Here is a 57671-nt window from a genome sequence, read left to right on the forward strand (position 1 = left end):
CGCTGCGCGAGCTGCTCGGCGGCACGGCGGTCGACGCCGGCATCGCCGGCTTCGTGCGCGGCCTGCCGGCCCGCGCCGACGAGGCCGAGCAGCGGCTGCGCATCGCCGCGCTGCTCGGTGTCGCGCTGGGCGACGCCCAGGTCACCGACTACGCCGCCAAGCTCAAGGGCACGAGCCAGCCAGCTTGGAGCGATCTCAGTGATGCGCAGGCGCTGAAGGTCTTCGAAAGCCTTCCGGAAACCCAGCGCGCCACGGTCACGGTGCCGCTGCTGACGCATCGCCTGACCGGCATCGACACGCCGCGCCGCCAGGAGCTGCTGGCCGCACTGGCCAGCCCGGCCCAACTGCACGCGCTGGGCGACTATGTGCGAAGCCTCGGCGCCGCCCAGTCGGGCGTCGGCGATGCCCAGGCGCTGACCGCCTTCGAAGCCCTGCCGTTGATGCAGCAGATGCCGTGGCTGAACCGCCAGCTGGTGGCCGAACTGCAGGCGGCCGGCTCGGCCGCCGCGGCGCTGGCCGGCGACGAGCGCTGGCGCGCCTATGCACCGGGCTATGCAGCCATCAACACCCTCTTCCCCATCGGGGGCCTGACGGCACGACCGAGCGGCGAGCTGCGTCTGCCCACCAGCCAGATCAAGACGCTGCAGCAGGCCGATATCCGGCTGCTGGCACCGGGCGGCGGCGCCAACGCGGGCGAGATCGTCGCCAGCGGCCTGCCCAAGCCACCGACCGAGCTGGGGCTGGTCACCGTCAACGGCGGCGCCATCGCGGCGGCCGTGCGCGACGACTTCGCCGTCAACCAGTCACGCGTGTTCACGCTGGCCAAGGGCGACCTGCTGCTGTGGGCCTCGGCCGGCAATATCGACGCGGGCCGCGGCGCCAAGACCGTCACCGGTGCGCCAGCCCCCGTGCTGCGTCTGGACGACCAGGGCAACCTGGTGTTCGACACCTCGGGCTCCTTCAGCGGCTCGGGCATCGCGGTGCTGAACGCCGACAGCAACCTCTTCCTGTTCGCGCCCGCCGGCGAGATCAACGCCGGCGAGGCGGGCATCCGCTCCAAGGGCAACGCCACGCTGGCCGCCGAGCGCCTGGTCAACGCCATCGACATCCAGGTCGGCGGCAAGACGACGGGTGGCGGCAAGGTCGAGGCGGCGGCACCCGCGATTGCCGCGCCGGCCAACACGGCGCTGGCCGCCACCAGTGCTGGCCCCGGCAGCAGCGACGGCGACGACGACGAGAAGAAGAAGCGCCGCAGGCGCCGCAACCTGCTGCTGGAGTTCCTCGGCTTCGGCGGCCAGTGATCACGAAAGAAACCATGCGCAAAGCCCTCACCGCCCTCGTCCTGGCCGCCCTGCTGCCGGCCACCGCCCATGCCTGGTGGAACGCTGACTGGAGCGAACGCGCCAAGATCACGCTGAACACCTCGACCCAGGGGCTGGAGACCAAGGAGGCCGCCAGCGGCGTGGCCGTGGCCGTTCGCCTGCATTCGGGCAACTTCGATTTCACGGCGGCCAAGGAAGACGGCAGCGATCTGCGCGTCATCGCCGGTGACGACAAGACGCCGCTGAAGTTCAGCATCGAGCGCTTTGACAGCGTCAACGAGCTGGCGGTGCTGTGGGTGCAAATGCCGAGCGTGCTGCCCGGCAGCGACAAGAACGTTTTCTACGTCTACGGCGGCAATGCCAAGGCGGCGGCCGAAGGCGAAGCCAGCGGCTTCGATGCGGCCACCGTCATCGCCCTGCACTTCAGCGACAAGCCGGCGGGTGCCGACCAACTCGGCGCCGTCAAGCCGCAGGGCACGCTGGTCACCGAGCCCAACGGCCTGCTGGCTACCAGTGCCAAGCTGGGTGGCGAGGCCATCGTCTATGCGCTGTCCGACAAGCCGGTCATCGATGCCGGCAACCAGCTGACGGTCAGCCTGTGGGTCAAGCTCGACGACGTGCAGCGGGTCACGTTGCTGCAGTGGGGCGGGCTGACGCTGAATCTGAACGGCGGCAAGTTCGTCGTGCGCGCTGACAAGGCCGAGGTCAGCGGCGGCGCGGTACCGGTGGCACGCTGGACCCAGGTCGCACTGCGCCTGGGCCTGGGCAAGGCCACCCTGTTCGTCAACGGCGCCCAGGTGGCCCAAGGCGACCTCGCCACGTCGGCGCTGGGCAGCAGCCTGCGCCTGGGCGAAGGTGCACGTGGCCTGATGGACGAGGTGCAGCTGGCTGCGGCCCTGCGCAGCGCGGACTGGATCGCCGTGGCCGCGGGGGCCCAGGGCGCCGAGAGCAAGCTGGTCGCGTCCAACCGCGAAGCCAAGGACGCTGCCGAGGCCGAAGGCGAGAGCCACGGCTATATGGGCATCCTGGTCAAGAACCTGACGATGGATGCCTGGGTCGTCATCGGCATCCTCGGCGTCATGTTCGCCATCGCCTGCTGGGTGATGGTCAGCAAGGGCCTGCTGGTGACCAAGGTGGGACGCGCCAACCGCAGCTTCGTGCTGAAGTTCCGCGACGCCACCGACGATCTCCTGCATCTGGAGGCACACGCGCCGCATCCGCAGTCGCCCATCTACCGCCTCTACCAGGCGGGCGTGCGCGAGCTGGCCAAGCGCAAGGTCGGCGAGGCGGGCGCCAAGCCGCTGTCGGGCGCTTCGCTGGACGCGGTCAAGGCCTCGGTCGATGCTGACTATGTGCGCGAGAACGCCCACCTCAACTCCGGCATGGTGCTACTGACCATCGCGATCTCGGGCGGGCCTTTCCTGGGCCTGCTGGGCACCGTGGTGGGCGTGATGATCACCTTCGCCGCGATCGCCGCTGCGGGTGACGTGAACGTCAACGCGATCGCACCGGGCATTGCTGCCGCGCTGCTGGCAACGGTGGCGGGCCTGGGCGTCGCGATCCCGGCGCTGTTTGGCTACAACTACCTGGCCGCGCAGATCAAGAACGCGACCTCGGACATGCAGATCTTCATCGACGAGTTCATCACTCGCGTCGCTGAACTCTACGGCGCCCCCTGAGCTCGGAGCCAGCCATGTCTGCCGACATCAAGGGTGACAACCAGCCCTACGACGACATCAACGTGACGCCGATGCTGGATCTGGCCTACGTGCTGCTCGTCGTCTTCATCATCCTGACGACCGCGTCGGTGCAGGGCGTGAAGGTCAAGTCGCCCGAGACGCGCGCGGCCAACAACCTCGCCAAGCCGCAGACGCGTGCGATCACGATCACGGCCGACGGCGGCGTCTACCTGGACGCCTACCCGGTCGACATGGAGCAACTCAGCCGCAGCCTGGCCCAGTACAAGGCCGCCAACCCGGCTCTGCCCGTGGTGCTGAAGGCCGACGCGGCGGCGCAGTACGAGAAGGTCATGCAGGTGCTGGAGGTGGCCAAGAAGCTGGACATCACCGAGATCGGCCTCGTCACCAAGCGCGCGGAAGGTGGTTGAGAGCATGCAAGTCAACCAGGACGCCAAGCCCTACGACAGCATCAACGTGACGCCGATGCTGGATCTGGCCTATGTGCTGCTGGTCGTCTTCATCCTGATGACGACGGCCTCGGTGCAGGGCCTGAGCATCACCATGCCCAAGCCGAGCAACAAGCCCAGCACCGAGAAGCACGAGCTGAAGATCGTGCAGGTGATGCCCGACGGCGGCGTGCTGCTGAACGGCGTGGGCGTCAGCCTCGTTGAGCTGGAGGCCCAGCTCGGCGCGGCCAAGGCGCGCGATGCGCAGATGTCGGTCGCCATCAAGGGCGATGCGCGCACGCAATACGCCAGCGTCATCGCCGTCATCGACCTGTGCAACAAGCTGCAGGTCAATATGGGCCTGGTGACGAGCCGAATCGGGACCTGACATGAAGACCGGGCACGTCAAGCTCCTCGTCGCCGCCGCCTTTCTGCTGCTCGGCTTGGCCGTGTGGTGGGCGGTCAAGAACATCAAGCCCGACGCCCCCAGGCGCCAGGTCGCCAAGATCTCCATCCTGCCCGACACACCGCCGCCCCCGCCGCCTCCCCCCAAGGAGGAGAAGAAACCCGAGCCACCCAAGGACGAGCCCAAGCAGGTCATGCGCGAGGAGCAGCTCAAGCAGGCCGAGGCACCCAAGCCCGCCGAGACCATCAAGATGGAGGGTGCAGCCGGTGACGGCCCCAGCGCCTTCTCGGCCGGCAGCGTGGCCAAGGAATATGCCGGCGGCCCGCCGACCACCGGCGGCGGCGCCGGCCCGGCCGGCACTTCGGCCGACCGCGCCCAGGAGCGCTTCTACGCCAACACCGCGCGTCAGCTGCTCCAAAGCGAGATCGAGCGGCATCTGAAATCCGACGCCGACCAGCTGACGGTCACCTTCGCCGTTTGGCTGACCGGCGACGGCGGTATCCAGCGCTTCGAGCTCAGTCCAAGCGGCAACGACGCCAACGACAACGCGCTGCGCGCTGCCCTCGATGAAACCCGCCGCCAATTCAAGTTGCCGCCGCCACCTGCGCTGGCCCTGTCCCAGCCGATGCGCTTTCGCCTGAGCGTGCGGCCGCAAGCCTGATTCCGACTTTTGTCCCCAGCCATGAAATCCATCCTCGCCCTGCTGACCGCCGCTCTCGTGGCGGCCCCGGTCTGCGCCCAGACCGCCTCCGACAAGGAAGAAATCGCCCGCCTGCGCGCCACCACGCAAGCCCTCATCGACGCCCTGGTCGCCCAGGGCCTGCTGACTCGCGACAAGGCCGAGGCCATCCTCAAGCAGGCCCAGTCCACCGCGGCCGCACCGGCGCCCGCCACCCCGGCCGATGCCGCGGCGCCCAAGGTACTGCGCATCCCTTATGTGCCCGAGACGGTGCGCCAGCAGATGCGCGACGAGATCAAGGCCGAGGTGCTGGCCCAGGCCAAGGGCGAGCGCTGGGGCCAGCCGGACGCCCTGCCCGACTGGGTCGGCCGCATCCGCGTCGGCGGCGACATCCGGGCGCGGGCTCAGTCCGAGTTCTTCGACGACCACAACCTGCCCGCCGAGGTCTATCGCGCCCAGACCGCGTCGCCGGCCTGGGCGCCCGACCTGACCAACACGACGACGGACCGCCAGCGCCTGACCTTGCGCGCTCGCCTGGAGGTGGATGCCAAGCTTAGCGACCAGGTACTGGCCAGCGTGCGCCTGGCCACCGGCAATACGGCCAACAGCGCCACGTCGACAACGCAGACACTGGGCAACGACTTCAACCGCTACACCATCGGCCTGGACCGCGCCTACATCCGCTGGCAGCCCCCGACCTTCAGCAACGGCCTGTCCGCCGACTTCGGCCGCCTGCCCAACCCCTTCTACAGCACGGACCTGGCCTGGCCCGACGACCTCGCCTTCGACGGCGTGGCCGCCAAGCTCAGCCATGCCTTCACGCCGCAGCGCTCGCTGTTCGCGACGGCCGGCGTTTTCCCGCTGGAAGAGCTCAACCTCAGCACCCACGACAAATGGCTGCTCGGCGGCCAGGTCGGTGGCGAGATTGACCTGGCGCGCGGCGTGCGGTTCAAGCTCGGCCTGGCGGCCTATGAGTTCCATCGCATCGAGGGCCAGCGCGAGGCCAACCCGCCGCCCAGCGGCCCGCGCAATGGCGCAACCAGCTACTTCGCTTCGCAATACCCGGCCAGCCTGCGCTTGAAAGGCAACACGCTGATCAGCCTGAACGACCCGACCAGCACGGCCGCGCCGACCTGGGGCCTGGCGTCGCGCTTCCGCCCCGTCAACCTGACGCTCGGCCTGCAGCTCGACAGCCTGCTGCCAGTGCCAGTCGGCTTCACGCTGGACTGGATCAAGAACACCAAATTCGATCTGAAGGACATCGAGGCCCGCGCCGGCGTGGCCCTGCCCGATCTGCGCGAGAAGACGACAGCCGTGCAGGGCCGCCTGCAGGCCGGCGCACCGAAGATCTCGCGCCGTGGCGACTGGCAGGCCTTCGCCGCCTTCCGCATGGTTGAGCGCGACGCCTGGGTCGACGGCTTCACCGACACGACCTGGCACCTCGGCGGCACCAACTACAAGGGCTGGAGCATGGGCGGCAACTACGGGCTGGACCGTGGCTTCTGGCTGGGTGTCCGTTGGACCAGCACGCGCAACCTCGACGACGGCGTGCGCTTCCTGGCCGTGCCCAGCGACCCGACCTCGCTCAGCGGCAACCTGAGCAGTGCGCCGCTGCGCATCGACGTCCTGCAGTTGGACCTGAACGTGAGGTTCTGAAGATGAAGCGCTTCGCCACTCTCGCCCTCGCCGCCGTGCTGGCACTGGGCGCACAGGCCCAGGACGCCAAGCCCTCCAAGGAGCGCGAGGCCCTCCGCCGCGCCCAGACCGCGCTGCGCGCCGCACAGGAGCAGCAGTCCACGCTGCAGGCCGACAAGGCCAAGGCTGAGGCCGACGCGGCGGCCGCGCACAAGGAGGCGTCTAGCGCCAAGGCGCAGATCGCCGGCAGCGCCACCAAGCTCAAGGCGCGCGAAGCCGAGCTGGAAGCACTGCGCACGCAGCTGCAGGCGGCCCGGCAGGCCGAACTGGCCCAGCAGGAGACCGCGGCCAAGGCCGGCGAACGTGAGCAGGCGCTGCAGCAGCAATTGCTGGCCGTCCGTCAGGAGAGCGCCTCGCGCCTGCAGGCGAATCAAGCCCTCACTCAGCTGCTCGAACGCAGCACCCAAGCCCTGGTCGATGCTGAAGCCAAGAACCAGCAGCTCTACGCACTGAGCCAAGACCTCGTGAAGCGCTGGCGGAGCCGCTCGACTCTCGACACCGCCCTGCTGCAGGACCCCGTCCTGGGCTTGACGGCCGTGCGCTTCGAGGACGAGGCGGAGAAGCTGCGCAGCGAGCTGGAGGCGAAGCGCATCACGCGTTGATGCGGCTCAACGCATCATGGCCGTCTCCACCTCGCGCTAACGAATCCGCTGAAGTTCTGCGGTCCCTGCGACAGGCGCTTGTGGCCGTCCTGCACGACCAGCAAGCCGTCGGCATAGGGGCCGCCCTGGTTGTGCGCCGGGCTAGAGTCGCATGCAGCTTTACATGCCGCCGCGCCTGACGCTGATGCCCGAGCTTAAGCATGGGGTGCAAGGGGTCGCTAGTTCGAATCCCGCCGTCCCGGCCATAAAGCAAGAAGAGAATCAACGGCTTAGCAGCTTCGGCAGCTAGGCCGTTTTCCTTTGTGGCCGCGCGAAGGTTCCAGGGGTCCACCAAGGGGCCACCGCGAAAGCCGACTATCCCACTACGTCCCAGGTAGAGCGCACCTAGGCCTACCCGGCGCACTGCACGTTCAGCCGGCCACAACGAAGTGAAATCAGGTTGAAACCGTAAGGAAGGCCGTTGCGGCACCTGAAGACCAAATACCGCCAACGGAGCACTTGGGTGACGTAAATATGTGGCTCCAGCCCACACGGGCGTTCAACCTATTGCTCTTCCCCACCTCGTTTTACCCGGTTGAATCGTGTCGAGGCGCCAGACCTCGGCGTCAAAAAGAAGCCCCGGCGCAGGGCCGGGGCTGAGCCCTATTTGCTGTCACGTCGAGGCCTGCTCAGCGAGGTGAAGCAGGGGCAGTGTCCCGTCGAGGTCGACGATTCGCGTCCAATCGTGTTTAGAGGCCATCCCCGCGTCCTTGGGCGTCAGCAGCAGCTCCATCTCAATGAGCGCGTTGGTTTCCATTCAGGTTCCACATGTGGATATGGGCAATGGCCCTGCCGGGGCGCTCGCCTTGGGCGGCATGGACTGTCCCCGAAGAACCCAGGGTGGGTGATGCCCGCAGACGTTCAGCGACAAAACCGCGACGGTGTCGGAGCGCGCTCGGCTCCATCATCGGGCGATGGTCAACATAGTCCGGCCGCCGCCGTAGCGAGAGGAGCTCGCAGCGCATTAGAGCGGGCGTCAAAAACCGTCACCATCGTGCAGCATTTGATCGCTTCATGCCCTATCGCCGTGAGCAGCCGAGACGCAGGTTTGATGGTTAGACGGGGCGCTTCTCCCGAATGCTAGGGGCCGGACTACACCGGAAGCTTTCCAGAAGGTCGACTTAGCGGCGAGAGCCTAGCTTTGAGGTCAGCCGACCAATCGACGTCAGCGTCTCGGTCGGGTCATGCAGACCTTCCGCACCGCCCATGCTCAATCACAACGCATCACTGCCCTTGTTGCCACGTCTGAGGGCATCCCCCCGAAAGTCGGCAACTGCCAAGCGACGCTGTCGCGATACCCACACCGCCTCAACCAACTCGGCGCAGCAAGAGCGAGAGCATGTCGCTCAGCTGCTGCACGATCAATTGGGTGGGCTCTTGGTGCAGCTGCGGCTGGCCTACGGCGTTTGGCGGCAACTTGCGCCGCCGGCCGGGCCCGCAGACTCGAGCGCCGCTTTCGATGCGCTGCTGGCTGAGCTGTCGTGCACGGTGCGACGCCTGACTTTTGCGATGGCCCCACCGGAATGGCACGACGGCCTGCTGCCCGCGCTCGAGTCGCTGGCAGCCGAGCTGGGCCTGCGCAGCGGTTTGAAGGTGCAGCTTGAAGGCCAGTGCCTGTTGGAGGCCGACGCGCCAGCAGTGCCGGCCGGGCACCGCGCGGTGGCTTGCCGTGTTGTGCGAGAGATGAGCCTAAACGCGCTCAAGCATGCCCGAGCCTCTTCTCTGCACATCAGGGCCTTCGTTGCCAGCGGTCAGCTATTCATCAGCGTGCAGGACGACGGCCTTGGGCTACCCACCGATATGCCAGGGCTACCAGCCAAGGGGCTGGGGCTGCGCGGCGCACGGGCCCAGTTGAGGGCTTTGGGTGGTGACTTGATGCTGCGCTCCTCGCCAGGCACTGGCACCTGCGCCACGCTGAACCTGCCCCTCCTCCCTGCCTGAACCGCCCGACTCGTTGTCGCACGCGACGCCAAGCCGGCATGACCTCCTGGAGCTCGACCATGACCCTTCGCCTTGTTCTTGCCGATGATCACCAGTTGGTAAGGGAGGGCCTGCGAGCCCTGCTCACACGCGATTCCCGGTTGGAGGTCGTCGGCCTGGCCGCCGACGGTGCGGCCGCCGTCACGCTGGTGCGACAGCTGCAGCCCGACTTGCTCATCACCGACATCGCCATGCCCGGCCTCAATGGCCTGGAGGCCGCCCGCCGCGTCTGCGCCCAGGAGGCGCCGGCACGGGTCATCTGCCTGTCCATGCATGGTGACCAGCGCAGCGTGGTGTCGGCCATGCAGGCCGGCGCCAGCGGCTTCGTCTTGAAAGACAGCTCCTGCGACGAGCTGCTGGGAGCCGTGCGGCAGGTCGCCGCCGGCCACATTTACCTCAGCCCCGGCTTGGTCGGAGGCCTGGTAGACGAAATCCGTGACCGACAGCGCGTGCAGCAGGCACCGTCGGGCCCGACGCTGACGGCGCGAGAGCGCGAGATCGTGCAGCTCTTCGCCGAGGACTTGAGCACGCAGGACATCGCCGACCGGCTCAAGCTCAGCGCAAAGACCGTCGCCACTCACCGCGAAAACGTCACACAAAAACTCGGCGTGCGCGGCATCGCGGGCATGACGCGGTATGCGATACGCGAAGGCTTGACCGAGATGGTGCCGTCATGCCACTGATAGCCTATGACCTCCCCAACTGGCTGCTGGGCCTGACCCTGGTGCTGGCGTGGATGCTGATCGCACTGGCGGCACAAACCTTCATCCCGCGCCGCTGGCGCGAGCAGGCGACGGAAATCGATCGCAATGTCATGCTGGCCTCGCTGGGCGTCATTGCGACTATCAACTCTTTGCTGCTGGCGTTCTCGGCAGTGTCGGTGTGGGAATCCTTCGGTGCCGCCGAACAGGCCGTGCAACGCGAAGCCACGGCCATCGCCCAACTTGGCCGCACGCTTGCGCTGTACGAAGGTGCGCCGGCCCGCATCGCACGCGAGCGGCTGCGTGCCTATGGACGCAGCGTGGTGACGAAGGAGTGGCCTGCCATGCTGGAGGACAGGCCGAGCGCGACCACGCTAGATGCCTTCGACGCCCTTTTCTATGCGCTTGCGACACTGAGACCATCCAATCCGGCGGACACCGTGTTGTTGGACCAGGCTTGGACGCAGGCCAACGAACTCGTCAGCCACCGCCGCGCCCGGCTGCAGGCGAGCAAAGGCAAGGTACCCGCCACCCTCTGGGCCGTGGTGCTGGCGGGCTCGGTGCTGACGCTGATCCCGATGGCCGTACCGCCAGTGAGCACCAGCAGCCGGGGTGCGCTGCTCATGCTGGCAGTGGCCCTGGGCCTCATCTTTCACTTCGTGGCAGCGATGGACCGCCCCTTCTTGGGCGCCGAGCGGGTGACGCCCGAAGCCATCGAGGATGCGCTGGAGAAGATGCAGCGCTTTGCCCCACGACTTCCGGCGCCTTCCTGAGCCACAGCGCGTCCTCAGGTGCTGCTGCCGTTGCGGATCTCGGGGTCGGCCGTTGCGATCAGCCGCTCCGCCTGGCCGCCGGCCGGCTTGCGGAACACCAGCACGACGCCCCGCTTGGTGTGCCGCTCCACCGGGATGTTGATGGACGCGGCGCCCGCAGCACCTATGGCCAGAAAGGTGCGCGGCAAGTCGGCGCTGCCCTGTAAGGTTTTTGCGATCGCTGCGAACAGCGTCACGTCCAGGTCAGGCTCGCTGCCCTGACCCTGCAAGAGCTTGGTCACGTCTTCAGGCAGGTGGGTCTGCTGCTGAAATGTGATGCTGTTGCTGTCCGTGTCCGTATCCAATTGGCCGGCCAGCAACGGCTTCCAGCCACTGTCGAAGTAGGCGCAGGGAACGATGTTCTCGGGCTTCTCGCCTTGCGCATCAGCAGGCGGCGTCAAGGCGACCACGAAGACTGTCGTGGGTTGCAGTTCGCCTGCGCTGTCGGCGGTCATGCGGAGTTCGGTCATGGCTTCATCCTTTTGGGTGGGGTGGTGGTAATCGGTGGCCCTCCGCCAAGGGCGGCTTGCGGCAAGGGTACATAGCCGTGCGCGGTCAGACGCCGGACGGCATCGGCTTCGGCCGATAGGCCGCCCGGCGCTGCACAGCGCTGCAGCGCCAGCCAGGCCTGCAGCACGAGGCCTGCCTGGCCGGCGTCGACCGCCGGCCTCAGTGCATCGCGCATTTGCTCGCAGCGTGCCGGCGCAAGCACGGTACCGGCCGGGCTGCCGATGCGCAGGGCAAGCAGGGCACCGCGGGCCTGTAGCTCGCGCAGCTGCCAGTAGGCCGGCCTCTGGCTCAACAGCGCGGAGAAGGCCTCTTGGGTCTGGGCCAGCAGGCGAGCGGCACGCGGCCCGTCGCGTTGGAGAGCGGCCTGCTCGGCCTCCGCCACGGCCAGGCGCAGCAGCGATTCGCGACGCGTGAAGTCGCGTGAAGCGTCCGCGGCGGGCGGTTCCGCGGCAAGCTGGCTGCGCACGGCCGACAGCTCGGTGCCCAGGGGCAGCCCCGCGTCAAGGCGGGCCAGCGCCAGATGACTCTCCGCATGCAGGCGGTCGATGCGCCAGTAGGCATTGCTCGGATCGTGGCGCTCTGCCTCGCGCAGACGCGCCACGCCGACGGCCATGACGGCGGCCGCTTCGGCGCCGCGGCCTGCCGCCCGCATGGCGTCCGCTCTGCGCAGCTCCAGCGTGCCAAGGTCACGCAGCCGAAGCTGTTCATCGCCGCGGCCGGCGGCCAGCGCGATGCGCTCCGCGCGGGCCGCGTCGAACTGCTCGAGCGCAGCCAACGGCCGCCCTTGCACAAGCGACACAAGGCCCAGCCAAGTGCGCGAGTTGGCCACGCCTTCACGAGCCTCGGCCGCACCCGGCGCGCGGACCAACGCAGCCTGCTTGAGTGCCAGCGAGGCCTCGAAGGAGCGCTCGGCCAACTGCCACTTGCCGCGCCGAAAGTCGATGGAGCCCAGGCTGTGTAGCGCATAACCCAACTCGGCCGTTGCGGCCGCATCGTCGGGCGCCAACTGCTGCCATCGCAGACTCGCCTCTCGGTATCGGCCCATGGCCTCGGCGGCGGCGTCCAGCTCGCCCGCATCGAAGGCAATCTGACCCAGCCAGAAGGAGGCGGCGCCCAGCGTACGGAAGTAGTCCGCCGTGTTGAGGTCGGGCACCTGGCCTGCCGGTGCAAGGCCTTCGAGCAGGCTGCGTGCTGCGGTCAGTGCATCGACGGCGATGTCGGTACGGCCCTGGCCCCGACTGCTGTTGACCTCGCCGATGACCACCAGCGCCTGAGCCCGCCGCAAGGCGTCAATCGGGAGGCCGCCAGCCTCGCGGCCGGCCGCCGGGCCGAATAGCTTCACTCCCTGTTCGCCGATGCGGCTGAGCAGGTCGAGCTTGCCGATGGGCCGCAGGCCGTCGGCCAATTCGCCCAGCATGAACGACGCCATCTGGCGGCTTTGACGTTCGCGCTCGGCAGCCAGCTCAGCCTGACGGGCATAGCCAAAGGCAGCCGTGATGGCCAGCACTGCCAGCAGCAGCGCCCCGGCTGCGAGGGCGCCCAGATTCCAGCGCCGGCGGCGCAGTCGGCGTTGGGAGCGCTGGATGAAGTCGCGCTCCAGCGGACCAAACAGGCCAGGCGCTTCCATCATCGCCCGAGCGGCCGTCCACAGAACCACGCCGCGCGGCAGCAAGAGGCTGTTGGCATGGTCGGCCTGCGCCCAGCGGGCGAGCCAGGGGGCCAGGCTGTCGCGCGCGACGAGGGCGGCGCGGTGGCTTGCCACCCAGGCCGTGACGCGGGGCCAGCGCCGCAACAGGGCCTCGTGAGCCACCCGGTACCCCTTGCCGCAGGCAGCCAGATCAGCCACGAGCAGCCGCGCTGCGACGAAAGCCTCGGCCAGCGCCCGCTCGTCGCCATCGGTCAACTCCGTGTCGGGCATCCATCGGCTTGTCGGGGCTGCCTCGTCGCCGGCCAGCGTGATCAGGCGGGAGAGCAGCGGCGAGAAGGCCGCCTGCTGCGTCGCTGGCAGTTCGGCCAGCAGGGCCTCGGCACGCTGGCCGATGGCGCCCTCCAGCCCGCCCATCGCCTCGTAGGTCGACCAGGCCAGCACGTCGCCCGCTTCGCGGTTCAGATAGAGCTGCTGCAGGGTGTATTGCAGCAGTGGGAGCGCATCGGGCGACTGCATCGCATCAGCACACAGGCGGTCGTCGAGTCGGTTCAGGCCGCTGTCGTCGCTGCCATAGCTCAGTCCTGCAGCGCGCGCCGGCAGCCGGATCATCTGGGCGATTTCGCCGGCCTGCGGTGGCGCCAGGTCGAAGTGGGCACCGGTGTCCTTGCCCTCCATCAGCAGCGGCCGGCGGGCAAGCGCGGCGTAGAAGTCGTTGCGGCAGATGGCCAGCACCAACATCAGCCCGCTGTCCACGAGACATTCGAGCGTACGGAACCAGGCATCGGTGAGGGCCGGATCCTCTTGCAGCAGCGCTTCCAGACGATCCAGCACGAGGAGCGGCGGCGCGGCGGCACCGTCACGCAGGCCGCGCGTGGCATCCACGCCGATGACCAACTGGCGCAGCGCGTCCTGCGGCCGCTCGCGCAGCGTCTCAGACAGGCTGTCGATGCTGTAGCCCGATAACAGCGGCACACCCTGGCAGTCCCAGTCGAGCAAGGCGCCGGACAGGCCCGCCCAGGCATCCACTTCCGCGAAGCCAGGCGTCCGTCCCAGGGCACCGAGGTCGACCGTAGCAGCGCTACATACCCGCAGCGGCGTCAGGGCGTCGGGCAGCACTTCACCGGCGGGTTCAGGCGGCTGGGCCAGCGCCGGCAGCAAGCCGGCTTGCACCAGGGAGGTTTTGCCCGAGCCGCTCGGACCGAGCAGCACTACCAGGGGCCGGCTGCAGCGCCATTGCCGAGCCAGCCGCGAGTGCAGCGCCGCGACGGCTGCGTCCCGCCCGAAGAAGACACTGGCATGCGCTTGATCGAAAGGCTCCAGCCCGCGGAAGGGCGACTGCCCCCGCCAGCCCTCTGCCCGGCTGCGGGGTCCCTGCTCCGACAGCACCCGCACCGGCGCGAGCAGCCGGTAGCCCTGCTTGCGAATGGTCTCCAGGTAGATCGGCTCGGTCGCGCTGTCGTGCAGCGACCTGCGCAGCACGGCCACGCTCTTGTGCACCGGGTTGTCGCCCTGGGCCGGCGCATCGGGCCAGCAGTCCTGCAGCAGCGACTCGGCTGAAATGACCACCCCCGGCTGGCGACACAGCGCCAGCAGCACAGCCATGGGCCGCGGTTCCAGCGTCACGGTCTCGTCACCGCGGATGAGCCGCCGTGTCGCAACGTCGACGCGCCAGTCGCCCAGCAGAAAACTTCCGACAGCGTCGTTGCGCACGGCAGGAGGCAGCCGATCAGCCGAGCTGGCCAGTGGCGGCTTGATGACAGGCGAACCAGGCGCCGTGCGATCCATACGTTGTTCTCCCTGGGGGTGTTGGCCTCTGTGAGCCAAGCTGCAAGCAGTCTATGAGACCGTGCAGGCCATCGTCACTCTCGCTTGCCAGGAAGAGTTGACAGGTTGACAGCCGCTGGCGGCGGCACTCCGCAACGCCCCGTCAACGGAATCTCAGCAAACCGGAGGCCAAAGATCGGCATCCGACCGATGGGCCAAGGGACGCCGGCTGCCTATCTTTCGGCTCAGCAACCTCGACAACGCACAGCGCCTCAAGCATCGCCCTCACCCGTCATGATCGACGCCGCCCTCCTCCACATCGCCGGACATCTGAATGCCGTGCTGCGCCGCTCGCACCAGTCGGCGGAGGACCTCGTTGCCGTGACCGGGCTGCAGGAGGCCGACGGCAGCCCGGCGGCCGGGGCGTCCAACCGGCTGTCGGCCTTCCTCGTGAACCTGGAGCGTGACGGCGTGCCCGGCCAACCGGCGCAGGTTATCGGCGGCGGCGAGCGACTGCCGCGCTCCGCCCCCCCCGTGCACCTCAATCTGCTGATCATGTTCGCGGCCAACTACGGCGGCACGACCTATCCCGAGGCGCTCAAGCTGATCGGCAGCACCATCGCCTGCTTCCAGGCCACGCCTGTACTTGACGCCCATAACTCGCCCGGCCTGGACCCGCGGCTGGACAAGCTGGCCCTGGCGATCGAGTCGCTGAACCTGCAGGAGATGGCCACTCTGTGGGGCGTGCTGGGTGGACGCTACCTGCCCTCGGTGCTCTACCGGGTGCGCCTCATCACCATTGACGCCCGCCAGCCCGATGCGCAAATGCCATCGGTGCGATCGCCGCGCATCACAGCGCACGGCTGAGGGACGCAACGCGATGACCGACTGGACCGCACTGCTGAACATGCAGGTCAGCCATGGCTACTACGCCGATGGCCGTTGCCGTGGGCTGCGCTTTGAGCCGGTGGCGCAGACGTCAGCCATGCTGCGGCGTGCCGGCATCGTCGCGCGAAGCGACGGCGGCAGCCTGCACCTGCACGGGCCAGCCAATGCACTGCAAGGGCTGGATGCGCCGGACGACACGGCTGGCCTTGCCTGGCGCATCGCCGCCACCGACGACGCCTTTGCCTGCGGCACCGAGGACTCCGCCCAGCGGCCTGGCCAGCTTCTGTGGGTGCAGCCACCCGAGACCGGCACGACCCATACGGTCGACGCCATGCCTATGCCCATGGACGAACCAGCCGTCGCGCGGCTGCTCACGGCGCGGGACCGCCACCTGCCTCCCTTCGCCTTGCTGTGGCTGCCGCTGTCGCGCCTGCGCGCTGCAGCACCGCTGCAGCTGCGCTGGCTGCTGACGCCGCGCAGCACCTTCTGGAAGTACTGCCTGTTCGGCGCATGGTCCGAGCCCTCGCTCGCCATCGTCGACCTCGCGGGACAGACCCACTTCAGTGCGCCCGCGCCAGACCGGATGGAGGACGGCACCCCGATGCTGGCCATCCGGTCGCGCGGCCGCCTGCCGCTGGCGCAGCGTTCGCCCCAGCGCTTGCAACTGCGCAGCCGCCCCGAGCAGGACGGCCGCGCCGACAAGGTGCTGATCCGCCGGCTGCCCACGCCGTCGGCGCAGTTCCTCGCCCGTGAAGTGATCGACGGCCACGCTGCGGTCATCTCCGAGATCCATGTGCATCGCTAACCGCTGAGGAGCCCGTCATGGCCATGAAGACACCCGGTGTCTATATCGTCGAGAAGAATGCCTTTCCCAACTCCATCGTCGAGGTGGCCACCGCCGTGCCGGCGTTCGTCGGCTACACGCGCCGCGCCGAAAACGGGGGCAAGCCCTTGCGCAACAAGCCCTGGCGCATCAGCTCGATGGCCGAGTACCACACCTACTTCGGGCACGGCCCTGACCCCAAGCTGAGCATTGACGGAGCACCCGCGAACACCCGCACCGACTTCCGCGCCGATGGCAAGGACTACGCGCTCAACCAGGCCGTTGGCGCGGCCGGCGGGCGCTTCTTGCTGTACCACGGCATGGTGCACTTCTTCCAGAACGGTGGCGGCCCCTGCTATGTCGTCTCCGTGGGCAGCTACGAGGAAGACGTCGAGGCCCAACGCCTCACCGACGGCATCGACCCTCTGATCAAGGAGCAGGAGCCGACGATGCTGGTCATCCCGGACGCCGTGCTGCTCAAGCGACCGGACTGCGTGGCCGTGCAGCAAGCCATGCTGCTGCACTGCGGCGGCAAGATGCGCAACCGCATTGCCATCCTTGACGTCTGGGGCGGATACCTCGACCGCAAGGACCCCAGCGGCGACCCGATCGAGAGCTTCCGCAACGACCTGGGCGTCAACTACCTGGACTTCGCGGCGGCCTACTACCCCTGGGTCAACACGACCGTGGTGCAGGACAAAGACCTCGACTACACCCGCATCGCCAACCCCGCGCTGCTGTCGGAGCTGCTGCGCAAGGAGCTGCAGCTGCCCGATGAGGAAGGGCTCAAGACGGCGCCGCCGCGCATCGCCCAGCAGGCCCAGGCGGTGGCCGACATCACCAAGACCGACGCCGACTGGACGACCTATGTCACCGAGCTGGTCAACAACTCCACCAAGAGCGACGAGGAGAAGGCCAAGGCGCTGACGCCCCTGGCCTTGGCCGTGGCGGTCGAGACGCACAAGTCGCTGCTGCACAAGAGCCTGGTCTCCATGAGCCCGCTCTACAACACGCTGATGACCGAGGCGCGCAACCGGCTCAACCTGCTGCCGCCCTCTGCGGCCATGGCGGGCATCTACACCATGGTGGACAACAGCCGGGGCGTCTGGAAGGCGCCGGCCAATGTCAGCCTGAACGGGGTCATCTCACCGGAGGTCAGCCTCTCGCACGAGGACCAGGAAGACCTCAACGTCACCACCCAGGGCAAGTCCATCAATGCCATCCGCAGCTTCATCGGCGAGGGCGTGCTGGTGTGGGGCGCCCGCACGCTGGATGGCAACAGCCTGGACTGGCGCTACATCAACGTGCGCCGCACCATGATCATGCTGGAGGAGTCCTGCCGCCTGGCGGCCAAGGCCATGGTGTTCGAGCCCAATGTGGCCAACACCTGGGTGACCATCAAGAGCATGATCTCCAGCTTCCTGACCGGCATCTGGAAGCGCGGCGGCCTGGCCGGCGCCGTGCCGGAGGACGCTTTCAGCGTGCACGTCGGCCTCGGCGAGACCATGACTGCGGAGGACATTCTGGAAGGCATCCTGCGCGTGACCGTGCTGGTGGCCATCAGCCGCCCGGCCGAGTTCATCGAAATCACCTTCCAGCAGCAGATGCAGAAGTCCTGAGGCGCCACGGGCGCCCGGCTTTCAACTCTTTTCCTCTCCTAACCCTCTCGGAGGCAGGCAATGGCAGACGACGGATCAGCGCAATCGACCACGGTGTGGCCCCTTCCCAAGTTCCGCTTTGAAGTGAAGTGGGATTCGGCGGTCATGTCCTTCCAGGAAATCTCGGGCCTGGATGTGGAAGCCCAGCCCATCGAGTACCGGCACGGTGACAGTCCGGCCTTCTCGGTGCTGAAGATGCCCGGCATGAAGAAGTACAGCGACGTCACGATGAAGAAGGGCGTCTTCAAGGGCGACAACAAGTTCTGGGACTGGTTCGCCGAAATCAAGATGAACACCATCAAGCGCAAGCCGATCACGATCAGCTTGCTCGACGAGGGTGGCAAGCCGACCATGGTCTGGACCCTGGCCAACGCCTGGCCGACCAAGATCACCGGCACCGATCTGAAGTCCACCGGCAACGAGGTGGCGATCGAGACCATCGTCATCGCGCACGAAGGCCTCACGATCGCCAACGCCTGATGCCGCCGCCTGCCCCGCCCCTGCCGCCCGCTGCGCGCCCGACGGCGCGCGTGAACCGGCCACCGCCCGCTCCGCCGGCTGGGCCGGCCTCGCAAGCCTCGCAGGCCGCAGCGGTCTACCCGCCGCCGGCCTTCCATTTCGCGGTGACCTTCGGGGCCAGCGCGAAGGATGCCGATGGCGCCTTTCGTGAGGTCAGCGGCCTGGGCCCGGAGATGGATGTCGAGACGGTGGTGGAGGGCGGACAGAACGCCTTTCAGCACCTGCTGCCCAAGGCGGTCAAGCATTCGCGGCTGGTACTGTCGCGCGGCATCGCGACGATGGAGTCGCGGCTGCTGCTGTGGTGCCAATCGGTGCTGGAAGGCGGGCTGGCGCGGCCCATCCAGCCCAAGCAGCTGCACGTCTTCCTGCTCGACGAGGAAGGCGGCCCGCTGCGTGTGTGGTCGGTGCAGAACGCCTACCCGGTGAAGTGGACGGTCGAGGCCTTCCAGGCTACCCGCAACGAAGTGGCCATCGAGCGCATCGAGCTGGCCCATGCCGGCGCCAGCCGGCTGATGTGAGAGACGCCCATGAGCATCGAAGTCCGTCAGCTGCTGATCCGCTCCCAGGTCACGCCCGCGCCGGCAGCCCCGCCTGCCGCAGTGACGGCGCGAGAGCTGCAGCGCCTGCGCGAGCAGTTGCTGGCCGAATGCCGCGCCTGGCTGACCGAGCGCCAGCGCGCGCAGCAGGAGCGCTGAGATGCCCAACCCCGCAGAGTCCACGGCCCGCGGCCCGGGCGCCGACGGTGGCTCGACCGAGCTCACGCGCCTGCTGCTCACCCGCTACAGCCTCGCGCGCAATGGCAGCGTGCAGCTGGACAAGGCCACCACCTTCCAGGCCCAGATCAACCCGGCCGAGTTCAGCCACAGCTTCGGCATCCAGTACGACAAGACCACCTCCCAGGGCTCGGCTGGCGTGGAGCCCAAGTTCAGCCGTATGGACGACGAGCGCGTGTCGTTCTCCATCGTGCTGGATGGCACCGGCGTCGTGCCGGTCGTGCCCGGCCAGCCGCCCGACGTGAAGGGCCAACTCGCCCAGCTGAACAAGGTGGTCTATGAATATGTGGACCTCAACAGCGAGCCACCCTATGTGCGCCTGCTCTGGGGCACGCTGATCTTCTTCGGCCGACTGGAATCGCTGAAGTCGCAGTACACGCTCTTCAAGCCAGGTGGCGACCCGCTGCGCGCCAAGGTCGACATGAGTTTTGTCGGGGCCATGAGCAAGGAGGAGGAACGTCGCATCACCAGCCGCGCATCCACCTCCGAGCTCACGCGCACCGTGACGATGAAAAGCGGCGACTCCCTGGGCGCCGCCTGCGAGCGCATTTACGGCGACTCCTCCGCCTTCATGAAGGTGGCCCGCTACAACGGCCTGACCGACTTCCGCAACATTCCGCCCGGCAAGGTGCTGGTGTTCCCACCCATCGGTAAATAGCATGCCCGGCATCTCGCCCCTGCAAGACAGCATCGGTGTCGTCACCCTCAGCGTGGAGGTGGACGGGCAGCGACTCGCCGCCAGCGCGGACCTGATCTCCGTCACGGTGCAGCGCGCGGCCAATACCGTGCCCAGCGCCCGCCTGGTGCTCAACGACGGCGACATGCCGGGAGAGTCCTTTCCTCTGAGCGATGCGGCGGACTTCAAGCCCGGCGCGCAGCTGACGCTCAAAGCCGGCTATGGTCAGCAGGAGGAGGTCATCTTCCAAGGCATCGTCGTGCGCCACGGCCTGCGCATCAGCGGCGACAACGACGCCCGACTGGTGGTGGACTGCCGCGATACGGTCGTCAGGATGACGGTGGGCCGGCGCAATGCCAACCACGTCGACAAGACCGACAGCGACGTCATCAGCGCGCTGATCGAAGCCCACGGCCTGGCGACCGACGTCGAGTCCACCACCGTGACCCACGGCGAGCTGGCCCAGCATTTCTGCAGTGACTGGGACTTCATGCTGGCACGCGCCGAAGCCCTCGGCATGCTGGTCATCGCGACGGACGGCAGCGTGGCGGTGAAGACGCCGACGGCCGACGGCGAGCCGGTGCTGACGGTGACCTACGGCGTCGACCTGATCTCCTTCGACGGCGATGTCGACGCCCGCTACCAGTACGGCAGTGCCACTGCCGTGTCTTGGGACCCCAAGGCGCAGGCCGCCCTGGAGGGCAGCGCCGCCGACCCCGCCGCACTGCCGGCCCAGGGCGACCTTGACAGCGTCACGCTGTCGGAGGTGATCGGGCTGGCCAGCCTGCGCCTGCAGGCCGGCGCGCCGCAGACCGAGGCCATGCTGACCCAGTGGGCCAAGGCCCAGCAGACCAAGTCGGGCCTGGCCCGGGTGCGCGGGCAGTTGCGCTTCCAAGGCAGCGCCAAGGCCAAGGTCGGCGAGCTGATCGAGCTCAAGGGCGTGGGCAGCCGTTTCAGCGGCAATGCCTTCATCACCGGGCTGCGCCATCACATCGAAGACGGTGCCTGGACGACGGAGGCCGAGTTTGGCCTCGACCCCGACTGGTTCTGCAATCGGCCCGATGTGCAAGCGCCACCGGCAGGCGCACTGCTGCCCCCGGTGGCGGGGCTGCAGATCGGCGTGGTCATGAAGCTCGACGCCGACCCCGCCGGCGAAAACCGCATCCAGGTCAAGCTGCCGGTGCTGCAGGCCGAGACCGAGGGGGTCTGGGCCCGGCTGATGCAGCCCCACGCCAGCAGCGGCTTCGGCAGCTTCCTGGTGCCCGAGGTGGGCGACGAGGTCGTGCTCGGCTACTTCGCTGCCGACCCCTCGCACCCCGTCGTGCTGGGCAGCCTCTACAGCAGCAGCCGCAAGCCGCCCTACGAGCTGGCGGCCCCCAACGATACCAAGGCCCTGGTCACCCGCTGCAAGCACAAGCTGGAGTTCGACGAGAAGGACAAGGTCATCACCCTGACCACGCCAGGCGGCAACCGCGTCGTGCTCAGCGACAAGGACAAGTCCGTGCTGCTGCAAGACCAGAACGGCAACACCGTCAAGCTGAGCCCCTCCGGCATCGCGCTGGACAGTCCCAAGGACATCAGCCTCACGGCCAAGGGCGGCATCACGCTGGATGCCGTGAACGCCATCAGCCTGACCGCCAAGGCCGATGTGAAGGCCAGCGGCCTGAACGTGAGCTGCGAGGCGCAGATCGGCTTCACCGGCAAGGGCAATGCCACTGCCGAACTCTCCGCAGCAGGCCAGACCGTCGTCAAGGGCGCCCTGGTCATGATCAATTGACACCGCGAAGGAGCCGCCATGCCGCCCGCCGCCCGCCTGACCGACCTGCATGTCTGCCCCATGGTGACGCCCGCGCTGCCGCCGATACCGCACGTGGGCGGGCCCATCGTCGGGCCCGGCGTGCCGACCGTGCTGATCGGCAAGCTGCCGGCCGCCGTGGTGGGCGACACCGCCACTTGCGTGGGCCCGCCGGACGCCATCGTCATGGGCTCCACCACCGTGCTGATCGGCGGCCGGCCGGCGGCGCGCATGGGTGACGCCACGGCCCACGGCGGCACCGTCGCCCTGGGCCTGCCCACCGTGCTCATCGGCGGCTGAACCCACACGGCAGACCCCCATGGACGGCGAACTCAACTTCCTCGGCACGGGCTGGACCTTCCCGCCGGCCTTCGACCGGCGCAGCTGCAGCGCCGTGATGGTGTCCGGCGTCAGCGATGTCGAAGAGAGCTTGCGCATCCTCTTCACCACCACGCCGGGCGAGCGGGTCATGCATCCCAGCTATGGCTGCGGCCTGCGCCGGATGGTGTTCGAGCCGATGAACACCAGCACGCTGACCGAGATCCGTAGCTTGATCGAGAAAGCCGTGCTGTTCTTCGAGGCCCGCATCACGCTGGACGCGGTCGAGTTCGACACCAGCGGGCTCATCGACGGCGTGCTGCGCATCCGGCTGGACTACCGGCTGCGCGCCAGCAACAGTCCGCACAACTTCGTCTACCCGCTTTATCTGCATGACGCCGAAGTGGCCGGGGGCCTGACGCCATGAGCGCCGGTACCGAACAGCACGAGCGCTTCCCGCGCGCGCTGGCGCCGGGCTATTTCCGGCCCGACGACCTGGACTTCGCGCAGCGTGTGGAGATGACCGCTCAGCTGGCCGCGCAGTTGCGCTTCCACGACCTCAACCACCAGCACGTCGGAGACTGGAGCGCCTTGTTCAGCAACGATGCGACCTTGATGATGGCGCGCATCGCGGCGGCAGACCTCTGGCCCCGCCAGCAACGCTTCACCGCCGAGGCCGAGACGGCGACGCTGCCGCAGCTGGGCCGCCAGGTGCTATCGCTGGCGGGTGAGCTGGACTTCTGGTGGCGCTCTTTGGCGGGTCTGGACCACGGCGCGCCGCGCCAGCTCCGCGATCGCATCGAACTGCTCATCGTCCAGCAGCTTGCCGCCGATCTGCGCTGGGTCGAGCGCCGCTTCCTGCAGCAGGGCGACATGCCGCCGTCGCAGCGCCTGCCCAGCGTGGTGGAGCGCGAGCTCTCTGGCCTGTGGCATGCCACCATCAGCGAGGAGGCAAACGCCGATGCGGGCGCTGAGCGCAACCACCGCGAGCGGCTGAGGGAGCGCTTCTTCGCGTTTCTCAGCGCGGCCGAGGACATCAGCCGGCTGGCGCGTGAGCTGCTGCCCGAGAGCCTGGCCACCGGCCGCCACGAGCCGGCCGCGGCGCTGTTGATCGCCTTCCTGCAGCTCTGCGAGATGGCGCAGCAGGAGGTCAACCGCCTGCCCGCCCGGCACACCGCCTTCTATCTGCGTGACTGCCTGGGCTTCCAGCCCAAGGCGCCCCAGGCCGACCGGGTGCACCTGGCCTGCGAACGCGATCTGCGCACGGCCGGCGATGTGCAGCTGCTGCCGGGCACCGCCTTCGAGGCCGGCAAGGACGCGGCCGGCCGGCCGCTGCGCTTCGTCAGCGAGGAGGCGCTGACCGTCACCGATCTTCGCGTGGTGGCGCTGCACACGCTGCGCCAGGAGCGCGACCCGCTGATCGCGCCGGAGTGCCATCTGGCCTATGTCACACGCAGCAAACTGGCCAGGCCGGCGCCTGACGGTCGGCGCGTCTGGCCGCTGTTTGGCGCCAGTGGCGGCCCCAATGCCGAAGACGCCCGCATCGGCCTGGCCATCGCCTCGCCGCTGCTGCTGCTGGGTGAAGGCGAGCGCGAGATCGCGGTGCGGCTGCGCCAGGCCGAGGCGGGCCCGGGGCCGCGCTTGCTGGCGCTACGGGATGCCGTGCTGGAGGCCCGCACGCCCGAGGCCCAGCGCGAGGCCTTCGGCGCGCTGCTGCCGGCCTGGCTGTTCGCTGTCAGCGATGAGCAGGAGCGCCAGGCCCGTGAAGCCGATGCACCCATCCCCGGCGACCTCAGTCCCCAGGACTGGCAGCAGCTGCGTGCTGCGGTCGACGCCCTGCCCGGCGCCGAGCTGCCACCGCTGTTCGCTGGCCATCAGCCGCCCCGGCGCGCGCGCCTGTTCGGCCGCTTGCTGCAGGGCGCGCTGCGTTTGAGTCTTAGCGGCGCAGGCGGCTGGCTGAGCGTGGACGGCCGGCTCGAACGCGTCGAGCGCGTGCCGGCGGGCCGGGCCCAGGGCGCCGTGGCGGGCTGCGACCTGGCGCTGCGCATCCGGCTCAAGCAGGAGATGCCTGCCATCGTCGGCTGTGATCCGGCCCTGCACGGTGCGGAGTGGCCGACGCGGCTGCCGGTGCTGCGGCTGGAGCTGTCGACCCAGGGCCGGCTCTACCCCTACTCGCTGCTGGCCCAGCTGTCGCTGGCAGCGGCGGAGTTGAAGGTGAGCGCCACCGGCCTGCGCCAGCTGCGCCTGGAGAACAACCTCGGCCGCCTCGACGTCACCAAGCCCTTCATGCCGTTCGGGCCACTGCCCAGCACCTCCTCGAGCATGGCCATCGGCTCTGCCGAGGCAGCGCGCAAGGCCCTGGACCGGCTGTGGCTCGACATCGAATGGGGCGACCTGCCGCAGGAGGCGGGTGGCTTCGACCACCACTACGCCGGCTATGCCGGGCCGGCCGGTGTGGCGCTTCGCCAGGGCAACTTCAGCGCGGCGGCCAGCTGGCTGCGCGACGGCCGGTGGCAGGCCTGCGGCACGCAGCCGGGCGATGAGCAGCTGTTCCGCCTGGACGAGCGCAGCCGCCTGCTGCAGGCGTCCTACCGCGTCGAGCTCGAGCCGCGCTCGCTGCGCCAGCTCAGCCGAGCCAGCACCGAGGACTGGCAGCGCATGCCGCAACCGCGCAACGGCCTGTGTCGGCTGCAGCTGACCAGCCCGCCGCAGGCTTTGGGCCACGCGGTCTACCCGGTCGAGCTGGCGGCTACTGTGGCCGCCAATGCGCGCAGCCGCCGGCCCCAACCCCTGCCCAGGCCGCCCTACACGCCCGTCATTGCACGCCTGGCCCTCAGCTACGAAGCCAGCAGCGTGATCTCGCTGGACCGCGACGACGAGCCGGCCGAGGGCGTGGATGGCGAACGCCTCTTCCACCTGCATCCGCTGGGTCTGCAGCCGCTGGAGTCCGCGGCCATCGGCGGGGGGCATCTGCTGCTCCCGCGCCTGGGCGAGGGTGGCCATCTCTACATCGGCCTGGCCGGCAGCGACGCCAGCGGCCTGCTGACGCTGCTGTTCCAGCTGCACGAGCCCCTGGCCGGAAGCGCGGCCGGAGATAACAGCCGCCCCGCCCTGCAATGGGCCACGCTGGCTGGCGACGTCTGGCGGACGCTGCCGCCCACCTGCGTGCTGGGCGACACCACTCATGGCGGCCTGACCACGGGCATCGTCACGCTGGACCTGCCCGGCGACGTGGACACCGCCCACCGCATCATGCCGGCCGGGCTGTACTGGCTGCGACTGTCCGCCGACAACGCCTTCGAGCGCTTTGCCGGGCTGGTGTCGGTGCGCAGCCAGGGCCTGCGGCTGGCGCGCGAGCTGCAACCGGCCGACAAGCCGCGCGGCAAGGTCGCGCCACCAGCCCCGCCGGAGCCGCTGGCGGACGGCGCCATCGCGCGGCCGGTGGCCAGCCTGCCCGGGCTGGCCGCCGTGGCCCAGGTGGGCCGCTCCTTCGGCCTGCGCCGCGAAGAGGACGAACGGGCGATGATCACCCGCGCCGGCGAGCGGCTGCAGCACAAGGGTCGGTCGTCGCTGGCCTGGGACGTCGAGCGCCTGCTGCTGGAGCGCTTTCCGGACATCTGCAAGGTGCGCTGCCTGCCGGCGACGGCGGACGACGGCCGGGTCACCGTGGTGGTGGTGCCCACGCTGCCGCGCAACCAGCCCTCGCTGGCCTGCGCCGCCCCGCGCTTCAATGCGGTCGACCTGGCGCGCATGGCGCAAGCGCTGCGCGAGGTCGGCTCGCCATTCGCTGACTTCCGGGTGCGCAACCCGGCCTACGACCTGCTGCAACTGCGCGCCACCATCGGCCTGCGCTCCGGCGCACACGAAGGCGCCACGCTGCGCCGGGCCAACGAGATCGTGGTGCAGATGCTGTCGCCCTGGTTCGACGAGGGCTACGGCCTGCGCTTCGACTGGCTCGTGCGTAGCGAGGACCTGGAGGCCCGCATCCGCCAGCTCGACGGCGTGGACTCCGTGACTCGGCTGTCGCTGCTGACCCTGACATGCGACGACCACGGCACCTACCGCCTGCACGACACCGCGCTGGCGCCGCTCGGGCCTCGGCCGCCCGGCCAGGACGGTGACCGCCCCGCGCGCGGCTCCGCCCATGCGCATGCCAGGCTGCCCTGGAGCCTGGCCTTGCCGCTGTCGCAGCACATCCTCAGCGCCGCCCACGACGCGGCTGGCCGGCGCGACGCCCAGCCCACCGGCGTGGCCCAGCTGGCCGTCGGCGCCACCTTCGTCATCGGCGGGGGCTCGCCATGACCACACGCAACCGCGCCACGCTCAAGCAGTTCTTCGAGGAGGGCCGCCGGCCCACCAGCGACCACTTCGGCGACCTCATCGACTCCATGCTCAACATGAGCGACGAGGGCTTCCGCAAGACGCCGGAGCACGGCTTCGAGGTGACGAGCGACGAAGCGCTGCTGAGCTTCTACCGCGAGCAGAACGGCCAGGATCCGATCTGGTCCATGGGCTTCGGCGGCGACAACAACCAGCTGCTGCTGCGCGCCGGCGATGGCAGCGGCGCGGCAGCGCCGCCGCCGGTGCTCGCGCTGGATCTCCAAGGCCAGGTCGGCATCGGCACGGCCCGGCCCACGGTGGCGCTGGACGTGCGCGGCGTCGTCGCATCCCAGGGCCGGCAGGGCGAGCTGCGCTGCCGGACACCCGATGGCGCGCCGCTGCTGGCCGATGGCAGCTGGCATGCATTGACCGGCCCACTCAAGGGCTGCCAGGCCTTCGAGATCACGGCCGGCGTCGGCCTGCCGGATGCCGGCCGCTTCGCCATGCTGCATGCGGTGGCGATGAACACCTACAACCCGCAGCCGGGTTGGCTGGACTTCCTGGCGCGCCGCAAGCGCATCCGCAGCCAGCATGCCTGGTACGGCCAGCGCTGTGACCGCCTGGAGCTGCGCTGGGAGGGCGGCTCGGGCCGGCACGGCAGCTACCACCTGGCGATCCGCACCCAGTGCAACTACGGCGGCGACTGCGTCATCCAGGCCTCGGTCACGTCGCTGTGGGCCGACCCTTTCATGAGCGGAGCACCCCGACCATGAGCGCCCGCCCCGCGCTGCCCCTGGGTCAGGCAGACAGCCTGTCGGCCGCCGATGAAGGCAGCCTCGGCTTCGCCGAGCTGCGCGCCCGCGGCCTGGCCCTGCTGCAGGCACTGAGCGGCCAGGTCTGGACCGACCACAACCTGCACGACCCCGGCATCACGCTGCTGGAGCAGCTGTGCTTCGGCCTGACCGACATCGTCTACCGCGCCGGCTTCCCGGTGGCCGACCACCTCACCGGCCTCGACGGCTGCATCGACCATGAGGCCCTGTCCCTGCATCCGCCGTCCGAGGCCCTGCCCTGCCGCCCGACGACGCCGGCCGACTACCGCCTGCACCTGCTCGATGCGGTGCCGGGGCTGGACGACGCCAGCGTGGAACCGCAGGCCGCCACAGGGCTTTACCGGCTCAAGCTCAAGCTCAGCCCGCAGGACGGCGCGGCGGCGGAGGCCCGCATCGCGGCGGCGCGCGCCGCCTTCCTGGCGCGACGCAACCTCGGCGAGGACCTGGACGTCCACGTCGTCTGCCTGCGCCAGCAAGCCTGCGACCTGCATGCCGACATCGACGTTGGCGGCCCGCGCGACGCGGTCGACATCCTGGCCGAGGTCTATGACCGTTGCGCCCGCTACATCGCCAAGGAGGCGGTGTCGCGCACGCTGGACGAGCTGCGCCGCGAGGGCCGCACGCTGGAGGAGATCTACACCGGGCCGGCCTTGCAGCATGGCTTCATCCAGGATGCGCCTCACCAGCGGGCCGGCGCGGCCCAGCCACTGGCTCTGTCGGACCTCGCCGCCGTCGTGCGCGCCGTGCCGGGCGTGATGGATGCGCGCGTGGTGGCCTTGCAAGTCGACGGCCATGAGACCACGGCAGGCGCCGTCGACTGGTGCGGCGATGACTGGGCCCTGGCTCTGCGCCTGCCCGACCACGGCGTGCCCGCCACCATCACGGTGCGACGCCGCGGTCATGTCGTGCCCGTGTCCTGGCAGGACCTGCGCCGCCGGCTGGAGGACCTGCGCGTGGCCAGCCGTTCCCAGCGCGCCCACGCCCACCAGCAGCAGGCCGACCGCGCCAGGGCCTTGCTGCCGCATGGGCAGCACCGCGTCATGGACCACTACGTCTCGGTGCAGGACCACCTGCCCGCCATCTACGGCCTGGGCCGGCACGGCCCGCCGCCCAGCGCGCCGCCGCAGCGCCAGGCGCGCGCCAAGCAGCTCAAGGCCTACCTGCTCATGCAGGAGCAGGCCATCGCCCAGGGCCTGGCCCAGCTGCACCACTTGCGCGAGTTGTTCTCGGTGGCGCCCGGTGCCACGCAGGGGCTGTGGACGCAGATGATCGGCCCCGATGCGGTGCCCGACGTGGACGCGCTCTACCTACAGCCGCGCGCCCAGGTGGCCAACGCCGTCTACAAGCCCTTCGACCGCACGCCCGAGCGCAAGAACCGGGCGCTGGACCACCTGCTGGCCCTGCACGGCGAGACCTACACGCAGAACTCCATGCGCCAGTTCCTCGGCCACCTCAAGCCGCGCGAGGCCGAGCGCCTGCTGCTGGACAACAAGGCGACCTGGCTGCGCGAGATCGTTCCCCTGACCCGCGACCGGGCGGGCGGCTTCGACCCCAGCCAGCCATGCTGGAACAAGCCCGACAACTACAGCGGCATGCAGCGTCGCGCCAGCCTGCTGCTGGGCTTCAAGCTCGGGCATGAGCGGCCGCTGACCCAGGTTTTTAAGGATGAACGCCTGCAGCTGGTGGACGCACCGGCTGACGTGCACCAGGCCTGGCTGCTCGACCCTGAGGACGCGGCGCTGCCGCTGGCCGCCGCCGTCGGTGGCGCCATCCGGCCCACCGACCTGCTGCAGCTGCGCGAGGATCTGGACCGTATGGCCTGGCTGCGCCAAACCCTGCCGGGCAGCCTGTGGCGTGCCGGCCAGCAGGAAGGGCGCTACCGGCTGCTGCAGCGGCCCGCGGGCGTCTGTCAGCTGGTGCTGGGGCCAGACGACGGCGGCCACTGGTGGCGGCTGGGCGAGTTCGCGAATGCCCAGGCCGCTCGGCGCGCAGCCGCCAGCCTGAGGCTGTACCTGCGCGGGATCGACCAGGCCTGCGAGGGCTTGCATCTGGTGGAGCATGTGCTGCTGCGGCCCCTGCACCGCGACGCGAGCCGCCACGCACGGCTGCGGCTGGTGCCCGGTTTCTACCGCTTGCGGGTCACGGCCGTGTTGCCCAACTGGACCCAGCGCACAGCCCAGCAGGCCTTCCGGCGCTTTGCCGGCGAGACGTTGCGCATCAGCTGCCCGGCCCATCTCGCGCTGCACAGCCTGTGGCTTGGCGTGGCGCAGATGCAGCAGTTCGAGGCTCTGTACGCCGCCTGGCTGGAGACGCGCCGCAGCTGGTGCCAGCGGCCCGACGACGAGGCTGCCCAGTGGGCCGCCGACGGCAGTGCCTGCCAGCTCATCGAGCTGCTGCTGGCCGCGGACAAGGCACAGGCTAGGGTCTGGATGCGGGAGGACGACGGTGGCGAGCCGGTCGTGCAAGGCCATGCATGACTGGGACCGCCCCACGCCCCATATCGTCGAGGGGTTGACGCTGGACAACGGCTTCGGCGGCGGCATCACGCCGCACGAGGCCGAGCTGCGCCTGGCCGCCTGTGCCCAGGGCCCCCTGCTGCGCGTCATCGACGAAGTCTTCGACGCCTGTTGCCCGCCCGACGAGCATTGGCGGCTCGACGAACTGGCCATCGATCTGGGGGAGCTGCCGCTGGACGACTGGGAGGCCGAAGCCCCACGACGGCTGCGCGAGCGCCTGCAGCGCCTGCTGGCCGACCTGCGCGCCACCGGTGACGGCGCGGGCGCCGCCGGGCGGGCCACCGGGCTGCAGGTGCGCACGCGTCCGCAGGCCCGACGCGAGTCGCTGCTGTACTTCCTGCGTCATGGCCGCCTGCCCTGGCAGGCCCGTGGCGACGACCTGCAGGCACTGGCGGCCGCCGTGCTGGCCGAGGACGCCGCAGGTCTCGTCGCCGCGCTGCGCGCCATGCCCGACCGCGCCACCCTGCTGCAGCGCCTGGCGACCCAGTTCGGCGACGCCCTGCTGGCCGCCCTGGTGCGGGCCTTCATGCCGGGCGAGCCGGCGGCCGCCACAAGGCTGCTGGAGGCGCTGGCACCGGCCCGCCGCGCCGGCCTCTCCCCGCGCGCCCGCAGCGCCTGGTGGGCCTCGGTGCTGGGCCAGGCGCTGGACCACGCCAGCGCGCCCAGGCCCGCTCTGCTGATGCTGCTGCGCGCCCAGCTGCTGGCCGCGCTGGACGGCGCCACGGCCAGTTCGGCCGAAGGCGACCCCCTGCAGTCGGTGGCCCACGCCTGGGTGCCCCTGCTGCGCGAGGACCGCGACTGGCTGCGCACGACGCTGGAGCGTGCCGCCGAGACGCCCGCCGTGCGCGAGCGGCTGGCCCAGTTGCTGCCGCTGGCCCTGCTGCCCCGCCTGCTGGGCTTGTGGATGGCCGAGCCGGCCGGGCAGGCGGTGACCGCCTGGATAGGTACCGTCGCCGCCGGTGACACCGACTACGGCGAGGCCACCACGACGGCACGGCAGCGCCGGCTCTGGCAAGCCACGCTGGCCCACACGCTGCGGCACAAGGCCCAGACCTTCGACGTGGCCCGCTACGAAGCCCAGGTGCGCGAGGATCTGCTGCGCCAGACCGCCACCGCAACGGCGGCGGACCCGCCCTCGGGCTGGTTCGACCGCGTCGTGCGCCGCGCCTCGGCCGTGCTCGCTGCGGCGGTGTCGGGCCTGCGCCTGCCCTGGCGAGCCCGCGCGCTGCCGAGCGCTGCCACCCCGCCCGGGCACGTCCCCAGTGCCGCGCCGCCTGCCGCGGCGGCCGACGCCCCCACCGAGCCGGTGCTTGAAAGCCTGGCGGTGGCCAATGCCGGGCTGGTGCTGCTGTCGCCCTATCTGCCCCGGTTGTTCGAGCACCTCGGGCTGCTGGCCCAGGGTGCCAGCCCGGCGGCCTTCGTCGGGCCAGAGTCGGCCGCGCGTGCCGCGCTGCTGCTGCAGGCCCTGGCTACCGGCGAGGCCGCGGCGCCCGAGCCGGCGCTGGTGCTGAACAAGCTGCTCTGCGGCCTGGCGTTGGACGCACCGCTGCCCTGCGAGATCGTGCTCAGCACCGCCGAGCGCGAGGCGCTGGACGGGCTGCTGGGCGCCGTCATCCAGCACTGGCGCATCCTGGGCACGACATCCCTCGGCGGCTTGCGCGACACCTTTCTACGGCGCGCGGCGCAGCTGGAGCTGCGCGATGAGGCCTGGCGGCTGGCGGTGGAGCCCGGGCCCTTCGACATGCTGATCGACCAGCTGCCGTGGGGCTACTCGACCTTGCGGCATTCATGGATGGAAAGGGTGATTCATGTCGACTGGCGCTGACCTTCCGGTCGCCCGCACCCAGGCAAACGCGCAAGCCTTGCAGGCCGAGCTGCACTGGCTGGACGGCGTGCTGCAGGCGCGGTTGGCCGCGCATTTCGCCGCCACCGGCGAGCGCAGTGAACCACCGGCCCTGGCGCCGCCACCGCCGCTGGCCGAGGGCTCGTCAGCGGACGACCTGGCCCAGCTGGTACGCCGCTGCGGCCTGGGCCCGGCCGAGCGCCTGGTGCTGGCACTGGCCCTGGCGCCCCACTTGCGGCCGCAGCTGCTGGACCTGCTGTTCGCCAACAACGAGAACCTCAATCGCGGCTTCTGCGAGTTCGGAGGCTGGAAGGGGCGGCACCACGGCGGTTTCCTGCCCACGGTCGAGACGGCCGCCTTCTTGCTGGCGGGCGACAGCCTGGCCCAGCGCTTCGAACTGCACCGTCTGCTGGACGATGGTGCGCCGCTGCGCGAGCACGGCCTGGTGCGCCTGCAGCACGACGGGCCCGGGGAGCCCTGGGCGAGCGCTGCGCTGCTGGCCGGACGCGACACACTGGACCTGCTGTGGTCCGGCCAGCCGCGCAAGCCCGATTACAGCGTCCATTTCCCGGCCAAGCTGATCGAGACCCGCCTGGGCTGGTCTGACTTGGTGCTGGACGCCGACGTGATGGACGAGGTGGCGGCCATCGCCACCTGGGCCCGCCACGGCGACACGCTGATGCACGCCTGGCAGCTCGACAAGGCCTTGAAGCCCGGCTACCGCTGCCTGTTCTTCGGCCCGCCCGGCACCGGCAAGACGCTAACGGCCACGCTGATCGGCCAGCAGGTGGGCGCAGATGTCTACCGCATCGACCTCTCCATGGTCGTGTCCAAGTACATCGGCGAGACCGAAAAGAACCTGGCCGAGGTGTTCGACCAGGCCCAGCATCGGCGCTGGATCTTGTTCTTCGACGAGGCCGACGCGCTGTTCGGCAAACGCACCGCCACGTCCAGCAGCAACGACCGCCACGCCAACCAGGAGATCTCCTACCTGCTGCAGCGGGTGGAGGACTTCCCCGGCACCGTCATCCTGGCCAGCAACCTCAAGGGCAACATCGACGAGGCCTTCGCGCGGCGCTTCCAGTCGGCCGTGTACTTCCCCATGCCCGATGCCGACCAGCGCCTGCGCCTGTGGGAAGGCATGGTGCGCCACACCGGCCGACTGGCCGCCGACGTGGACCTGGCGGAGCTGGCCGAGCGCCACGAGCTGGCCGGTGGCGCCATCGCCAACGTCGTGCGCTTCGGCGCCATCCATGCGATTCAGGCTGGCCGGGAGCGCATCGGCGCGGCCGACCTGCACAAGGGTGTCGCCAAGGAACTGCGCAAGGAAGGGCGCACGGTATAGCCACCATGGACACACGCCGATTCCTGCGCCGCCGCAACGACTGGGCCGCCAACGAAAGCACCGCTCCGCAGCCGCCGTCACCCGCGCCTGCTCAGGCGCCCTGCCGCCACTGCGCGCGGCTGCGCATTTTCCTGGCCGGCGTGTTGCTGGCGGCGGGCGCCATCGTGCTGCACGCATCGGCGCAAGGCCCGGTCAGTGCGCCGACGCCTCAGACAGCTTCGACACACGCTGTGTCCCACCCCGTACCGGCCCGCCCCGAGCTCCAGACCACGCCCCTGCACGCCGCACCACCCACGCTCGCGCCGGCTTCGTCCCCGGACAGCGCCCTAGCGTTGATCTACCAGACCGTGCCCCTGCCCAACGGCCGGTTGAACCAGCCCTATGCACCGCGCGACCTGGCGCGCGGCGGGCGCGCGCCGTACCGCTTTGCGCTCGACGGCGCGCTGCCGCCCGGCATGGCGCTGGACGCCGCCGGCCGCCTGAGCGGCACGCCCACCGCCGCAGGCAGCTACCGCTTCCAGCTGACCGTGACCGACGCCGCCGACCCACCGCGCATCGACCAGGCGCCCTATGTGCTGCGCATCCTCGACCCGGTGCCGGCCAACGCCGCGCCGCGGCCGGCCAAGCCGGCACAGGGCAAGAAGCCGGACCGGTCGGTGAAGTTCCTCAACGAGGAACAGACCAACCGGGCCGTGGGGGCGGACCCGCCCATGCCCATGACTTATGTGCTGACCGCTGAAACACTGGCAGAGATTTACAAGAACGCCGAGTCCTCGACAGCGCAAGCCCAGGCCGAGCCGGCCCGGCAGGCCGCTGGCGCGGGTGAGGCTCCTGCTGCATGGAGTGCCATGACCGTGGTGATGGGTCCGACCGTGGACCAACTCCGCGCCATGCTGCAGCCCTTGCAGGATGTGGAGCACCCCACCCGCGCCGTGTTCCAGGACTCGTTGCGCGCCAGCCAGTGCAACTACTTCCTGCGCCACGTGAATGCGTTGGCCTTGGAGCAGCACCTCGACCTGCTGGCCCGCTGCCCGCGCACGAACGACCTGGGCGACCAGGACACCAGCCCTCCGCCGCACCATCCCATGCGCAGCAGCAGCGCAGCCGCAGGGCAAGGCCAGGCAGCACCCGCCGACAAGAAGCTGCAGGCCGCGCTGGCCACAGGCCGCCTGCCGCTCGCCAATTTCCTGGACATGCTGATGCCCGAGACGCTGCGTGAGGAGCTGACACAGCTGGCCGGCGTCACGCACGACATCGCCCAAGCCCAACCGCTGCAACTGGCTCCCGACGCGGGCTGCGGCTGCGCCCTGACCGACATCACCAGCGACGTCTTCGCCTTCATGCCCTATTGGATGGCCGCGCCGGACAAGGGGCCCATGAAGGTGAGCTTCGACAAGTTCACCCGGCTGCAGTACATGGGCGTGGTGCTGCGCAACAACGGCGAGTTCCTGCAGCCCCTCGGCTGGAACAGTCCCGGCGGCGGCTTTGCGCGACAGGTGGACAAACACGCCGTCAGCCTCGACCTGGTGCTCTATCGGCGCGACTTCAGTGCCTTGTCTCAGCTGTCCGGCAGCGCGCTCGGGGCGATGCTGGACAAGACCGCCAGCGAGGTGGGCGCCATGCTCGACCTGCGCCACGACGACTGGCAGGGTGCCCTGGAAACCCTGTTGCCCTCGGGCTGGCGCGAAGCCCGCTATGCGTATGACGGCCTCACCGTCTTCTTCGACCCCACCGACGACGAGGCCCGCTCTGAAGGCTTCCAGCATTTCTACGCCGAGTTCGTGTTCCGGCTGGTGAAGGTGATGGAGGCCCGGCCGCAACGCCGGTTCCATCTGAACCTGGTGCTGCCCCAGCACCTGGTGGGCGAGGCCGGCACGGCCTTCAGTTTCAGACAGCTGACAAAGCTGATGAAGCGCGCCGAACGGCAACGTGAGCCGGGCACCCCTGACCCCAAGGACCGCAACGCGGCCGCTGTCACCTACAAGTCCTCCGCCGACTACCAGGGCCAGGGCGACGTCAGCATGCGCTTCCTGGTGCCACTTGGCGTTGGTAGCGACACCGGCAAGATGCAGCTGCGCTCGCGCACCGACTTCAACGCCGACCTCGTCGGCGAAGACCGTATGGCCCTGCTGGGCAGCCTGGTACCCGTGCTGTTGCATGCCGGTGGCAAGGCGCAGCCGCTGCAAGCGCAAGACGCCAAAGAGCTGGACCGGGATCTCGTCTACATCGGCTGGTCCTTCGGCGGGGTGGCCCTTTGGCCGCTGCCGGTCGCCGGCATCGGCACAGGCGAAGGCCAGGTGGCCGCGCTGGACGCCCGCTTCTGGTCGTTCCTCGATCAGGACACAGCCTTCTGCAAGTTCGTCTGCCCGCTGCGCCTGCCCTTCCGCCTGGCGCTGGAGGCCCTGCTGCTGGTTACCGGCACAGCCCTGCTGGCCTACGCCTGGCACTGCAGCGTGCGTCGGCTGGGCAAGCTCTACCTGATGGGGCTGTGGGGCGCCGGCATCGCCACGCTGGCGGTGACTGCTGCCGTGTTCACCTGCGACCCCTCGCTCAATGCGCTGCGGACCGGCAACGTGCCGCTGCTGGTGCTAATCGTGCTGCTGGTGGTGGGGGGGCTGGTACTCACCTTCAGGCGGCCGGTGGCCGACCCCTGAGCACTACCACGAGCCACACCGTCCTCACCGTGCATCTCTATCGGAGCTCGTCATGAAAGACACCGCCCAGCGCAACGAACCCGACCGGCCGTCAGTCCCTGCGCAACGCGAGGCACGGGAGGGCGGCGGCCACCTGTCGGCCCAAATCGCCTGCAGCCCGCGCCAGTTGGCGCAACGCCGTGTCATCGACAAGACGCTGGGCAGCGCGGTGCAGCGGGTGAAGGGTGAACTGGACGAGGAGGAGAGCGGCGCGGCGCAACTCCGCGCTGAGTCAGCGCAGTGGCAGGAAGGCGGGCTGGACGAAGAGGACGACCCCGCCGCCGCTCAGCTAAGCGCCGAACCGGCCCAGAGGCAGGAGAACCGCACCGGCATGCCGGACGGCCTCAAGGCCGGCATCGAATCACTGTCGGGCATGGATATGTCGGACGTGCGGGTGCACCACAACTCTAGCCAGCCCGCGCAGCTCAGTGCACTGGCCTATGCGCAGGGCAATGACATTCACCTCGGGCCGGGGCAGGAGCAGCATCTGCCGCATGAGGCCTGGCATGTGGTTCAACAGCGCCAGGGGCGGGTGCAGGCGACGATGCAGATGGCGGGCGTTCGGGTGAATGACGATGTGGGGTTGGAGAGGGAGGCGGATTTAATGGGGGGGCGGGCCATGCACTTGATCGACGGCGGGCGAAAGAGTCAAGAACTGACCCTGAACCCCGTTCACCCTTCGGGCGGCGCGGTCCTCCAGGGGCTGTTCGGCTTCGAGATCGAAATGCTGGTGCTGGTCGACAAGGGCGGCCGCCCGGTCCGCGAGAAGATGCAGATCGGCACCGTCGCACCCCACTTGCGCCTTGACGTCGATCACGGACCGGCTGTGGCGGCGCCCGTACCGCAAAACCTGGTCGGCGCGCCGATCGCGTCGGCCGAGTCTGTCAACTACGATCTTCCGGTCGGTGGCGTTGCGCGGATGGAGCCGACTTTGGGTGGCGACACCCGCCTGGCGCTTGTGAACCTGGTGCCCGCGACGTGGCTGGGCGCTACCGCGGGCGCCGAGTACGCGCGCGGCGGCGCCAACGGGCTCGACAACACCGCGCTCGGCATGCTCGACACGCTCGTCGCCGAGTACGACGACAAGCAGCGCAACTGGCAGGCGGCGTCGGCCGACGCGCGCTTGACCTCGATCCTCCTCCAGATCCAGGCGTGGCGCGCTGCCAATCCGACGCCGGGCGCGCTCGATGCAGCGGGCATCATCGCGCGCAACCTTGTCGATGCGACCATCGAGCAGCTCCGCGTCGAGGCGACTGCGCATCAGGTGTTCTGGAACGCCGGCCCGCCCATGCCACCCGGCATGGTGCGCGAGTACAGCGTTCCCGACGTCCTCGGGCCGGGAGGCATGACACCGTTCACCACCGATCACCCCGACTTCGGCGGCATGGGGACCGACAACTACGCGTCGATCATCGAGATCGTGACCAACCCGTACCCACCTGAGACCGTCGCGGGACAGCAGGACATTCTGGCGGCGATGAACGCGGCGGTCGCGTTCGCAGGCGCGCTAGAGGTCGCGGCCGGCGCCGACCTGGCCGCGCGCGCGCCGCTGAACGGAGTGGGCGGCGCAGTGATCGCTGATCCCACCATCCACTTCGGCAACGCCCTGCAACCGGCCCAGACCACCGCCGGCTCGTTCCAGACCACGGGCGCGATCGATCTCGCGCAGTTCCCGTCGTTCGTGCTGAGCATGACCGCGCCCATGCCGGTCGAGGCGGGGCCGGAGGATCACGACAACCCCAACAACGAGTACTTCGACCTCAAGCACCACTCCGACGACGACGATCACGTGGGCGATCGCGTGCGGCTCGAGCTGCCGCTTGCGGTCGCCAACGCCACTACCGCGGTAAATGCGATCAAGCTGCTCGGCCCCGGTGCGCCCGATATGAGCAACCTTCGCGGCCTGGTGGTGATGATCTGCCAGTACCTGCGAATGGGCCGCCATTTCTTCGGCCATGGCGCCATGCCGCTCGGCAAGAACGTCGTGCCGTTCCTGTCGCGTACTGACCTGTCCGCCGTCTACGAGCGCCTGGTGCCACGGACCGGCGTGGCCGCGACCGATGAGAAAGCCTGGCTTGAGGGGATTCCTCCACTGGGCGCGATGACTCGGCTGCAGACCCTGATGACCGCGATCCTGAACGCCACTGGCCGCGCGGGCGGGTCTGATCTCTTCAACGACGACGCGCAGAGCAACCCCGGGGGCGGCTGGGGCGGCTCATGCCAGAACCTCCTCAGCAACGTGTTCTACCAGCCCACGGACATCGTGACCAACCTGCTCGGCGTCCAGACCATGGACGCCGAGTCGGTCGATCCCGGCGCCGCGCGCAACGGGGACTCGCGCTACGGCGGCGGCCCCGGCGGCGCGGCGGCTCCCCAGCGAGAGGGCATCGTTTTCGAGATGCGCAACATGGCCAAGCGGCAGTACGGCCACGACCGCTTCCCGCGCGGCGAATGGCTCAAGCTGGCCGAGCAGGAGATTGCGGTCGCACGCACGCTGAACGCGCGCGCCGAGGCTAGCGCCAACCACGATCAGCGCGTGCGCCTGTCGGGCTACGGGCCAACGGGTGGCCCGAACCGCACGCGCGGGGCGGCGGTCGACGAGCCCAACTGGTGACTCACTAGGCTGTCCGTCTCTGCCTGACCCAAGGGATGCAGCGGTTCGACGCCCCCGTGCTGGCCTATTGCCTAATGGGCAACCATTACCACTTCGGCAGGCTACCCTCTCGCTGTTGATGCGGCATCTGAACGGCCTCACAGACAGGTCTTCAACTGCCGGCATGGCAAGGTGGGGCATCTATTCCACGACCGCTTCACCGCTGTAGCAGCCTGACGGGGGCTGTCTCCCAAACGTGGCGGCTCAATGACCGCTGCCGCCGATACCGGTCGCGGCCAGTTTTCGGGCTGAGTGGCTGGTGCACATCCGAGAACTGACCTTCAGAGAAATCGTGCCTGATGTGTGCAACGTTGACGCAACGCCGCACGCCGGCGTGCAGCAGCGTTCACGTGCTTCAAAATTGCCGCTGTCGACCCATGGTCACGGTCGAACGGCGGCGCAGCGCACCGCATTGCGCCCGGCGTGTTTGGCGGCATAGCAGGCCTTGTCCGCCGCTTCCAGCACTTCGGCCAGTGACTGCGGGCGCGTGTCGATCTCGACAACCCCGATGCTCGCCGTCACGCCCGGCGCGGTATCGCCATCACTGACGCCCTCGCTGGCGATGCCGGAGCGCATCTGCTCGGCGATCAACAGGCCTCGGTCGAGGTTGCAGGCGGGCAGCAGCACCGCGAACTCGTCGCCGCCCAGCCTGCAGACCGTGTCGCCCGAGCGCACGCAGGTGCGCAGCACCTGGGCCATCTTCTTGAGGATGTCATCGCCCGCAGCATGGCCCTTGAGGTCGTTGACCTGTTTGAAATGATCCAGATCGATGAAGAGGGCGCAGGCCGCCTCATGGCGCCGGCGGTCGGCCACCAGTTGGCCCAGCCTCCGTTCGAACTCGCGTCGGTTGACGAGCTCGGTGAGTGGATCGTGCGAAGCGGTCCACTGCAGATCCTCTCGCTGGCGCCGAACCTCGGTTGCATCTGTGGCGATCCAGATCCTGCGACCCCGGGTGCCCTGGACCGCGGCGCCGTACAGCCGTGCCCAAAGCGTCGAGCCGTCGCGGCGCCGCAAGGGCAACTCCGTCTCGAAGTTCTGTCCGGACTCGTAGGCCGACGTGGTCGCCGCGCGCAGCGCTTCGCTCGAGACCTCTGGCGCCACCAGCGCCTCCCAATGGCAGATCAGCTCTCCGGGCTCATAGCCCAGCATGCTCTCGAGGTGGTTGCTGGCTAGCTCGATACGGCCCTCATTGATGAAGGCGATGCCCACCGGCGCGTGAGCCATCACAGCCTGCATGCGCTGAAGAGACTGCTCGATATCAGCGTGGCTGGCCGCCAATTGCTCGCTGACATGCTTGAGCACGCTGGCGAGTTCGCCGACCTCGCCGCCTGCATCGGGCCAGCCCTTCTCAGGTGCTTGGGCCGGGTCCAGGGCCAGCAACGCCCGCTGGCGCAGCGCCCCCAGTGGGCGCAGCAGCCAGGCCGTGAATCCGAAGATGGCCAGTGCCCCCACCAGGCCGACGACGACGCCGAGAGCGATGGTCCGCGTGATTGAACGGCTGGCCACGCCAAACAGGGCCTCGGCTTTGCTGAGTCGGAACAGCATCCAGTCGGTGCCTGGCACGGCGGCCATGGCGATGAACTGCTCGCCATAGCGACCGGTCCACGGCGTCGCCTCCAGCGGGCTGCCCTGCTGGCGCCAACGCGTCACCGCCGGGCTGAGGTCGGCATCGTCGTCGACCTGGGTCATCAGCCGTCCGTCGTCGGCATGCGCGAGCACACGGCCTTGCTGGTCGGCAACGATGGTGCGGATGCGCAGGTCGTCCAGTTGAGCCACCTGGGCGATGCTGGTCAGGAAGTTGGGCGCACCGAGCTGCAGCACACCAGCAAGCAAAGACGTCTTGCCATCGGCGGCTGGCAGCGGACGGGACAGCAGGATGTGCGGCAGGTCAGGCGCGCCCGCGGCCGCGGCGGTCTGCACCAGGTGGGGCTGGCCATAGCGGTCAACCGGCAGACTGTCGGCGGGCGCAATGATCACGTGGTTGAACAGCGTGCGCAGCACCGTCTGCTGGGCCAGGAAGTCGCGCACGCGAGCCGGGTCCGCCGCCTGGCCCTTGGGCCAAGACTGAGCTGCGGCGACCAGAGCGCGCTGGTGCTCGATGACGTTGGCCGACAGCGTCGCCGCGAGCTGGGCCACACCGAGGTTGGAGGCGAGGATGGTGTCCTCGGTGCGCTGCTGCACTTCGCGCACCGAGAGAATCACCGTGATGGCCACGCTCAGTGCGATCAGCAGGGCGCTAGCCAGTGCCAGCCTCAGTTTCAGTGAGCCCATGTTCATGACATGCGAGCCTCGACGCGCACCGCTGCGCGAGTGACCCGATTGTCGCGCTCGGATCAGGCGCTGGCGACCTTGCGAGCGCTGGCGACCACCGGACTCGGGTCTTGTTCGTAGTGAGTCAGCAACTCGCTGAGTCGATCCGGATCGGCAGCCGTCGACCCGTGCGCCTGCGCGGCCGCCAAGACAAGCAACTCATGGAAGACGGCACCATGGCAGCGTGCCATCTGCCTGGCGCGCTGCCAGGTGGCAGTTGCGGCTGCACTATCGCCACCCGTCATCTCAATCTCCCCTTGCAGGCCAAGCAGCAGGGCCGACACAGTTCGCTCGCCGCTCTCATCAGCCAGGGACAGACCGGCGGCAACCGAGGCTCGGGCCTCTTCATGCCGACCGGCAAGCCGGCAGGCCAATGCATAGTGATAGTGAAAGCCGCACAGACCGGTGCGCATGCCGATCTGGCGCGCGTCCTGTGCTGCGGTACGCATCTCGTCGAGGCCTTCGTCGGCACAGCCCAGGGCCGCGACGGCCTGGCCATGCAGCCAGGCGAAACCGCTGCGCTTCTCCGGCAGCGACTGCTCGCGGATGAGGGCGTAAATGCGCTCCGTCAACGCATGGGCGGCTTCGAACTCGCCGGCCAGGCAATGCAGGATGGAGGCGGCGTACAGGGCCATGGCTTCGCTGAGCGGATGCCGGCTGGCTACGGCACGCGAGACGGCGCTCTCGGCCAGCTCGCGCGCGCGCTTGGGTTGGCCGGTAATCCAGTAGACCAGCACCAGCGCGAACACCGCCTCGACGCCGGGGTCCTGCACGAAGCTGGTCGCGGCCAGGGGCGCGGGCAGGTCGGCATGCAGGTCCATCGCGCTCTCCAGTTGCGTACGTGCATCGCGGAATTCGCCTATCGACATCTGAACGAGACCGAGGGCGTTCAGGCCGGCCAGGCGCAGCGCCAGATCACCTTGCTGCTCGGCCAGGGCCAGCATCTCGGTCGCCAGCGCGCTGGCTTGCGCAAACTCGGCGCGCGCGAAATGGACCCACCAGCAACCCTGCAAGCTGCGCTGCCAGCCAGGGCCGTCGGTGGGGCCGAGGGCGCGGGCGCGCGCGAAGGCCGCGGCAACCTCGGGGTCCGTGATGACCAGCAGGCGTGTGAGCGCCACAGCTTCGAGAGAACGCAGGTCCTGCTCCAGAACCGCCGTCATGCGGCCAGCCGCGAGTCGCAAGCCATGGCGCGCCGCCTGCAAGGCCTCCTGCGGGGCACCCAGTCCCATCGCACGCGCCGCAACGAGGGCGTACTGCGCGGCCGCTTCCACCGGCGCCTCGCCGCGCTCGAAATGCAAGGCCAGCTCGGCTGCCAACTCGACACTGGAATCAGCATGGGCCGCCGCCAAGGCCGCGGCCCATTGGCGGTGCCATTGCATGCGCTGCAGCGCCGGCAGTCGCTCGTAGAGCACCTGCCGGTACAGCGCATGCGCAAAGGTATAGCGCGCGGCGATGCGGCCATCGGCCAGGGCGCTGGCGCCACCGCTGCCCAGCCATGGCAGGCGGGCAGAGGCATCCTCCAGCAGGGTCTGCAATTGCTCCGCCGGGATCTGGGCCACCTCGGCCAGCGGCAGGTGCAGGAAGTCCACCCCGCAGACACTGGCTGCGCCGAGGGCGCGCTGCTGGTCGGGCGACAGGCGGCTGATCTGCCCCTCGATGACGCCGGCGATGCCGCGCGGCACGGTCAGCGTGTGCGGGTCGGGATAAGTCCAACCCGCCTCGGTCGGCAGCAGCTTGCCGCTGGCGCACAGCTCCTCCACTACGGCCTGCACGAACAGCGGCAGGCCCAGGGTGCTTGCGTGCAGCACACGGACGAAGTCCTCCGGTGCCGCCTGGCCCAGCCGCGTCGCCAGGAAGTCGCCGAGCTCGGCCTCGGACAGGTATTCGAGGTCGATCTCGCGGCACAGCCGCCGCAGGCGCAGCTCCTGCCTCAGGCCGGTCAGCGGATGATCCTGGACGATGAGCTCGGTGGGCCTGAAGCTGGCCAGCAGCATCAGCGCGGCACCCCCGCGGCGCCGCGCCAGATAGCCCAGCAGCTGGACGGTTGCATGGTCGCTCCAGTGCAGGTCCTCCAGCACCATCAGCAGCGGCTGCTCGGCCGCGAGGCGGTCGGTGAACTCGCCGAACTCGCGCAGCATGCGGTCCTGGGTGACGCCCGCGGCCTCGCGCTGCAGCTCGCGCCGGTCCTCGTCCTCAACGAACCACGGCAGCTGCAAGAGCCATGTCGGCGCCACCCGCCGCAGCAGGCCAACCACCGCGTCGCCGCCCGCTGAGCGGCAGAGGCCATTGAGCGCCTCCAGGACGGGGAGATAGGGCTCGGCAGCGCCATAGTGCTCGGCACATTGGCCAAACGCCAGTCGGACGTCCGCGCTGGCCGTGAAGCGCTCGACCACGCTGCTCTTGCCGATGCCGGCCTCGCCGACCAGGAACACAAGCTGGCGCTGGCCCACTCGCGCAGCCGCCAGGGCCTCGTGCAACTGCGCCAGCACCGTGGCGCGACCGACCAGGCCGTCATCTGAGCCGGCCTGCACAGGCCGCACAAGCCCCGCTGGCGCAGCGGCACCCTCGCCCAGTGGTGCGATGAAGCGGTAGCCGCGACGCGGCACGGTCTCGATATAGACCGACTCACGGGCGTCGTCGCCCAGGGCCTGGCGCACCTGGCTGACGACATTCTTCAGCGCCGCCTCGTTGATATGGCGGTGGCCCCAGACGGCATCCAGCAGCGCGTCCTTGGCCACCAGCTGGCCGGCCCGGCGCACCAGTTCGCACAGCACCTGGAAGGCCCGCGGCGCCAGCTCGATCGCCGTGCCGTCCTGCTCCAGGCGGGCCTCGGCTTCGTCCAGCCGGAAGCGCCCAAAGCGGGCTTGCACGAGGGTTGTTTCGTTCATTCGAGCCCTGGGGCCATGTGATCAGTACCGAATCGAGACCGTCTCAAGACGACTTGTGAGCGGCGGATCTCCAGACTGCCGGACATGACATTGAACCCACATCCGATCCATCCCGCCGCCGGTGCCTATGTGCTGCGGCTGCACCGGGATGCACGCCCCGCGGAGGGCTTGCTGATGGGCCGCATCCAGCATGTCGCGAGCGGCGACTGGGCGGATTTTGCCAGCAGCCCGGCCCTGCTTGACTGGCTTGCCTGCCATGCGGCTCAGCTTCAGGCCGAGCCGGCCCCACCCGAGGACCCCGCCCCATGAGCACGCGCCTGACCCTGCTGATCGCGCTGACCGGGGCCAGCGCCCTCGTCGCGGCCGCCGTGCTGGACGTGCCGCCCGAGTTCGTCGCCTATCCGTCGCTGGCGCAGCGCTCAGCGCCACAGCACCAAGACCCACGCGACTGCGACGAATGGGCCGCAGAGATAGCCGCACCGGCGCCGCCGGGCGATCCACAAGTTCATGCGCGAGCGCTCGGGGCCTGCCTGGCCGGCCCGGGCTACTCGGTCAAGTAGTCATGCAAAACCGGAGAACAGCAATGCAGATCAAACGGGCCGTCACGCCCCTGGCCATGGCCATCCTTCTGGCGGGTTGCCAGCACAAAGAGCCCGAGGCGCACGAGGAAGTCCGCCCCGTGCAGAGCATCGTCGCGGGCCGCAGTGCCGGCACGGTCAGCGCCAGGTACTCCGGCGAGGTCGTTGCACGCTACGAGAGCCGCCTGGGGTTTCGCACGTCCGGCAAGATCGCCGCTCGCCTCGTCGAGGTCGGCAGCACGGTCAAGCGCGGCCAGCCGCTGATGCGCCTGAGCCCCGAGCAGGAGGTCCTGCATGTGGTGGCCGCCAGCGCCGATGTTGACGCCGCCAAGAGCCGCGTCGCCCAGGCCCGCATCGATCTGCAGCGCACTGAAGCGCTGCTGGCGCGCAAGTTCGCGTCGCCTGCCGAACTGGACCAGCAGAAGCTCGCCCTCGACCAGGCCGAAGCCCAGCTGCGTGCCGTGAAGGCGCAGCGCGAGGCCGTCGAGAACGAGCGTGGCTATACCGTGCTGACGGCCGACCGCGACGGCGTGGTGACGGCCATCACGGCCGAGGCCGGCCATGTGGTCGCCGCCGGTCAACCGGTCGTCACCATCGCAGCCGACGGTGAGCGCGAGGTGGCCATCAGCATCCCCGAGTCGCGCATCGACGAGCTGCGCCGCGCCACGACGCTGCAGGTGGCCGTCTGGGCCCACCCCGGGCAGAGCTGGACCGGCGTGCTGCGCGAGCTGGCGCCGGGCACGGACAGCGTCACGCGCACCTACTCGGCGCGCATCTCCATCCGCCAGCCCGACCCGCAACTGCTGCGCCTGGGCATGACGGCTTCTGTGCAGGTCGACAACATCGAGGGCGCCAGCGCCATCCGCCTGCCGCTGACGGCCATCGTCGACAAGGACGGGCGGCGCCAGGTCTGGATCGTCGATCCCAAGACCTCGCGGGTCGGCCTGCGTCAGGTGACGCTGGGCAGCGCCCAGGACGAGGCCGTGCTGGTGACTTCCGGGCTGAATGGCGGCGAGACCGTCGTCACGGCCGGCGTGCACATGCTGCAGCCCGGTCAGCTCGTCAAGCTGCCGACCGCCTCGGCCGCAGCGTCGGGAGCAGCGAAATGAAGGGCATCAACCTGTCCGAGTGGGCGCTCAAGCACCCGCAGATGATCGCCTTCCTGCTGATGCTGCTGACGGTGGCCGGCGTGCTGGCCTATGGCAGCCTGGGTCAGAAGGAGGACCCGGAGTTCACGATCAAGACCATGGTCGTACAGACCTACTGGCCGGGTGCCTCTTCCCAGCAGATGGCCGACCAGGTGGCCGACAAGATCGAGAAGAAGCTGCAGGAGATCGCCGAGATCGACTACACGTCGACCTATGTGCGCCCCGGTGAGACACAGATCAAGGTCAACCTGCGCGACTCGACGTCCGGCGCTGCCGTGCCCGACGTCTGGTACCAGGTGCGCAAGAAGATCGGCGACATGCGCCACACCTTGCCTCGCGAGGTGCAGGGCCCCTTCTTCAACGACGAGTTCGGCGATACCTTCGGCAATGTCTACGCCCTCACGGGCCAGGGTTTCAGCAACGCCCAGCTGCGCCAGTTCGCCGATGCGGCGCGCAATGAATTCCTGCGCGTGGCGGACGTCAACAAGGTTGACCTGATCGGCAAGCAGGACGAGAAGATCTATGTCGAGGTCTCCAATGCCAAGCTGGCGTCGCTGGGCATCGACCCGGCGCTGATCGCCGCGACGCTGGCCCAGACCAATGCCGTCGCCGCGGCCGGCACGGTGCAGACTACCGGCGAGCAGGTGCGCCTGACCGTCAGCGGCGAGTTCGACTCGGTCGATGGCATCCGCGAACTCGGCATCCATGCCGGCGACCGTACCTTCAGGCTCGGCGACATCGCCACCGTCAAGCGCGGCTTCGTCGACCCCGCCGTGGTCAAGATGCGCTTCAACGGCACCGAGGCCATTGGCCTGGCCGTGAGCATGCGCAAGGGCGGCGACGTCATTCATCTCGGCGAGCAGCTCAACGAGACCGTCAAGCGGGTGCAGGCCAGCCTGCCGGTCGGCGTGCAGATCCATGCCGTCAGCGACCAGCCCCGCGTCGTCGAGGAGTCGGTGCACGAGTTCAAGAAGAGCCTGGCCGAGGCCGTCATCATCGTGCTGGTGGTCAGCTTCCTGTCGCTGGGCGTGCGCAGCGGCCTGGTGGTGGCCCTGTCCATCCCGCTGGTGCTGGCGCTGACCTTCCTGGCGATGTATCTGATGGGCATCGAGCTGCAGCGCATCTCGCTGGGCGCGCTCATCATTGCGCTGGGCCTGCTGGTGGACGACGCCATCATTGCCGTCGAGATGATGGAACTCAAGCTCGAACAGGGCTGGGACAAGTTCCGCGCGGCAACCTACGCCTACACGGCAACGGCCTTCCCGATGCTGACGGGCACGCTGATCACGGCGGCGGGTTTCCTGCCGGTGGGCTTTGCGAAGTCGGGCACGGGCGAGTACGTCTACTCGCTGTTCCAGGTCGTCGGCATCTCGCTGGTGCTGTCGTGGATCGTCGCCGTGCTGTTCACGCCCTATATCGGTGTGAAGCTCCTCAAGGAGCACGCCAACGCCCACCATGACGAGGACGCGGTCTACCAGAAGGGCTTCTATGTGCGCTTCCGCCGCTTCGTCGACTTCTGCCTGCGGCGCCGCGGCTGGGTGATCGGCATCACGGTGGCCGCCTTCGTCGGCTCCATCGCGCTGTTCAAGTTCGTGCCGCAGCAGTTCTTCCCGGCCTCGGACCGGCCTGAGTTGATGGTCAACCTGTGGATGCCGCAGGCCTCCACCTTCGAAGCCAGCGAGCGCGAGGTCAAGCGCCTGGAGGCCGCGCTGAAGGATGACAAGGACGTCGTCGCCGTCACCAGCTACGTCGGCAACGGCAGCCCCCGCTTCTACCTGCCGCTGGACGCGCAGACGCCCAACCTCAACCTGGGCGAGATCATGATCATGACCCAGGGCGGCGAGGCGCGCGAACGCGTGCTGGCCAAGATCCAGGGCCTGTTCGCCAACGACCTGCCGAACGTGCGCGGCCGCGTCAACCGGCTGGAGAACGGCCCGCCGGTCGGCTATCCGGTGCAGTTCCGCGTCTATGGCCAGGACCTCGACCGCGTCGCCGAGATCGGCGCCCGCGTCGCCGCCGTGGTGCGTGGCAACCCGCATGTGCGCCAGGTCAACCAGGACTGGGGCGAGCGGACCAAGCGCGTGCGCGTGGACGTCGACCAGGACAAGGCCCGCGCGCTGGGCATCACCTCGCGCCAGATCAAGCAGGCACTGGAAGGCTCCATCTCGGGCACGCCCATCACCCAGTACCGCGAGGCTGACCAGGACATCGACGTCGTCGCCCGCCTGGTACAGCCCGAGCGCACCGATCTCAACAACCTCAAGGACGCCAAGATCTATCTGCGCGACGGCAAGTTCGTGCCGGTCTCCCAGGTCGCCCGGGTGACGCTGGACAGTGAGGACAGCCAGCTGTGGCGTCGCAACCGCGTGCCCACGCTGACGGTGCGTGCCGACATCACCGGCGCCGAAGCGCCCGACGTGACGCGTGCCCTGCTGCCCAAGATCGAGGCCCTGGCCAAGGAACTGCCGCTGGGTTATGGCGTCGATGTGGGCGGTGCCCAGGAATCGAGCGAGAAGGCGCAGAAGTCCATCAATGCGGTGATGCCGGCGACCCTCATCGCGGTGCTCGTGCTGCTGATGATCCAGCTGCAGGACATGAAGAAGATGCTGCTGGTGCTGCTGACGGCGCCGCTGGGCCTGATCGGTGTCAGCACCATCCTGGCAGCCTTCCAGATCCCCTTCGGCTTCGTCGCCATGTTGGGCGTCATCGCGCTGGCCGGGATGATCATCCGCAACTCGGTCATCCTCGTTGTGCAGATCGATCAGGACCTGCAAGCCGGTGCGCCGCTGTGGACCGCCATCGTCGAGTCCGCCGTGCGCCGCCTGCGGCCCATCGTGCTGACCGCCCTGGCCGCCATCCTCGCCATGGTGCCGCTGACCCGCTCGGTCTTCTGGGGGCCGATGGCCTGGGCCATCATGGGCGGCCTGGCCGTCGCCACGGTGCTGACCCTGGTCTTCCTGCCGGCCCTCTACGCCAGCTTCTACCGGGCCAAGCGCCCCCTTCCCGTCTCACCCTCAACGCCGCTTGAGGCGTGAAAGCACAGGCCATGAACAGGACCTTCAAAACCGCCCGCTTGGCGGTACTCATCGCCCTGGCGCTGCACACCTTCGCAGCCCAGGCCCTCGACCTCGTCGGCGCCTATGAGCAGGCGCTGCAGCACGACCCCGCCAAGCTGGCCGCCGACGAGGCGCTGGCGGCCGGCCGCGAAAAGGCCATACAGGGCGACGCCCTGCTGAAGCCCCGCGTGGGCCTGCAGGCCAACCTTGGCCGCCTCGACGACCGCAATGCCGCCAATGCCGCAGCCGGCGCGGCCGAGCATGGCTCGGGCACGGTCAGGCAGGTGGCGGTGCAGCTGACCCAGCCCCTGTACGACATGACGGCCCGCGCCGAGAAGCAGCAGCTGCACCAACAGGCCGTGCTGGCCGAGACGCAGTTCAGCCATGCCCGGCAGGCCATCGCGCAGCGCGTCGCCGAGACCTACTTCGGCGTGCTGCATGCCGAGGAGGCGCTGCGCGTGACGTTGGCCGAGAAGGCGGCCATCGCGATGCAGCGCGACCGGGCTCAGGCGCGCTTCGACGTCGGCCGCGGCAAGGCCACGGACCTGCAGGAAGCCAAGGCCCGCCACGACCAGATCCTGAGCAAGGAGATCAGCGCCCGCAGCACGCTGGAACTGCGCCGCGCGCAGTTCGAGGAAACGACTGGCGCCCAGGCGCTGGACCTTGCCGCGCTCGCCGCGGCCCAGCCCGCCACGCCGCCCGAGCCCGACAGCCTGGCGGCCTGGCAGGTCAAGGGCGAGGACCAGAGCCCCATGGTGAGGGCCAAGCGCTCGCAGCTGGAGATCGCTGGCGTCGAAATCGACAAATACCGCGCCTCCGGCCGACCGACGCTGAGCCTGGTCGCCAGCTACACCCATCGTGGCCAGAGCGGCGACCTGTCGCCCGCTGTTGCCCCGAACAATGACCGCAGCGGCTATGTCGGCCTGCAGTTCAGCGTGCCGCTCTACTCGGGCGGCGGGCTGGACTCCAAAGAGCGCGAGTCCGTCTCACGCAAGCGCGAAGCCGAGCACGACTTGGCCGCCGCCAAGCGCGACGTGCGCCTGCAGGTGCAGGACGCCTATCTCTCCGTCCGCACCGGGGTGTCGCGCATCAGTGCGGCCGAGCAGTCACTGACCTCGGCGCGCACGGCGCTGGAAGCCACTTCTCTGGGCCGCGATGTCGGCACGCGCACCGAACTCGATGTGCTGGACGCCCAGCAGCGCGCCTTCACCGCCGAGTTCGATCTCGTGCAGGCGCGGCTGGACTATCTGCTCGGCCGTGTGCGCCTGTCTGCCGCGGCCGGCGAACTCGGCGAAGCCGAGCTGCGCGCCGTCAATGGCTGGCTGACCGCCCGCTGAGACTCATGAGACGCCATCCCCTGCTCAGGCTGCTGCCGCTGTTGACGGCCGCCTGCCTGGCGGCCTGCTCGACCGCGCGGCCCTGGATCAACCAGCCGATCAATGCTGAATCGGCTGCACCGCCGATCACGCCAGCCGCGACGACTGCTTCGTCTTCCATCATCGCCGCCGTGACCCTGTCCGGCGGTGGCGCGCGCGCCGCGGCTTTCGGCCTGGGCGTGCTGCAGGAGTTGAAGGCGACGCGCTTCGAATGGGAGGGTCGCTCGACCAGCCTGCTCGACGAGGTCGGGCTGRTCAGCGGCGTCTCCGGCGGCAGCGTGCTGGCRRGCTACTACGCGGCMTTYGGCGACGAGGTGTTCACGCGTTTCGAGCCCGACTTCCTGCTGACCGACTTCCAGGGCAGCATGATCCGCAACGCGCTGTCGCCGTCGACCTTGTACAAGCTCACCTCGCCGAGGTGGGGGCGTGGCAACGCTTTGGCCCAGCGGCTCGACGGCGTCTTTCGCGGCGCCACCTTCGCCGACCTGCAGCAGCGCCGGCCACAGCTGCTGGTGACTGCCACAGACCTGACATCGGGCGCCCCCTTCGAGTTCACGCCCGAGCAATTTGCTCTGATCTGCTCCGACCTCGGCAGCGTGCCGCTGTCCTTCGCGGTGGCGGCCTCTTCTTCGGTGCCGCTGCTGCTCAGCCCGCTGACGCTGCGCAACTACGCGGGTGAATGTCCGGAGCCGGCCCGCGCCTCCGATGCGACTCCCGCGGGCGCCAATCTGTCGGCCCGCCTGCTCGACCTCATCGCCGACAGCTATCGCGACTCCAAGGAGAGGCCCTACATCCATCTCGTCGATGGCGGCGTCGTCGACAACCTCGGCGTGCGCGGCCTGTTGGAGCGCACCCTCGCCGGCGGCAGCTTCGAGGCCAGCTTCAAGGGCCACCAGCCAGGCTCGGTGCGCCATATCGTGCTGATCAGCGTCAACTCGGAACGCGACACCGCCGAGCGCATCGACGGCAGCGACCAGGTGCCGGGCACCCTGCAAGTGCTGGACTCGCTGGTCTTCGGCGCCGGCTCGCGGCTGACCAAGGAGACCACCATGATGGTCGACGACGTGGCGCGCCGCATGAACGAAGCGCTGAAGACCGAACGCGGCCGACCGGGCAGCCCTTTCGCTGCCGATGCCGAGATCCATGTCATCAACATCGGCTTGCGCCAGTTGAAGGACCCTGAGCTGCGCCGCAGCTTGTTGCATGTGCCGACCGCGCTCACCATCCTGCCCATTCAGGTGCGGCAACTGCAGCGCGCCGGGCGTGAGGTGCTGCGCGAGTCGCCGGCCTTCCAGCGCCTGCGTGAGCACCTGAGTGCAGAGCCCGGCACCGATCACGCCGACGACTGATCCCATGCTTGGCGATCTGCAACATTACTGGAGCGGCAGCTTCCTGGCCGCCAACGCCTTCATCGGCCTGAACCTCGTCGGCGCGCTGCTGCTGGGCATGCTGGTGGGTTACGAGCGCTCCTTCAACGGCCGGGCCGCGGGCATGCGCACCTATGGCCTGGTCTGCATGGCTTCCACGGCGCTAACGGTCTTCGTCGGGCATGCGTCGCTCTGGTACGGCGGCACTGCGCCGCACCTGCTGGCTGACCCGACGCGGGTCGTGCAGGGCGTCGTCACCGGCATCGGCTTTCTGTGCGCCGGCGTCATCATGAAGGACGGCATGAGCATCAGCGGCCTGACCACGGCCGCGTCCATCTGGGCAGCCTCGGCCATCGGCGTGCTGCTGGGCGTGGGCTTCTATGGCGCCGCCTTGCTGCTGGCGCTGCTGTGCATGCTGTCGATGTCGCTGCTGCACCGCGTGGAGCTGATGCTGCCGGGACGGGCGACGCTGGAGGTCTCGCTGACCTTCAGGCCCTCCCATCCGCCGGCCTATGACATCGTCGCGGGCATCGCGGCCGCGCGTGGCTATCGGCTGCTGCGCGACAGCCTGTGCATCAGCTTTGCCGACGGTCGACCGGTGTGGCGCTTCAGCGTCGTCGCGTTGAGCCGGTCCAGCGCCCTGGCTCCAGCCCTGCTGGCCGACGAGATCGCTGCTTCTGAAGGCGTGGCCAGCTTCAGCATCGCGCCGGTGCGTCACTGAGCCAAGTCGTCGATGGCACGGACCAGAACAATCAGCAACGAGGACATCCTGCAGCGCGCGCGGCCGGTCTTCGTCGCGCGCGGCATCCACGCGAAGACGCGTGACGTTGCGGCCGCCGTCGGCCTGACCTGGGGCGCCCTGGCGCTCAGGTTCGGCAGCAAGCGCGCCCTGTTCGAGCTGGCGATGGCGCAACGCCCCGAGCCGGAATCGGACGCTGCGCACGATCTCGACAGCACGCTGCGCCGACTTAGGTCCGAGATCGCGCAGCGCTGGCCGATATCCATGCAACTGCGCCTGTCGTCGGCAGGCGGGGAGCCCGACATTCACGTCCCCTGGTTGCCGGCTGCCTTGCAAGCCCTGGTGGACCGCGGGCAGATCCGGGCCGGGCTGCCGATGCAAGGCCTCGCCGCGCTGCTGCTCGCGGCCTTCACCGGAGCTGCGGCGGAGCGCTTTCTGGCGCCAGCGCGCCATGAGCCGGGCGACGACGCGCTGATCGAAGCCCTCCTGCAACTGCTGAGCTGAGCAGGGCACGGTCGCCAAGCGAGACCGAGCCGAGACCGCAGCGAGACGACTTCCGCGCCCCGACTCAGCACACTGCCTGGGCACTTCCAAGAGAGAACCTCATGAACTTCATCCCCCACCGCCGTGCACTGCTGATGGGCCTGGCCGCCCTGGCCCTGGCTGGCTGCGCCGCCAGGCCCGACCTGTCGCGCATCCAGGACCCCGACGCCGACTTCCATGCCTATCGCACCTTCGCTTTCCTGCCGATGAGGTCCGACGGCAGCACCTCCCTGGTTGAACGGCGGCTGCTCTCGGCGACGCGCAAGCAGATGGAGGGCCGCGGCTATGTGTTTGACGAGCTGGCGCCCGATATGCTGGTCAATCTGGCCGCCGTCGTCGAAGAGCGGCAGGGCCTGCGCGCTGCACCCGGCGGCTTCCCTGGACGCGACGCCGTCGAGACCGAGGACTACCGCCTGGGCCGCCTGGCCATTGATGTCTACGACGCCCATCGCCAAGACGTGGTCTGGCATGGCACCGCCGAAGGCCGCGTGAATCCCGAGATGTTGCGCGACGTCGGCGCCGGCGCCGACAAGGCCGTCGCAGAGGTCTTCAAAGGCTTCCCGATCAAGCCGGGCAAGCACGCCACCGCGTCGACCGCATCAGCTTCCCGCTAAGTCGCCGAGACCAGGTCTCACTGGTCCGGCGGACCTGTAGAGGACGTGCAGCGCAGGGCCCACGAGCTGGGCAAAGCTGAATCGTTGTTCCCCGCTGTTCATGTGCAGCGAAATGCAAATCAGAGAGTTGAAGAAAGAATGACCCGTATCAAGAAGACTGCCGTGTTGTCTGTGCTGGCCGGCGTGTCCGCCCTCGCCAGCGCCCAAACCAATGTGACGCTGTTCGGCGTGCTCGACGTGGCCGCGCGCTACACCAAGAATGGCGACGAGAACCAGACCTCGTTGGTCTCCAGCGGCGCGCAGAAGAGCCGCCTGGGCGTGCGCGGCACCGAAGAGCTTGGCAACGGCCTGCGGGCCAGCTTCTGGCTGGAGTCGGGCCTGAACGTCGACACTGGCAGTGCCTCCGACAGCTCACGCTTCTGGAACCGCCGCGCCACCGTCAGCCTGCTCGGCAGCTTCGGTGAGGTCCGCCTGGGCCGCGACAACACGCCCACCTACAACGGCTATGCCAGCTATGACGTCTTCGGCGCCAGCGGCGTCGGCGATGCCAGCAAGTTCGTCGGCAAGCTGGGCACCAATGTCGACACGCTCGAATACGCCGACAACCAGGTCAGCTACTTCCTGCCCTCCAATCTTCACGGCGTCTACGGCCAGGTCTCGGCTGCAGCTGGCGAAGGCAGCGCGGGCAAGAAGTACTACGGCCTGCGCCTGGGCTACGCCGCGGGTCCGCTGGACGTGTCGGTCTCCTACGGCGAGACCACCGTGAGCCCGCTCGCGCGCACCGCCGAGGACAAGTACAAGCTCGGCAGCATCGCCGCCTCCTACGACCTGCGCGTGGTCAAACTGAGCGGCTATGTCAGCCAGGCCAAGTACGCCGACGAGAAGCTCACGATCGCCAACCTCGGTGCTGCGGTGCCGGTCGGGCCGGGTTATGCGCGTCTGTCCTATACCCACATTGACGCCTCGGGCAGCACGCCCGCTGGCATCAATGTGGACGGCAACGACGCATCCCAGGTGGCGGTGGGCTATGTCTATGACCTGTCCAAGCGCACCTCGCTCTACAGCACCGTGTCCTATATCAACAACAAGCAGGCCGCGCGCTTCGTCGTCGACAGCAGCCCGGCGATGGCGAACCCGAACAACGGCAAGAACTCGACCGGCTATGAAGTCGGCATCCGCCACAGCTTCTGATGACGGTCAAGCCGGCGCGTGACCTTCACGCGCCGGCTTCTCGGGCCCGCTCGGCATGCTCAATGAGATGGTCGAGAAAGGCCCGGGTTCGGATGGGCAGGTGACGGCGGCTGGCAAAGGCCGCTACCAGCGTGAAGCGCTCTGAGACCCAGGACGGCAGCACGCGCTGCAACTGTCCGCTGCGGAGCAGCGGTGCCGCGACCTGCAAGGCCTGGCTGCTGATGCCTGCACCGTCCAAGGTGCTGCGCAGCACGGCCTCGTGATCGTTGCAGGTCAGGAAGGGGCTGAGGCTGATGTGGGCCTCGCGGCTTGGGTCGGTCTCGTCGCTCAGGCGCAGCTCTTTGGCGGCACTATCGGACTGGCTCAGCCGCACCAAGGCGTGGCTTTGTAGGTCCTGCGGCAGCAGCGGCACGCCGTGGCGGCCGAGGTAGTCGGGCGAGGCGCAAAGGATGGACGTGCCATCGACGACGCGGCGCACGATGGTCTCGGACGGCACGGTGATGTGGTCGGTCAGCAGGGTGAGGTCGCTGGCCTCGATGCTGCGCGCGGCCAGCATGTCGGAGCACAAGTCGATGGTGACGTGGGGATGCTGGCGACGGAACTCGGCCACCGCCGGCGCGACCAGATGCGTGGCCATGCCGGGCAGTGAGGTCACGCGGATGCTGCCCGACATCTCGTGCGCATGGCTGCGCGCCACCTCCTCGGCCTCTTCCACCTTGATCAGGATGTCGCCCACGCGGCCCAGATAGGCCTCGCCGGCGGGTGTCAGGGCGAGGCGGCGCGCGGTGCGCTGCAGCAGCCGCACGCCCAGGTGGTTCTCCAGATCGCCGATCTGACGCGTGACCACCGAGGCCGAGACCCCGAGCTTGCGGGCGCAGGCGTTGAAGCCGTTCTCGGCCACCACCCGCTGCAGCATGGCCATGGATCTCAGCTTGTCCATGACAGTTCGAAGCGGAAGGGGAAGCGGCCCAGCACCTCGCGCGCGGCCGCGGTCGACGCCTCGGCCAGACGCACATCCAATTGCAGGCCGAGCCGCGCATCGTTGACGAGCTCGATATCGGCGGTGACGCCCGCTTCGGCCAGCGCGGACTGCAGCGCGTCGAGGATCTCGCCCTCCCTAAGCGCCGGCTTGAAGATCTTGCCAACGCTGGTCAACGGCATGGCCTCCACCAGCCGTATCGCCTTGGGAATGGCCGCACGCTCGCTGATCTGGGCCTTGGCGAAAGACATCAGCTCTTCCTCCGTCGCCACCGCGCCGGGCTTGAGCTGCACATAGGCCACGGGCAGCTCGCCCACATGCGGGTCGGGCCGGCCCACCGCCGCGGCCAGCTGCACGGCCGGATGCCGGTGCAGCGGTTCTTCGATGCTGGCGGGGTCGATGTTGTGGCCGCCGCGAATGATCAGTTCCTTCTTGCGACCCGTCAGGTAGAAGTAGCCATCGGCATCCTGGCGCCCAAGGTCGCCGGTGTTCAGCCAGTACCGGTCATCGGCGCAGTCCACCCAGAGGCCCCGGTTGTGTTCCGCGACTTTGTAGCCGCTGAAGACGTTGGGGCCACTGATGGCGAGGAGGCCGACCTCGTCGGGCTCGCAGTCACGCATATAGCGGCCCGCGTCGTCCAGCAACACCGCCTTCATGGCCTGCAGGGGCAGTCGCAGGCCGATGGAGCCGCTGCGCCGTTCGCCGCGCGGCGGGTTGCAGGTGCTGACGCAGGTGCCTTCAGTCAGGCCATAGCCCTCCAGGATCTTCAGCCCGGTGAGCCGCTGAAAGGAGCGCATCAGCTCCACCGGCATGGGCGCGGCGCCACAGAGGCCGTATTCGAGCGAGCTGAGGTCCCGCCCCTGGATGGGCTGCTGCATCAGCGCCGCATAGACCGTCGGCACACCGCTGAAGAAGTTGATGCGGTGCTGCTCGACGATCTCCCAGAAATGCTGGATGACGCCTTCGCCGCGATAGCCCGCAGGCGTGCCGAGGATGACATGGGCCCCGCGCGAAAAGGGAACCAGGCCGGTGACCAGGGCGCCATTGACATGGAAGAGCGGCAGGCCGCAGAACAGGGTCTTGCCGGCCGCGATGCCGCCACCCAGCCACTGCGCAACGCTCCAGGCGTTGGCCACCTCGTTGCCATGCGTGCGCATCGCGATCTTGGGCGCGCCGGTGGTGCCGCCGGTGCAGAAATAGGACGAATGGTCCTGCGGGTGGATGACGCGGCCACTGACCAGGCGGTCCACCGGCTGGCGCTGCAGGCCCTCGGCGAAGTCATGCAGGCGCAGCGCGCCTGAAGCCGCGGGCATCTCGGCGGCATCGATCAGCACGATGTCACCCAGGGTCGGCACCGCAGCCAGACTTGACTGCAGGCGTGCCCAGCTCGGCCCGGCCAGCGTGATCAGCACCTTGGCCTGGGCGGCGGCCAGCAGGTCTGCAATGGCGGCGGGCTCCAGCAGTGGGTTGATCGCAAAGGCGATGCCGGCCGCCTGGCCTCCCCAGATGGCCAGGTGCGTCTGCGGCAGATTGGGCAGCACAAAGGCGACGACGTCGCCGGCGCCTATGCCCAGCTCGTGCAGGAAGTTGGCGGTGGCCGTGATGCGGGCGAACAGCTCGGCATAGGTCCAGACCAGCGGATTCGCATGATCCTCGACGCGGGCGAAGAAGGACAGCGCCGGCGCGTTGGCATGGGTGCGTGCCGCCGCGGCGATCACGTCGTAGGTGCTGGCGGGCAGCGGGCCGTCGTGCGCGGCTTCGATGGCGAGCACGTCGGCAATGGTGGCAATTCCGTTCATGGGATCGTCCTTGTCGGGAGAGGCGTCAGGGCAGCAGCACGGCCCGGCCGGGCCGGCCTGCGGACACATGGGCGAAGGCCTGGCTGGCCTGGTCCAGTGGCACGGCCAAGCCGACGGGCAGCGCCAGCCGGCCGGCGCGAACACCTTCGTCGAGTGCCTCCAGGGCCTCGCGGTCAGGCTTGAAGACAGTCCATGCATAGCGAGCCTGCGGTGCGCGCGCACTGACGATGGCGCGCACGCGCTGCCGGTCGCCGCGCGTGGCCCAGGCGCCACCAAACCAGCCGAGGCGGTCGAAGTTGCCGAGCAGCGGGTGGACCGTGGTGGCCTGGCCCAGGGCCTGCGGGCCCAGGCGCGACGCCAGCAACGCATCGTCGTCCCAGTTCGCGAAGTTCAGCGCCACGTCGAAGTCGTCGGGCAGCGATTGAATGGCCAACGGGCCACGTTCCACGGCAACCCGTGCGCCGAGCCCCACCATCTGCCGCAGATCAGTCTTGTTGCAGATCGCGGTGACGTCGCAGCCCCAGCGCCCAAGCCACTGCAGGGCCAGCCGCCCCAGGCCGCCGCTGGCGCCATGGACGAGGACTCGGGCGCCGCGGGCGTTGGTGGCGCTCAGGCCGGTGGCCCGCAGCGCCAACCACAGCGTTGTGAATGAATAAGGCAGCACCGCCAGATCGGCCAACGCCATGCCCGCCGGCGCGGCCAGCAGGCCGTCCTGCGGCACGACGACATGCGTGGCGTGCGCACCGCCGCGACGGCCGGTACCGAGCAGGCCATAGACAGGTTGTCCGGGCGCGAAACGGTCGACACCGGGCCCAACCGCTTCGACATGGCCGGCCAGGTCGTTGCCCAGCACCAGCGGGAATCGTGCCGCGCCCTTGAGCGCGAGCAAACGGCGCCCGTAGCCGGCCGAGCGCCTCACATCGATGAGGTTGACCGCGCTGGCCTCCACCCGTACCAGCACTTCGCCAGCCCGTGGCCGCGGCAGGGCCGCGCCGCGTACCTCCAGGCGCGGTGGCGCGGCGGGCTCAAGGCAAACGAGTTCACGCCGCATGACGGACTCCTTCGCCCTGCATGGCTTGATGCTGCGGTGCTAGAAGCACCAGCGCCTGCCGCAGCAGCCCTGCGGCCTCGGCGGCCGGCCCTTCGG

46 protein-coding genes (1 of these 46 running past the window's edge) are annotated in these 57671 nt (G+C 69.1%); 37 read left to right on the forward strand and 9 right to left on the reverse strand.

The window, feature by feature from the left end; all coding sequences use genetic code 11:
* The 7 genes from ACXJKM_RS22715 to ACXJKM_RS22745 form a co-directional block, all read left to right on the forward strand.
* Positions 1-1301: filamentous hemagglutinin family protein (locus ACXJKM_RS22715; protein WP_457355329.1), on the forward strand; the 1301-nt coding region annotated here is incomplete at its 5' end.
* 14 nt (positions 1302-1315) lie between these two features.
* Entirely contained in the window at positions 1316-3001 is a 1686-nt protein-coding gene (locus tag ACXJKM_RS22720) for a DUF2341 domain-containing protein (protein WP_457355331.1), read from the forward strand.
* Positions 3002-3015: 14 nt separating this feature from the next.
* Complete coding sequence (locus tag ACXJKM_RS22725) at positions 3016-3429, forward strand: ExbD/TolR family protein (protein WP_457355333.1); 414 nt, start codon at positions 3016-3018, stop codon at positions 3427-3429.
* A 4-nt stretch (positions 3430-3433) separates the two neighbouring features.
* Entirely contained in the window at positions 3434-3835 is a 402-nt protein-coding gene (locus ACXJKM_RS22730) for an ExbD/TolR family protein (protein ID WP_457355335.1), read from the forward strand.
* 1 nt (position 3836) lies between these two features.
* Positions 3837-4514: a TonB C-terminal domain-containing protein gene (locus ACXJKM_RS22735; RefSeq protein WP_457355337.1), complete on the forward strand. Its 678-nt coding sequence runs from the start codon at positions 3837-3839 to the stop codon at positions 4512-4514.
* Between the two features lie 21 nt (positions 4515-4535).
* Positions 4536-6188 carry a putative porin gene (locus ACXJKM_RS22740; protein ID WP_457355339.1) on the forward strand — a complete coding sequence of 551 codons (1653 nt, stop codon included), beginning with the start codon at positions 4536-4538 and terminating at the stop codon, positions 6186-6188.
* A 2-nt stretch (positions 6189-6190) separates the two neighbouring features.
* Complete coding sequence (locus ACXJKM_RS22745) at positions 6191-6829, forward strand: hypothetical protein (RefSeq protein ID WP_457355341.1); 639 nt, start codon at positions 6191-6193, stop codon at positions 6827-6829.
* A 652-nt stretch (positions 6830-7481) separates the two neighbouring features.
* On the opposite strand, the gene ACXJKM_RS22750 is transcribed toward ACXJKM_RS22745, so the two are convergent.
* On the reverse strand, positions 7482-7625 hold the full coding sequence (locus ACXJKM_RS22750) for a hypothetical protein (protein WP_457355343.1): 144 nt from the start codon (positions 7623-7625) through the stop codon (positions 7482-7484).
* 449 nt (positions 7626-8074) lie between these two features.
* Between ACXJKM_RS22750 and ACXJKM_RS22755 the strand changes: the two genes are divergently transcribed.
* Genes ACXJKM_RS22755 through ACXJKM_RS22765 form a run of 3 tightly spaced genes read left to right on the forward strand, consistent with a single transcriptional unit; the run spans position 8075 to position 10322 of the window.
* Positions 8075-8809, forward strand: a complete 735-nt coding sequence (locus tag ACXJKM_RS22755) for a sensor histidine kinase (RefSeq protein WP_457355345.1) — start codon at positions 8075-8077, stop codon at positions 8807-8809.
* A gap of 59 nt (positions 8810-8868) precedes the next feature.
* Positions 8869-9531: a response regulator gene (locus ACXJKM_RS22760; RefSeq protein ID WP_457355347.1), complete on the forward strand. Its 663-nt coding sequence runs from the start codon at positions 8869-8871 to the stop codon at positions 9529-9531.
* Positions 9522-10322 carry a bestrophin-like domain gene (locus ACXJKM_RS22765; RefSeq protein ID WP_457355349.1) on the forward strand — a complete coding sequence of 267 codons (801 nt, stop codon included), beginning with the start codon at positions 9522-9524 and terminating at the stop codon, positions 10320-10322. The genes ACXJKM_RS22760 and ACXJKM_RS22765 overlap by 10 nt, the downstream gene beginning before the upstream one ends.
* A gap of 14 nt (positions 10323-10336) precedes the next feature.
* Here the strand turns inward: ACXJKM_RS22765 and ACXJKM_RS22770 are convergent, their stop codons facing one another.
* Together ACXJKM_RS22770 and ACXJKM_RS22775 are read right to left on the reverse strand one after the other, a co-directional pair.
* Positions 10337-10831, reverse strand: coding sequence for a hypothetical protein (locus ACXJKM_RS22770; protein ID WP_457355351.1), 495 nt, complete (start codon positions 10829-10831; stop codon positions 10337-10339).
* The gene (locus tag ACXJKM_RS22775) at positions 10828-14304 is read right to left on the reverse strand and encodes an nSTAND1 domain-containing NTPase (protein ID WP_457355353.1); all 3477 of its coding nucleotides are present in this window, start codon (positions 14302-14304) and stop codon (positions 10828-10830) included. The genes ACXJKM_RS22770 and ACXJKM_RS22775 overlap by 4 nt, the downstream gene beginning before the upstream one ends.
* Positions 14305-14577: 273 nt before the next feature.
* On the opposite strand from ACXJKM_RS22775, the gene ACXJKM_RS22780 reads away from it, so the two are divergent.
* From ACXJKM_RS22780 to ACXJKM_RS22860, 17 genes are all read left to right on the forward strand, one after another.
* Positions 14578-15150 (forward strand): DUF4255 domain-containing protein, encoded by a 573-nt coding sequence (locus tag ACXJKM_RS22780; protein ID WP_457355355.1) that lies wholly within the window; start codon positions 14578-14580, stop codon positions 15148-15150.
* A 13-nt stretch (positions 15151-15163) separates the two neighbouring features.
* Positions 15164-15976 (forward strand): hypothetical protein, encoded by an 813-nt coding sequence (locus ACXJKM_RS22785; protein WP_457355357.1) that lies wholly within the window; start codon positions 15164-15166, stop codon positions 15974-15976.
* Positions 15977-15993: 17 nt separating this feature from the next.
* On the forward strand, positions 15994-17613 hold the full coding sequence (locus ACXJKM_RS22790; protein WP_457355359.1) for a phage tail sheath family protein: 1620 nt from the start codon (positions 15994-15996) through the stop codon (positions 17611-17613).
* A gap of 93 nt (positions 17614-17706) precedes the next feature.
* Positions 17707-18132 carry a phage tail protein gene (locus ACXJKM_RS22795; protein ID WP_457355361.1) on the forward strand — a complete coding sequence of 142 codons (426 nt, stop codon included), beginning with the start codon at positions 17707-17709 and terminating at the stop codon, positions 18130-18132.
* A complete protein-coding gene (locus ACXJKM_RS22800; protein WP_457355363.1) occupies positions 18132-18689 on the forward strand; it encodes a phage tail protein in 558 nt (185 codons plus the stop codon). Before ACXJKM_RS22795 ends, ACXJKM_RS22800 begins: the two co-directional genes overlap by 1 nt.
* Positions 18690-18698: 9 nt before the next feature.
* On the forward strand, positions 18699-18866 hold the full coding sequence (locus ACXJKM_RS22805; RefSeq protein ID WP_457355365.1) for a DUF5908 family protein: 168 nt from the start codon (positions 18699-18701) through the stop codon (positions 18864-18866).
* 1 nt (position 18867) lies between these two features.
* Positions 18868-19602 carry a CIS tube protein gene (locus ACXJKM_RS22810; RefSeq protein ID WP_457355367.1) on the forward strand — a complete coding sequence of 245 codons (735 nt, stop codon included), beginning with the start codon at positions 18868-18870 and terminating at the stop codon, positions 19600-19602.
* Between the two features lies 1 nt (position 19603).
* Complete coding sequence (vgrG, locus tag ACXJKM_RS22815) at positions 19604-21397, forward strand: type VI secretion system tip protein VgrG (RefSeq protein ID WP_457355369.1); 1794 nt, start codon at positions 19604-19606, stop codon at positions 21395-21397.
* A gap of 18 nt (positions 21398-21415) precedes the next feature.
* Complete coding sequence (locus tag ACXJKM_RS22820; RefSeq protein ID WP_457355371.1) at positions 21416-21715, forward strand: PAAR domain-containing protein; 300 nt, start codon at positions 21416-21418, stop codon at positions 21713-21715.
* A gap of 19 nt (positions 21716-21734) precedes the next feature.
* Complete coding sequence (locus tag ACXJKM_RS22825; protein WP_457355373.1) at positions 21735-22160, forward strand: GPW/gp25 family protein; 426 nt, start codon at positions 21735-21737, stop codon at positions 22158-22160.
* Positions 22157-26035: a hypothetical protein gene (locus tag ACXJKM_RS22830; RefSeq protein WP_457355375.1), complete on the forward strand. Its 3879-nt coding sequence runs from the start codon at positions 22157-22159 to the stop codon at positions 26033-26035. The genes ACXJKM_RS22825 and ACXJKM_RS22830 overlap by 4 nt, the downstream gene beginning before the upstream one ends.
* Positions 26032-26826, forward strand: coding sequence for a hypothetical protein (locus ACXJKM_RS22835; protein ID WP_457355377.1), 795 nt, complete (start codon positions 26032-26034; stop codon positions 26824-26826). The genes ACXJKM_RS22830 and ACXJKM_RS22835 overlap by 4 nt, the downstream gene beginning before the upstream one ends.
* Positions 26823-29363: a hypothetical protein gene (locus tag ACXJKM_RS22840; RefSeq protein WP_457355379.1), complete on the forward strand. Its 2541-nt coding sequence runs from the start codon at positions 26823-26825 to the stop codon at positions 29361-29363. The genes ACXJKM_RS22835 and ACXJKM_RS22840 overlap by 4 nt, the downstream gene beginning before the upstream one ends.
* Entirely contained in the window at positions 29356-31227 is a 1872-nt protein-coding gene (locus ACXJKM_RS22845; protein WP_457355381.1) for a contractile injection system tape measure protein, read from the forward strand. The genes ACXJKM_RS22840 and ACXJKM_RS22845 overlap by 8 nt, the downstream gene beginning before the upstream one ends.
* Positions 31211-32590 carry an ATP-binding protein gene (locus ACXJKM_RS22850; protein WP_457355383.1) on the forward strand — a complete coding sequence of 460 codons (1380 nt, stop codon included), beginning with the start codon at positions 31211-31213 and terminating at the stop codon, positions 32588-32590. Before ACXJKM_RS22845 ends, ACXJKM_RS22850 begins: the two co-directional genes overlap by 17 nt.
* A gap of 5 nt (positions 32591-32595) precedes the next feature.
* Positions 32596-35244, forward strand: a complete 2649-nt coding sequence (locus ACXJKM_RS22855) for a putative Ig domain-containing protein (RefSeq protein ID WP_457355385.1) — start codon at positions 32596-32598, stop codon at positions 35242-35244.
* Between the two features lie 52 nt (positions 35245-35296).
* Positions 35297-37897 carry an eCIS core domain-containing protein gene (locus tag ACXJKM_RS22860; RefSeq protein WP_457355387.1) on the forward strand — a complete coding sequence of 867 codons (2601 nt, stop codon included), beginning with the start codon at positions 35297-35299 and terminating at the stop codon, positions 37895-37897.
* A 420-nt stretch (positions 37898-38317) separates the two neighbouring features.
* Here the strand turns inward: ACXJKM_RS22860 and ACXJKM_RS22865 are convergent, their stop codons facing one another.
* Both ACXJKM_RS22865 and ACXJKM_RS22870 read right to left on the reverse strand, forming a co-directional pair.
* A complete protein-coding gene (locus tag ACXJKM_RS22865; RefSeq protein WP_457355389.1) occupies positions 38318-40213 on the reverse strand; it encodes a diguanylate cyclase in 1896 nt (631 codons plus the stop codon).
* 56 nt (positions 40214-40269) lie between these two features.
* Positions 40270-43134 carry an ATP-binding protein gene (locus ACXJKM_RS22870; protein ID WP_457355391.1) on the reverse strand — a complete coding sequence of 955 codons (2865 nt, stop codon included), beginning with the start codon at positions 43132-43134 and terminating at the stop codon, positions 40270-40272.
* Between the two features lie 84 nt (positions 43135-43218).
* On the opposite strand from ACXJKM_RS22870, the gene ACXJKM_RS22875 reads away from it, so the two are divergent.
* From ACXJKM_RS22875 to ACXJKM_RS22920, 10 genes are all read left to right on the forward strand, one after another.
* Complete coding sequence (locus ACXJKM_RS22875; RefSeq protein ID WP_457355393.1) at positions 43219-43443, forward strand: hypothetical protein; 225 nt, start codon at positions 43219-43221, stop codon at positions 43441-43443.
* Positions 43440-43694 (forward strand): hypothetical protein, encoded by a 255-nt coding sequence (locus ACXJKM_RS22880; RefSeq protein ID WP_457355395.1) that lies wholly within the window; start codon positions 43440-43442, stop codon positions 43692-43694. The genes ACXJKM_RS22875 and ACXJKM_RS22880 overlap by 4 nt, the downstream gene beginning before the upstream one ends.
* A 23-nt stretch (positions 43695-43717) precedes the next feature.
* Positions 43718-44821 (forward strand): efflux RND transporter periplasmic adaptor subunit, encoded by a 1104-nt coding sequence (locus ACXJKM_RS22885; RefSeq protein ID WP_457355397.1) that lies wholly within the window; start codon positions 43718-43720, stop codon positions 44819-44821.
* A complete protein-coding gene (locus ACXJKM_RS22890) occupies positions 44818-47895 on the forward strand; it encodes an efflux RND transporter permease subunit (protein WP_457355399.1) in 3078 nt (1025 codons plus the stop codon). Before ACXJKM_RS22885 ends, ACXJKM_RS22890 begins: the two co-directional genes overlap by 4 nt.
* An 11-nt stretch (positions 47896-47906) precedes the next feature.
* Positions 47907-49253, forward strand: a complete 1347-nt coding sequence (locus ACXJKM_RS22895; protein ID WP_457355401.1) for a TolC family outer membrane protein — start codon at positions 47907-47909, stop codon at positions 49251-49253.
* A 5-nt stretch (positions 49254-49258) separates the two neighbouring features.
* Positions 49259-50641, forward strand: coding sequence for a patatin-like phospholipase family protein (locus ACXJKM_RS22900; RefSeq protein ID WP_457355403.1), 1383 nt, complete (start codon positions 49259-49261; stop codon positions 50639-50641).
* A gap of 4 nt (positions 50642-50645) precedes the next feature.
* Complete coding sequence (locus ACXJKM_RS22905; protein ID WP_457355405.1) at positions 50646-51380, forward strand: MgtC/SapB family protein; 735 nt, start codon at positions 50646-50648, stop codon at positions 51378-51380.
* Between the two features lie 12 nt (positions 51381-51392).
* Positions 51393-51902 (forward strand): helix-turn-helix domain-containing protein, encoded by a 510-nt coding sequence (locus tag ACXJKM_RS22910; RefSeq protein ID WP_457355407.1) that lies wholly within the window; start codon positions 51393-51395, stop codon positions 51900-51902.
* A 101-nt stretch (positions 51903-52003) separates the two neighbouring features.
* Positions 52004-52555 carry a DUF4136 domain-containing protein gene (locus tag ACXJKM_RS22915; protein ID WP_457355409.1) on the forward strand — a complete coding sequence of 184 codons (552 nt, stop codon included), beginning with the start codon at positions 52004-52006 and terminating at the stop codon, positions 52553-52555.
* Positions 52556-52693: 138 nt separating this feature from the next.
* Positions 52694-53746, forward strand: coding sequence for a porin (locus tag ACXJKM_RS22920; protein WP_457355411.1), 1053 nt, complete (start codon positions 52694-52696; stop codon positions 53744-53746).
* A 25-nt stretch (positions 53747-53771) separates the two neighbouring features.
* On the opposite strand, the gene ACXJKM_RS22925 is transcribed toward ACXJKM_RS22920, so the two are convergent.
* The 4 genes in view from ACXJKM_RS22925 to ACXJKM_RS22940 are tightly spaced (at most 25 nt apart) and all read right to left on the reverse strand, a layout consistent with a single transcriptional unit that may run on beyond the window.
* Complete coding sequence (locus ACXJKM_RS22925; protein WP_457355413.1) at positions 53772-54686, reverse strand: LysR family transcriptional regulator; 915 nt, start codon at positions 54684-54686, stop codon at positions 53772-53774.
* Positions 54674-56524, reverse strand: a complete 1851-nt coding sequence (locus ACXJKM_RS22930; protein ID WP_457355415.1) for an acyl-CoA synthetase — start codon at positions 56522-56524, stop codon at positions 54674-54676. Before ACXJKM_RS22930 ends, ACXJKM_RS22925 begins: the two co-directional genes overlap by 13 nt.
* Before the next feature lie 25 nt (positions 56525-56549).
* Positions 56550-57575 (reverse strand): alcohol dehydrogenase catalytic domain-containing protein, encoded by a 1026-nt coding sequence (locus tag ACXJKM_RS22935; RefSeq protein WP_457355417.1) that lies wholly within the window; start codon positions 57573-57575, stop codon positions 56550-56552.
* A protein-coding gene (locus ACXJKM_RS22940) for a bifunctional 3-(3-hydroxy-phenyl)propionate/3-hydroxycinnamic acid hydroxylase (RefSeq protein ID WP_457355419.1) crosses the window boundary here: on the reverse strand, positions 57565-57671 show its 3' portion. It continues 1519 nt past the right edge of the window; 107 of the gene's 1626 nt are visible here — the last part of the coding sequence; its start codon lies off the right edge, out of view; its stop codon occupies positions 57565-57567. Before ACXJKM_RS22940 ends, ACXJKM_RS22935 begins: the two co-directional genes overlap by 11 nt.

The organism is Roseateles sp. P5_D6, assembly GCF_054049415.1.

Coding starts and splice junctions, on each gene's coding strand:
- ACXJKM_RS22720 (WP_457355331.1), top strand. CDS start 1,316: ATGCGCAAAGCCCTCACCGCCCTCGTCCTGGCCGCCCTGCTGCCGGCC.
- ACXJKM_RS22725 (WP_457355333.1), top strand. CDS start 3,016: ATGTCTGCCGACATCAAGGGTGACAACCAGCCCTACGACGACATCAAC.
- ACXJKM_RS22730 (WP_457355335.1), top strand. CDS start 3,434: ATGCAAGTCAACCAGGACGCCAAGCCCTACGACAGCATCAACGTGACG.
- ACXJKM_RS22735 (WP_457355337.1), top strand. CDS start 3,837: ATGAAGACCGGGCACGTCAAGCTCCTCGTCGCCGCCGCCTTTCTGCTG.
- ACXJKM_RS22740 (WP_457355339.1), top strand. CDS start 4,536: ATGAAATCCATCCTCGCCCTGCTGACCGCCGCTCTCGTGGCGGCCCCG.
- ACXJKM_RS22745 (WP_457355341.1), top strand. CDS start 6,191: ATGAAGCGCTTCGCCACTCTCGCCCTCGCCGCCGTGCTGGCACTGGGC.
- ACXJKM_RS22750 (WP_457355343.1), bottom strand. CDS start 7,625: ATGGAAACCAACGCGCTCATTGAGATGGAGCTGCTGCTGACGCCCAAG.
- ACXJKM_RS22755 (WP_457355345.1), top strand. CDS start 8,075: ATGCTCAATCACAACGCATCACTGCCCTTGTTGCCACGTCTGAGGGCA.
- ACXJKM_RS22760 (WP_457355347.1), top strand. CDS start 8,869: ATGACCCTTCGCCTTGTTCTTGCCGATGATCACCAGTTGGTAAGGGAG.
- ACXJKM_RS22765 (WP_457355349.1), top strand. CDS start 9,522: ATGCCACTGATAGCCTATGACCTCCCCAACTGGCTGCTGGGCCTGACC.
- ACXJKM_RS22770 (WP_457355351.1), bottom strand. CDS start 10,831: ATGACCGAACTCCGCATGACCGCCGACAGCGCAGGCGAACTGCAACCC.
- ACXJKM_RS22775 (WP_457355353.1), bottom strand. CDS start 14,304: ATGGATCGCACGGCGCCTGGTTCGCCTGTCATCAAGCCGCCACTGGCC.
- ACXJKM_RS22780 (WP_457355355.1), top strand. CDS start 14,578: ATGATCGACGCCGCCCTCCTCCACATCGCCGGACATCTGAATGCCGTG.
- ACXJKM_RS22785 (WP_457355357.1), top strand. CDS start 15,164: ATGACCGACTGGACCGCACTGCTGAACATGCAGGTCAGCCATGGCTAC.
- ACXJKM_RS22790 (WP_457355359.1), top strand. CDS start 15,994: ATGGCCATGAAGACACCCGGTGTCTATATCGTCGAGAAGAATGCCTTT.
- ACXJKM_RS22800 (WP_457355363.1), top strand. CDS start 18,132: ATGCCGCCGCCTGCCCCGCCCCTGCCGCCCGCTGCGCGCCCGACGGCG.
- ACXJKM_RS22805 (WP_457355365.1), top strand. CDS start 18,699: ATGAGCATCGAAGTCCGTCAGCTGCTGATCCGCTCCCAGGTCACGCCC.
- ACXJKM_RS22810 (WP_457355367.1), top strand. CDS start 18,868: ATGCCCAACCCCGCAGAGTCCACGGCCCGCGGCCCGGGCGCCGACGGT.
- vgrG (WP_457355369.1), top strand. CDS start 19,604: ATGCCCGGCATCTCGCCCCTGCAAGACAGCATCGGTGTCGTCACCCTC.
- ACXJKM_RS22820 (WP_457355371.1), top strand. CDS start 21,416: ATGCCGCCCGCCGCCCGCCTGACCGACCTGCATGTCTGCCCCATGGTG.
- ACXJKM_RS22825 (WP_457355373.1), top strand. CDS start 21,735: ATGGACGGCGAACTCAACTTCCTCGGCACGGGCTGGACCTTCCCGCCG.
- ACXJKM_RS22830 (WP_457355375.1), top strand. CDS start 22,157: ATGAGCGCCGGTACCGAACAGCACGAGCGCTTCCCGCGCGCGCTGGCG.
- ACXJKM_RS22835 (WP_457355377.1), top strand. CDS start 26,032: ATGACCACACGCAACCGCGCCACGCTCAAGCAGTTCTTCGAGGAGGGC.
- ACXJKM_RS22840 (WP_457355379.1), top strand. CDS start 26,823: ATGAGCGCCCGCCCCGCGCTGCCCCTGGGTCAGGCAGACAGCCTGTCG.
- ACXJKM_RS22845 (WP_457355381.1), top strand. CDS start 29,356: ATGCATGACTGGGACCGCCCCACGCCCCATATCGTCGAGGGGTTGACG.
- ACXJKM_RS22850 (WP_457355383.1), top strand. CDS start 31,211: ATGTCGACTGGCGCTGACCTTCCGGTCGCCCGCACCCAGGCAAACGCG.
- ACXJKM_RS22855 (WP_457355385.1), top strand. CDS start 32,596: ATGGACACACGCCGATTCCTGCGCCGCCGCAACGACTGGGCCGCCAAC.
- ACXJKM_RS22860 (WP_457355387.1), top strand. CDS start 35,297: ATGAAAGACACCGCCCAGCGCAACGAACCCGACCGGCCGTCAGTCCCT.
- ACXJKM_RS22865 (WP_457355389.1), bottom strand. CDS start 40,213: ATGAACATGGGCTCACTGAAACTGAGGCTGGCACTGGCTAGCGCCCTG.
- ACXJKM_RS22870 (WP_457355391.1), bottom strand. CDS start 43,134: ATGAACGAAACAACCCTCGTGCAAGCCCGCTTTGGGCGCTTCCGGCTG.
- ACXJKM_RS22875 (WP_457355393.1), top strand. CDS start 43,219: ATGACATTGAACCCACATCCGATCCATCCCGCCGCCGGTGCCTATGTG.
- ACXJKM_RS22880 (WP_457355395.1), top strand. CDS start 43,440: ATGAGCACGCGCCTGACCCTGCTGATCGCGCTGACCGGGGCCAGCGCC.
- ACXJKM_RS22885 (WP_457355397.1), top strand. CDS start 43,718: ATGCAGATCAAACGGGCCGTCACGCCCCTGGCCATGGCCATCCTTCTG.
- ACXJKM_RS22890 (WP_457355399.1), top strand. CDS start 44,818: ATGAAGGGCATCAACCTGTCCGAGTGGGCGCTCAAGCACCCGCAGATG.
- ACXJKM_RS22895 (WP_457355401.1), top strand. CDS start 47,907: ATGAACAGGACCTTCAAAACCGCCCGCTTGGCGGTACTCATCGCCCTG.
- ACXJKM_RS22905 (WP_457355405.1), top strand. CDS start 50,646: ATGCTTGGCGATCTGCAACATTACTGGAGCGGCAGCTTCCTGGCCGCC.
- ACXJKM_RS22910 (WP_457355407.1), top strand. CDS start 51,393: ATGGCACGGACCAGAACAATCAGCAACGAGGACATCCTGCAGCGCGCG.
- ACXJKM_RS22915 (WP_457355409.1), top strand. CDS start 52,004: ATGAACTTCATCCCCCACCGCCGTGCACTGCTGATGGGCCTGGCCGCC.
- ACXJKM_RS22920 (WP_457355411.1), top strand. CDS start 52,694: ATGACCCGTATCAAGAAGACTGCCGTGTTGTCTGTGCTGGCCGGCGTG.
- ACXJKM_RS22925 (WP_457355413.1), bottom strand. CDS start 54,686: ATGGACAAGCTGAGATCCATGGCCATGCTGCAGCGGGTGGTGGCCGAG.
- ACXJKM_RS22930 (WP_457355415.1), bottom strand. CDS start 56,524: ATGAACGGAATTGCCACCATTGCCGACGTGCTCGCCATCGAAGCCGCG.
- ACXJKM_RS22935 (WP_457355417.1), bottom strand. CDS start 57,575: ATGCGGCGTGAACTCGTTTGCCTTGAGCCCGCCGCGCCACCGCGCCTG.